We start from the raw sequence: 53,803 nt of genomic DNA, 5'->3' as shown, positions 1-53,803 counted from the left end.
ACTCCTTGCTGTCAGCGGGGAAGTGCGCCCCCGGCGCGTCGTCACGGAACGTGATCGAGACTGCTCAGGTCACCCCCATTCAACCGTTTGGGACGGGTTAATGCCGAATTGATACCCCCTACGTGGCGGGGAAAAAGCTGGTCAAGGACGATCCCGACAAATCGCCTGGACATCATCGTTGACCTTACCGTCCCTTGTACAACGACTACGGCAAGTCAACTTTTCCGTCAGCGAACGGTGAAGACCGGCGAGCGGCACCGGCGGCAGGCGCCGGCGCGGCGCTGCCAGCGGTTTCGCGCCAGAACCGCGCCCCGGGTCACACCACACCCCGAGTTCGGAAATACTGGACGGGCGGCAGGGTCGGGCGGCGGAGGGGGGCACGGTGAACTCCGGGAGGCCTCCGGTGGACTCCGGCGAGCGTGACGAGCCGGGCATCGTGCCCGCCCCGGTGATCGTCCTGACCGTCGTCGCGGCGATCGCCTACGCGACGTTCCTGGTGGGGAGCGTGCTCAACCCCGACCTCGACTTCTTCAACGGCTACGTGAGCGAGCTGTCGGCCGCCGACCAGCCGTTCCACTACATCTACGGCGCCGGGGACCTCGTCACCGGCGTCCTGACGATCCTGGTGGCGCTCAGCACGCTCCGCAAACTCACGCGCAGGCCCCTCGCCACCGCCGGATGGACCTTCCTCGGCCTGTTCGGCTTGTTCGCCATCGGAGACGCGGCCTTCCCGCTGGACTGCGCACCCAGCATGGACACCTGGTGCGCACTGCGGGAGCGTTCGGGGCACGTGTCGCTCTCCCACGAACTCCACGCGGTCACCAGCAGCGCCGTGGTCATCTGCTGGCTGGCGGCGCTCCTGCTGCTGTCACTGGCCGCACGCCGGTACCGGTGGTGGCCGGCCCTGGCCCGCTGGGGCTGGCGGCTCGCACTGGTCCAGACGGTGCTGGCGGCGTGCACGCTGACGGCCATGTACATGGGGCAGTGGCTCGGGGTCGTCCAGCGCGTCCAGATCTGCGTCCTGTGCCTGGGGCTGCTGGTCATCGCCTGGGCCCTGCACGCCGACCGGCGGGACGCGGCGCACACCGCACGCGCCGTCACGGCGGCGGGAGAGGGGGCTCGCCTGTGAGCGAGATCGTGAACGTGGGCCGCGAACAGGTCCACGTGGTCGAGTCCGGGCCCGCGGACGGCGTTCCGCTGCTGCTGACCGCCGGGCTGGGCGGCGCCTGGTTCGACTGGGTCCCGACCACCGAGCTGCTGCGGGACGAGTACCGGGTGACCGTGTTCGACCGTCCGGGGCTCGGCCTCAGCCCGGCCGGGAACGCGCGGCCCACGCTCCGGCGCGACGTCGCGACCCTGGAGGCCCTGGCGGAGCGGGCCGGCCGGCCCGTGATCGTCCTCGCGCACTCGATGGCCGCGTTCCATGCCGAGGCGCTGGCCAGGCTCCGTCCCGGCCTGGTCAGGGGGATGGTGCTGGTCGATCCGAGCTACGAGCGCGACCCGCGCGCGGCCGTCCGCCTGGCGGCCGTGCTGACCCCCCTGGCCGCGGCGACCGGGGTGGTCCTCGGCGCGACACGCCTGGCCAAGGTCGCCGGGCCGTGCGGGCGCCGGCTGATCCTCAGGAAGACCAGCCGCCGCGACGAGGCCGTCCCGGACGACGTCGTGCGGTCCGTGTACGGGCGCGGGACCGTGATCGGAACGGTCATCGCGGAGGAACTGGCCTACCGGGAGATGGCCGCCGACCTGGCGCGGCTGCGCGAGCGCCGTCCGTTCCCGCCCGTCCCGCTGGTGGTCGTGACCGCGCTCGGCGACGTGGCGGACCCCGGCGAGAAGCACGAGTGGGCCGAGGGCCACGCGCGGCTCGCCGCGATGAGCCCGCACGGAAGCCGTGTCGAACTGCCGGACGCGCTGCACATGGTCCCGCTCGACCGGCCGGACGTGCTCGCCGACGCGGTCGCCGAACTGCGCCGGGCGGAGGCCAGGGTGAAAGACGCTGCGGGAGACGCAGTGGGAGACGCGCCGTGAATCGGCTCCTCGCAGCCGTACTGGCCGTGCCGCTCGCCCTGGCGGTGTCGGGCTGCGAGACGACGCAGCGGATCTCCGAAGGGGCGTACCGCAACGCCGTCACGGGCGGCACCGTGGACGAGTTGAAGGCCCAGGGCATCGAGCTGCGGGAACGTCCCGACTGCACGACACCCGAAACCGGAGCGCACTCCGTCGTGCGCGTGAACTGCACCGCCCACACCTGGACGGGCGAGCCGGTCATCGTGGCCGGTGTCGCCTACCGCGCGGACACCGGCCGTCCGCACGAGTCCTATGTCGTGACCGTCGGCGGACGTGAAGTGGTCCGCAAGGACTGCCTCGGCGCCGGCTGCCGCTGAGAACCCGGCAGGGCAACGAATCCGCATACGGAACGAAAAGATCGAACACAAAGCGCATACACCCTCCTACCGTCGGTGACACCGTCAGCGTGGAGATACGTAGCAAGATCCGGCAGATAGGCCGCAAGAAGGCCCTGATCCTGGGGTCCGCCGCGCTGCTCGTGCTCGCGGTGGCGGGCGGCGGCGCCTTTCTGCTGCTGTCCGGCCGCGAAGAGCTGACGTACAAGACCCAGTCCGCGCTGCGCAAGGCGCTGCCGGTGACGGCGGCGGCCGAGCTGCACGAGCGCGGCGTGACGCTGGCGTCGCCGCTGAAGTGCGAGGACCTGCCCGGCTGGACGAAGGAGAGCCTGCGCGTGTCCTGTACCGGCACGACGTCGGACAAGAAACCGGTCGAGGTCCTCGGCAGCGGTGAGCGGGAGACGGCCGAGAGCCACTACACGATCCTCGTGGACGGCCGCCCGGTCGTGGAGAACGCGTCCTGCCTGGGCGCCGACTGCCACGCCGAGGAAGGCTAGCCGTACCGCCCGGAGAGGCCGGTGGCGCCGCCGCCGTACGGGGTGACGATCGCCACTCCCGGCGGGTGCCGCCAAGGCGGGTGAAGGAACGTCCTACGATGCGATGAGCTGCGTTCTTGCGGCGCACCGCTTTTCCTTTCACCCTCCTGGAGCGGCCATGTCCGGCACTGGCGATCCGTCGCGCCCGGCGAGGCGTCACCGTCAGGCCGTCCGTCCGCTGCCGATCGCGGTCGACACGATGGGCGGCGACCATGCCCCGGGGGAGATCATCGCCGGGGCGGTGGACGCGGTCCGCGAGCACGACATCCGGCTCGTGCTGGTGGGGCAGGCCTCGCGGATCCGCCGCGAGCTGGACCGGTACGGCATCGTCGGCAAGATCCCGATCGTGCACGCCGACGAGGCCCTGGACATGGGCGAGGGGGCGCTGGCGAGCTGGCGCAAGCCCCGCTCGTCCATCGCGATCGCCTGCCATCTGATCAAGCAGGGCCGGGCGTCGGCGCTGGTGTCGGCGGGCAGCACCGCCGGGGTCGTCGCGACGTCGCGGCTGCGGCTGAAGGGCCAGCAGGGCGTGATGCGCCCCGCGATCGCGGTGGCGCTGCCGACACGGCCGCGTCCGACGATCCTGCTGGACGCGGGCGCCACCACCGACGTCAAGCCGGAGGGGCTCGTCCAGTTCGCCGCGCTCGGCACCGCGTACGCGCAGATCCTGCTGGGTCTCGACCGCCCGTCCGTCGGGCTCCTCAACATCGGCGCCGAGCCCGGGAAGGGCAACAAGCAGGTCAAGCGGGCGCACGAACTGCTCGCCGGCGGCAGCCACGGCATCGAGTTCGCGGGGAACGTCGAGGGCCACGACCTTCTGACCGGGCGGGTGGACGTCGTCGTCGCGGACGGGTTCACCGGCAACATCGCCCTCAAGACCATGGAGGGCACGATCCGGACGGCGTTCGCGGAGGTCCGCGACGCGATGACGTCCACCCCGGCCGGGCGGATGGGCGCGCTCCTGCAGCGCCGCCGCCTCCAGGACCTGCGCGACCGCCTCGACCCCGACACCTACGGCGGCGGTGTGCTGCTCGGGCTGAACGGGACGGTCGTCACCGCGCACGGCGCGTCCAACGCCCGCGCCATCACGTCGGCGTGCGAACTCGCGCACCGGCTCGCCGCCGGGCGGATCGTCGAGCGGATCCGCGAGCAGGTCGCGCTGACCCGCACGTCCCGGTTCGGCCGCTGGACGCACGGCGACCGCGACGGCGCCGACAAACCGGCCGACAAACCCGCCGACAAGTCCGCCGAGAACGCCTCGCGCGCCCTGGAGGCCCGCGCGTCCGGCAAGGGGCCCGCCGGGGACACCGTCCCCGATCGCAAAGAGCCGCCCACCACGCCGTAGCCCCCGGAAAACCGTGTCCGGGCGGGGGCGGCGCGCCGATAGCCTTGTGGCATGCCCGATCCGCAACTCGTACTCGCCGCCAGGGTCCAGGCCGCGCTCAGCGCCGCCTTCGGGCCGTCTCACGCGGACACCGACCCGGTCATCCGGCCGTCGCAGTTCGCCGACCTTCAGGCCAACGTGGCGCTGCCGCTGGCCAAGAAGCTGGGCCGCAAGCCGCGAGACGTGGCACAGGAGATCGTCGCGAACCTCGACACCGGCGACGTCGTGTCGGACGTGCAGGTCAGCGGGCCGGGCTTCATCAACCTCACGCTGAGCGACGGCTGGATCGCCGCCGAGGCGCAGCACGCCCTGGAGGACGAACGGCTCGCCGTCCCCGCCGCGGACAAGCCGCAGAAGATCGTCGTCGAGTACTCGTCGCCGAACGTGGCGAAGGAGATGCACGTCGGGCACCTGCGGACCACGATCGTCGGGGACGCGATCGCGCGGATCCTGGCGTTCCTCGGCCACGACGTCGTGCGCGACAACCACGTCGGCGACTGGGGCACCCCGTTCGGCATGCTGATCGAGCACCTGATCGACCTCGGCGAGGACGCCGCCGCCCGGGACGACTCATCCGTCAGCGACCTGACCGCGTTCTACCAGGCCGCGCGGGAGAAGTTCGACGGCGACGCCGAGTTCGCCGACCGGTCCCGCAGGCGGGTCGTGGCGCTCCAGGCGGGCGACGCCGAGACGCTGCGGCTCTGGCAGGTCCTCGTGGACGTGTCCAAGCGGTACTTCAACGCCGTCTACGGGCGGCTCGGCGTGACGCTCACCGACGACGACATCAAGGGCGAGAGCTACTACAACGACCTGCTCGCCCCGACCGCCCAGGAGCTTGAGGACAAGGGCATCGCGGTGATCAGCGAGGGGGCGCTGTGCGCGTTCCCGCCCGGGTTCACCGGCCGCGAGGGCGAGCCGCTGCCCGTGATCATCCGCAAGAGCGACGGCGGCTACAACTACTCCACCACCGACCTCGCGACGATCCGGTACCGCGTCGACACCGAGCACGTCGACCGGATGGTCTACGTGGTGGGCGCGCCGCAGTCGCTGCACTTCCAGATGGTGTTCGCCGTGTCGCGGATGGCGGGCTGGCTGAACGGCGACGTCGAGGCCGAGCACGCCCAGATCGGCAACGTCCTCGGTACCGACGGCAAGATCCTGCGGACCCGGGCCGGCGGCACCGTCAAGCTCTCCGAACTCCTCGGCGAGGCCGTCGAGCGCGCGGGCGCCGTGTTCGACGAGATCCAGCACGACGAGCCGTTCGACGACGCGACCCGCGCCGCGATCGTCCAGGACGTGGGCATCGGCGCGGTGAAGTACGCCGACCTGTCGGTCGCCCGCGACAGCGAGTACATCTTCGACTTCGACCGGATGATCTCGTTCCACGGCAAGACCGGCCCGTACCTGCAGTACGCGGCGGCGCGGATCCGGTCGATCTTCCGGAAGGGCGGGCTGGAGCCGCAGGACGCGACCGGCCCGATCGTCCTCGGCCACCCCGCCGAACGCGCGCTGGCGCTGGAGCTGCTCGGGTTCGGCGCCGTCCTGAAGCAGGCCGGCGACACCGCCGAGCCGCACCGGCTCGCGAGCTACGTCTACGCGGTCGCGGACGCCTACACGACGTTCTACGAGAACTGCCCGGTGCTGAAGGCCCCGGACGAGGCGGCGAAGGCGTCCCGCCTGGCCCTGTGCGCAGCGACCCTGCGGACCCTGACCACCGGCCTGGCCCTCCTCGGCGTCCCCACGCCCGACCGGATGTAGGAGTCAGGCCCGGCCTGCGGCGGCGACCCCGCCCCTTTCGCGGGTGACCTGTTCGCGGACGGCCGGGACGACCTCCAGGGCGAACACGGCGAGTTGATCGGGGTCGCCGCCGAACAGGAACGAGTCGATGCCGTGGCCGATGGCCAGTTCCGTCAGCTCGTAGATCCACTGGCGCGGCGGCCCGTGCAGGAAGCCCCGCGAGTCCCGCCCGTCGACCGAGCCCTCCAGGACGTAGACGCGGCGGATCTCGGCGGGGTCGCGGCCCGCCCGTGCGGCGGCGTCGTCGAGGCGGCGCTGGCCGTCCGCGAGACGGCTCGGCGGGACGAGTGACGACGGCGCGATCCAGCCGTCCGCGACACGTCCGGCGAGGTCGAGGCCGCGCGGGCCGGTGACGCCGAGCCAGATGCCGATCTGGTGCGCGGGCGCGGGGCCGCTCTGCACCGCCGTGAACCGGTAGTGCTCGCCCTCGAAACGCAGCCCGTTCTGGTCGCTCCAGTGCAGCCTGATGATCTGCACGGCCTCCTCAAGGGCCTTGCGGGCCGCGGCGGCGCCGAGCCGTCCCGCCCCGTACGCCTCGATGCCGTCCCAGGACGTTCCCGCGCCGAGGCCGAGTTCGACGCGGCCGCCGCTGAGCAGGTCCATCGTCGCGATCGACTTCGCGAGCGCGGCGGGCGGGCGCAGCGGCAGGCACGCCACCGCCGGCAGCACCCGGATCCGGGACGTGACGGCCAGCGCGGCCGCCATCAGCGCGGGCGCGTCCGCCGTGTCACGCCGGTACGGCTGGTCGCGGACGCCGAGGAGGTCGAGGCCGAACCGGTCCGCGTCCTGTGCGGTGCGGATCAGCGGGACGGACGCGTCCGGTGCGAGGGACACACCGAACCGCAGCGGCCCGCGCCGCGTCCGGGCCGGGTTCACTGCAGGTAGCCTTCGACCTCGTCCGGTGGCCGGACCCGCTCGCCGCCGGGGTCCTCGCCGGCCTCCAGCCGGGCGCGGCGGCGGCGCAGCAGGTCCCAGCACTGGTCGAGCGCGACCTCCAGCCCTTCCAGCCGCCGGTGCTCCTCCTCGCGCCCGAGGTCGCCGCGCTGGTAGCGCTCGCGGAGCCGCTGCTCTTCGCCGACGTACTCGTCGATGCGGGCGAGGATGTCCTTGTCGTCCATCGGCCCGTCAGCGGCCACGGTCGCCGGTTTCGGTGAGTCCGCTGAGGAACCCGCCGTCGGTCCGGGTCGAGTGCTGGAGCGAACCGGTCTTCGGTTCGACCATGGGCGACGCGGGCGCGGCGGCCGTCTTCGACTCATCCATCGCGCGGCGGGCGGACGTCTTCCGGGCCGCCGTGGACCCGGTCGTCTTCGGTTTGGGCGTCGACGAGATCCCGGACCCGCGCGACGTGCCGGACCTGGCGGCCGCGGTCGTCCGGGACGCCGCCGGCTTGCGGGCCGCGGCCGGCTTCTTCGCGGTCCCGGACGATGTCGACGCCGTGGACGACTTGCGCGCCGTGGTCGGCTTGGCGGAGCCCGCACGGGCCGACGTCGTCGACTTGGAACCGCTCCTCGCCGCCGACGTCTTCCGCGTCGTCCCGGACTTGGACGGCGTGCTCTTCTTCGCGGTGCTCTTCGTCCCGGTCCTCGCGGTGCTCGTCGTCCCGGTGCTCTTCGACGTGCTCTTCGTCCCCGTGCTCTTCGACGTGCTCTTCGTCCCCGTGCTCTTCGACGCGGTGCTCTTCGCCGCGGAGCTCTTGGTTCCCGTCGACCTGGCCGTCGTGGTGATGACCTTCGCGGCGGCGTCCATCGCCTTCGCGGCGTCGCTCATCGCCTTGGTCGCGCTGGTCATCGCCTTGGTCATCGCCGTCATGGCCTTCGCCGACGAGGACGCCTTGGTCGCCACCGACTTCATCTGCGTGGCGGCCGTCTTGGCCTGGCTCGCCGCCTTGGTGACGCGGGTCGCGGCCGTCGACGACGACGTCCGCGCGGACGACGCCGGCTTCTTCGCCGCCGCGGTCCTGGTTCCGGTCGAACGGCTTGCCGTGGTCTTGGACGACGACTTCGCGGCCGGCGTGCGCTTCGCCGCCGGCTTCCTGGCCGTCGTGGACTTGGACTTGTTCGCTGTCGCGTTCTTCGCGTTCTTCGCGGTCTTGGTAGGCACTGATCTCCCCCCAGTGATGATCAGTTACGGGGAGATCTATTCCACAGTTTGTGACCCTCTACACACGTACCGTCATTTCAGATCAGACGCCCACGGGATGCCAGACGGTCTTGGTCTCCAGGAACGCCGTCATCCGGGCGGTTCCGGGCTCGGCGGCCCAGTCGGCGCCGTCCGGGCGCAGGACGCGCTTGAGGTTCCCGGCGGCCTTGCCTTCGAGGTCCGGGACGTCCTCGGGCGCGGCGCCGGCGAGGTCGATGGCGTTGACGTCCATGTGGCTCGCCAGCCACGGCGCGATCTCCGTGCGGTGCCCGGTGAGGATGTTGACCACCCCGCCGGGCAGGTCGGACGTGGCGAGCACCTCGGCCAGCGTGATCGCCGGCAGCGGCGCCGGTTCCGACGCGACGACCACGGCGGTGTTGCCGGACACGATCGCGGGCGCCGCCACCGAGACCAGGCCGAGCAGCGGCGAGTCGGGCGCGACGACGGCGACGACACCGGTCGGTTCGGGCGTGGAGAAGTTGAAGAACGGCCCGGACACGGGATTGGCGGAACCGGCGACGGCGGCGAGCTTGTCGGCCCACCCCGCGTACCACACCCACCGGTCGACGGCCGCGTCCACCTCGGCGGCGGCCTGCGGTTTCGTCAGGCCCGTCCGGCGGAGCTCGTCCACGAACTGGTCGCGGCGCCCCTCCAGCATCTCGGCGACGCGGTAGAGGATCTGGGCGCGGTTGTAGGCGGTGCGGGACGACCAGCCGGGGAACGCCTTGCGCGCGGCTACGACGGCGTCGCGGGCGTCCTTGCGGGACGCCTGGGAGGCGTTGGCGGCGAAGCGGCCCTTGGCGTCGGTGACCACGTACGACCTGCCGGATTCGGATCGGGGGAACGCGCCGCCGATGAACAGCTTGTAGGTCTTGCGGACCGCGAGACGGCCGGTCCCTGCTTTTTCAGCCATTGAGGTACGCCTCCAGACCGTGGCGTCCGCCCTCGCGGCCGAACCCCGATTCCTTGTAGCCGCCGAACGGCGACGCCGGGTCGAACTTGTTGAAGGTGTTGGCCCACACGACCCCGGCGCGCAGCCGCTGCGCCGTCCACAGGATCTGCGAGCCCTTCTCCGTCCAGATCCCGGCCGACAGCCCGTAGGGGGTGTTGTTGGCCTTGGTGACGGCCTCCTCCGGCGTCCGGAACGTCAGCACCGACAGGACCGGCCCGAAGATCTCCTCCCGCGCGATCCGGTGCGACTGGGCGACGCCCGTGAAGATCGTCGGCGCGAACCAGAAGCCCTGCGCGGGGAGGTCGCACGGCGGCGACCAGCGCGTCGCGCCCTCCTGCTCGCCCGCCGCGGAGATCTCCTTGATCTTCGCCAGCTGGGCGGCGGAGTTGATCGCGCCGACATCGGTGTTCTTGTCCAGCGGATCCCCGACCCGCAGCGTCGCCATCCGGGTCTTCAGGCGCTCCAGGACGTCCTCGGCGACCGACTCCTGGACGAGCAGCCGCGATCCCGCGCAGCACACGTGCCCCTGGTTGAAGAAGATCCCGTTCACGATGCCCTCGACGGCCTGGTCGAGTGCGGCGTCGTCGAACACGATGTTGGCGGCCTTGCCGCCGAGTTCGAGCGTCAGCTTCGTGTCCGTGCCGGCCACGGTGCGGGCGATCTGCCGTCCGACCTCGGTGGACCCGGTGAAGGCGATCTTGTCGATCCCCCGGTGCCGGACGAGGGCGCGGCCGGTCTCCCCCGCTCCGGTGATGATGTTGACGACGCCCGGCGGCAGCTCGGCCTGGCGGCAGATGTCGGCGAACAGCAGCGCGGTCAGCGGCGTGGTCTCGGCGGGCTTGAGCACGACGGTGTTGCCGCACGCCAGCGCCGGGGCGATCTTCCAGGCCAGCATGAGCAGCGGGAAGTTCCAGGGGATGACCTGCCCCGCGACGCCCAGCGGCCTGGGGTCGGCGCCGAACCCGGCGTGGCTCAGCTTGTCGGCCCACCCGGCGTAGTAGAAGAACCACGCCGCCACCAGCGGCACGTCCACGTCCCGCGACTCGCGGATCGGCTTGCCGTTGTCGATGGACTCCAGCACCGCCAGTTCCCGCGAGCGCTCCTGGATGATCCGGGCGATCCGGTACAGGTACTTGGCGCGTTCGCGGCCGGGCATCGGCCCCCACACCGTGTCGAACGCCGTCCGCGCGGCCGACACGGCACGGTCGACGTCCGCCTCGTCCGCGCACGCGATGTCGGCCAGCACGCTCTCGTCGGCCGGATTGATCGACTTGAACGGCTCGCCGTGACCGTCGGTGAACTCGCCGTTCACGAACAGCCCGTAGGAGGCGCGGATGTCGACGACCGCCCGCGACTCGGGCGCCGGCGCGTACTCGAAGACCGTGTTCTTGGATGCCATGGGTCAGTCCAACGTGAAGTAGTCGGGGCCGGAGTAGACGCCGGTGGCCATCTTGCGGCGCTGCATCAGCAGATCGTTCAGCACACTGGAGGCGCCCAGCCGGAACCACTCGGGCGTCAGCCAGTCCGGGCCTGCGGTCTCGTTGACCAGCACCAGGTACTTGATCGCGTCCTTGGTCGTCCGGATGCCGCCGGCCGGCTTGACGCCGACCTGCCGTCCGGTGGCCGCGCGGTAGTCGCGGACGGCCTCCAGCATCACCAGCGTCACCGGCGGCGTCGCCGCCGGCGACACCTTCCCCGTCGAGGTCTTGATGAAGTCGGCGCCGGCCCGCATCGCCAGCCAGGACGCCCGCCGGACGTTGTCGTAGGTGGCCAGCTCGCCCGTCTCCAGGATCACCTTCAGATGTGCGGAGCCGCACACGTCCTTGACCGCCGTGATCTCCTCGAAGACCTTGGCGTAGTCACCGGACAGGAACGCGCCCCGGTCGATCACCATGTCGATCTCGGCCGCGCCCGACGCCACCGCCGCCCGGGTGTCGGCGAGCTTCGCCTCCAGCGGCGCCCGCCCGGACGGGAACGACGTCGCCACGCTCGCGACCCCGACCCCCGTCCCCGCCAGGGACCGGACGGCGACGTCCACCAGATCCGAGTACACGCACACCGCGGCCACCCGCGGCACGGACGCGTCCGCCGGATCGGGGTGGGCGGCCTTGGCGCACAGCGCCCGCACCTTCCCCGGCGTGTCCGCGCCCTCCAGGGTGGTCAGATCCACCATCGAGATCGCGAGGTCGATCGCCTCGGCCTTCGCCGTCGTCTTGATGGATCTGGTGGCCAGCCGCGCGGCCCGCTCCTCGGCCCCCACCTGGTCCACGCCCGGCAGGCCGTGCAGGAAGGCGCGCAGCTCGGCGGCGCTGTTCAGAGTCTCCGTTGACACGCCCTAAGCATCGCCGAACTACGCCCCGGGCACAAAACAGACAGTCAACGAAGCGGTGTCGTCGTCCAGCCGGGTGCCGACGAACGTCGCCGCGTAGTCGGGCGCCCCGCCGGGTTCCACGCGGACCGGCCGCCTCTTTTCGTCGTCTCCGTTGACAGCCGCTATAGCCACACATCTAAAGTACTAGCATCCTAGTTAAATGGAGGTGGCGGTGATCGAGTTCCATCTGGACGCCGGGTCGGGTGTGTCGCCGTACATGCAGCTCGTCCGGCAGGTGCGGCATGCGCTGCGGCTCGACCTGCTGCGGGTGGGCGATCAGCTGCCGACGGTCAAGGACGTGGTGGCACAGCTCGCGATCAACCCGAACACCGTGCTCAAGGCGTACCGGGAGCTTGAGCACGAGGGCCTCGTCGCACCGCGCCCCGGCGTCGGGACGTTCGTGACGCGCACGCTGGCGGGCGAATCGCTCGCCGCGCACGGCCCGCTGCGTCAAGACCTGAAGCGCTGGCTGGCCAAGGCGCGGCTGGCCGGGCTGGACGACGAGAGCATCGAGGCGCTGTTCATGACGACCTTTCGGTCCGCCAGTCAGGAGGACATAGCATGACCGCGGCCTTGCAGGCCCAGGGACTGGGCAAGAGATACGGGCAGCGGTGGGCGCTGTCCGACTGCACGCTCGACATTCCGGCGGGACGGGTCGTCGGGCTCGTCGGGCCGAACGGGGCGGGGAAGACGACCCTGCTGAACCTGGCGGTCGGCCAGCTCACACCGTCCTCAGGCAGCATCCAGGTGCTCGGCGGACGCCCGGCGAGCGGGCCGGAGCAACTCGCCAAGGTCGGGTACGTCGCGCAGGACACGCCCACCTACGCCGGGCTGAGCATCGCCGACCACCTCAAGCTCGGCGCGCGGCTCAACCCCCGGTGGGACGACGCACTCGCCCGCGACCGCATCGAGCGGCTCGGGCTCCACCCCGCGCAGCGGGCCGGGAAGCTGTCCGGCGGGCAGCGGGCCCAGCTGGCCCTCACCCTCGGCATCGCCAAGCGGCCCGCGCTGCTGATCCTGGACGAGCCGGTCGCCGCGCTCGATCCGCTGGCCCGCCGCGAGTTCCTGCAGGGCCTGCTGGAGGCCGCCGTCGAGCACTCGCTGAGCGTCGTCCTGTCGTCCCATCTGGTGTCGGACCTGGAACGGACCTGCGACTACCTCATCGTGCTCGTCGACTCGCGCGTCCGGGTGGCCGGGGGCGTCGACGACCTCCTCGCCGCCCACCACCGGCTGACCGGGCCGCGCCGCGACCCGGCGACGCTGCCGTCCGGCCAGGAGGTCGTGTCCGAGAGCCACACCGACCGGCAGAGCACCCTCATCGTCCGGACGGACGACCCGATCCACGACCCCGCGTGGACGGTCGGCCGGATCGGGCTGGAAGACCTCGTCCTGGCCTACATGGCACCGGCCCCGACCCGTCCCGCACTGGAGGCGATCCGATGATCTGGCTGACCTTCCGGCAGTTCCGCGTCCAGGGCGCGGTGGTGTTCGGCGGACTCGCGATCCTCGGCGCCGTCCTGGCGGTCACCGGGCCCGGTCTCTCCGACGACTACGACACCCGACTCGCGGCCTGCACCGCCCTCGGCGACTGCTCGAACTTCAACAGGCGGTTCTTCGTCGACCATGAGGTGTACTTCGGCGCGCTGGTCGCCATCGTGCTGTTCCTCCCGGCGCTCATCGGCATCTTCTGGGGTGCGCCGCTGATCACCCGTGAGCTTGAGAACGGAACGCACCGGCTGGTCTGGAACCAGAGCGTCTCCCGTACCCGGTGGCTGGCCGTCAAGCTCGGCCTCGTCGGCCTGGCCGCCGTGGCCGCCGCCGGGCTCGCCGTGTTCGCCGCGAGCTGGTGGTCCGGTCCTCTGGACAAGGCGCTGGCCGAGCGCACGCCGCGGATGGCGCCGCTGTTGTTCGACGCCCGGGGCATCACCCCGATCGGCTACGCGGCCTTCGCCTTCACGCTCGGGGTCACCGTCGGCGTCCTCGTGCGCCGGCTGCTGCCGACCATGGCGATCACGCTGGTCGTGTTCGTCGCCGTCCAGATCCTGATGCCGCTGTGGGTGCGCCCCCACCTCATCCCGCCGGTGAGCAAGACCGTCGCGATCGCGTCCGAGGGCCTTGAGCAGATGACGCTGAACGCGCCCCCGGACTCCCCTTCCGCGAAGATGCAGGTAGAGATGCAGGCGGAACCCGGGGCTTGGACGCTCTCGAACGAGACGATCGACGCGTCCGGCCGCACCGTCGACGCCATACCCGGTTCCGCGTTGGGCAGAGCGTGTGACCCGCCGGGCCCGGGGCCGGACGGCGAGCCGCCCCCGGGCCCGCCGCAGGCGTGCTTCGACAAGATCGCGCAGCTCGGCTACAAGCAGAAGGTGAGCTACCAGCCCGCCGACCGCTTCTGGCCGCTCCAGTGGGCCGAGACGGGAGTGTTCGCCGTCCTCACCCTCGGCCTGACGGGGCTCTGCTTCCACTGGACGCGCCGCCGCATCTCCTAGCCGCCGCGTCGGGGGTGCGGACCGCCCCGGCGGGAGGCGCTCACCTACGTCATCTCCGTCAGGGGGTGAGGGTGATCGTGCGCTGGATGCGTGCCGCCGTCTCGCGCATGCGGTGCGCCGACCTTTCGACCTTGGGGAGCTTGCCGGGGCGGCAGGAGATGGCGAGCGCGCCGACGACGCCGCCCGTGGCGTCGGTGACCGGGACGGCGGCGCAGGCGGTGCCGAGGGAGTACTCCTCGCGGTCGTACTGCAGGCCGCTCGGGGAGTCGAGGGAGCGGAACAGCCGTCCCGGGTCGGTGATGGTGTTCGGGGTCAGGTCGACGAGCGGGTGCCGGGACAGGTAGTCGCGCCGGTGCTCCTCGTCGAACTGGCTCAGCACGCACTTGCCGATGGCGGTGGCGTGCGCGGCGTCCTCGAAGCCGACCCACACGTCCACCCGGGGTGCGCGCGGGCCGTCGGCGATGTCGATGAGGCGGATCTCGTCGTCCACGTGCATGCTGAAGTAGGTCGCGACGCCCAGCTCGTCCCGCAGCGACGACAGGGTCGGGCGGATCCGGGCGAGGAGATGCTGTGTCCTGCTGAGCCCGTGCAGGGACTCGACCCGCTCGCCCAGCACCCAGGCACCGTCGGACAGGCGCGTCGCATAGCCCTCGTGGGCGAGGGTGCGCAGCAGGTGGTAGGCGGTGGCGAGGGGGAGCCGGGCTTCGCGGGCGAGCTGCTTGGCGGGCGCGCCGCTCGGATGCGACGCGACCACCTCCATGAGTCGCAGCGCACGCTGCACGGAGGCGATGAGAGTGGGCTTGCGTGTCTCATCCATTACGTACAGCGAACCCCTCTGGCCTGGTCCGGACAATGGCCTTTGGTGACGGTTCGGTCCATTGGATCACTTCCGCGGCCGGCCCGGGGAGGGTTTCCCGGTTCGGCCACGGGAAATGGCGATCACATGCATGGGACTACTCAGAAGTACAACCGGAGAGTAACTTCGAGGCAGCGGCACGTCGCATCCGAGGACCCGAGACCAGCGGATCCGAATCGGGGACGTGGGGGGCGTCCCCGCCCGAGGGAGGACGCATGAGCCAGAGCAGCCACGCGCACGTCGACGAGCGGACCGCCCGGAAGGTCGCCGAGGAGGCGCGCGAGACGGAATGGCGGCTGCCGAGCTTCGGCAAGCAGCTCTTCCTCGGCGACTTCCGACTCGACCTGATCCACCCGCATCCGCGCCCCGCCGGGGAGGCCCGGCGCAAGGGCGAGGAGTTCCTCGCGCGGCTCACCGAATTCTGCGCCACCAAGATCGACGCGGCACTCATCGAGCGGGAGTCGCGCATCTCGGACGACGTCATCGAAGGCCTGCGCGACCTCGGCGCGCTCGGCATGAAGATCCCGGAGAAGTACGGCGGGCTCGGGCTCAGCCAGCTGTACTACGGCCGGGCCCTGATGGTCGTCGGGTCGGTCAGCCCCGCCCTCGGCGCGCTGCTGTCGGCGCACCAGTCCATCGGCGTCCCGCAGCCGGTCAAGCTGTTCGGGACGCCGGAGCAGATCGACGAATGGCTGCCGCGCTGCGCCAAGCAGGTCAGCGCGTTTCTGCTCACCGAGCCCGACGTCGGCTCCGACCCGGCCCGGCTGCGCGCCACCGCCGTCCCCGACGGCGACGACTACGTCCTCAACGGCGTCAAGCTGTGGACGACCAACGGCGTCATCGCCGACCTCGTCGTCGTCATGGCGCGCGTCCCGAAGGCGGAGGGGCGCCGAGGCGGCATCTCCGCGTTCGTCGTGGACATGTCCACGCCCGGCATCACCGTGGAGAACCGCAACGCGTTCATGGGGCTGCGCGGCATCGAGAACGGCGTCACGCGGTTCCACGACGTCCGCGTCCCGAAGGCGAACCTCATCGGCAAGGAGGGCGCCGGCCTGAAGGTCGCGCTGACCACGCTCAACACCGGGCGGCTGTCGCTGCCCGCGATCTGCGCGGCGAGCGGCAAATGGGCCGCCAGGATCGCGCGGGAATGGTCGAAGGAGCGGGTGCAGTGGGGCCGGCCCGTCGGCGAGCACGAGGCCGTGTCCCGCAAGATCGCGTTCATCGCGGCGACGGCGTACGCGATGGAGGCCATGCTCGACCTGTCCAGCCAGCTCGCCGACGACGAGCGCAACGACATCCGCATCGAGGCGGCGCTGGCCAAGCTGTGGTCGTCGGAGATGGCGTGCCGGGCCGCCGACGAACTGATCCAGGTCCGCGGCGGCCGCGGCTACGAGACGGCCGAGTCGCTCGCGGCGCGCGGCGAACGCGGGGTGCCCGCCGAGCAGGTCCTCCGCGACCTGCGCATCAACCGGATCTTCGAGGGCTCCACCGAGATCATGCATCTGCTGATCGCCCGCGAGGCGGTGGACGCGCACCTGTCGGTCGCCGGCGACATCATCGACCCGGACGCGTCCACCGGGCAGAAGGCGCGGGCGGCGGCGAAGGCGGGCGGGTTCTACGCGCGGTGGCTGCCGACGCTCGTCACCGGGGCCGGGCAGCGCCCGAAGTCCTACGCCGAGTTCGGGGCGCTGGCCAAGCACCTGCGGTACGTCGAGAGGGCGTCCCGCAAGCTGGCCCGTTCGATCTTCTACGCGGCCGGGCGCTGGCAGGGCGGCCTGGAGCAGCGGCAGGGCTTCCTCGGCCGGATGGTCGACATCGGCGCCGAGCTGTACGCGATGAGCGCGGTGTGCGTCCGCGCGCACGCCGACGCGTCGGCCGACGGCCCGCTCGGCAGCGCCGGCCGGGACGGCGAGGGCCCGGCGACGGCGCCCGGCGCGTCGGCGGTGCTGCTCGCGGACGCGTTCTGCCGGCAGTCGCGCGTCCGCGTCGACGAACTGTTCGACGGCCTGTGGCGCAACACCGACGCGACGGACGTGAAACTCGCGCGGGCCGTCCTCGCGGGCGACTTCGCCTGGGTGGAGGAAGGCGTCCTCGACCCGTCCATTCCGGGGCCGTGGATCGCGCCGTCCGAACCGGGTGCGAGCGAGCGGGAGGACGTCCACCGCACCATCGGCTGACCAGTGAGAACGCGCCGGGGCGGTGGGCCGGACGCCTGCCGCGCCCATGCCGTGCGCCGCGCTGCGCGCATGCCGTGCGGCGCGCGGTGTTCGGGCACTGCCGGGCGCCCGGCGCCCGCGGCTGGGTAGACTGGCCCGATCTTCGCGCCTGAGATCGGACCGTCCCGAGCGGATCAGGTCATCCGGTCCGGCGAACGAGAATCCGAGCGCCAACGCACAGCGCCAACGCACCCAGCGAGCGGGAAGTATGCAGTCACCTGGTCAGAAGAAGTCCATCGCAGGCACCCTCCTCAACCTTGTCGGCAGCCGGCAGAAGCGGCCCGCCGGCCCGGCCGCCGCGCCCGCCGCGGGTGACGACGCGGGCGGGGACGTCGTCCAGCCCGCCGCCGGGGAAGGGGCACTGGAGAACCATCTGGGCGGGGACGAGGCCCGCAACTACCGCAAGTACGAGTACGAGACCGTCGCCCCGCACGTCGGGCGGTCCATGCTGGAGGTCGGCTCGGGTCTCGGGCACTTCTCCGAGCAGTTCGCCGGACGCCTCGACTACCTCGTCGTCAGCGACAACGACCCGTACTGCGTCGGTGAGCTGCGCAAGCGCTACGACGGCGACGGCGACGTCGAGGTCATCGACCTGGCGCTGCCCGCCGAGATCGAGATCCGCCGCAAGGTCGACACGGTCGTGATGATGAACGTCCTGGAGCACATCAAGGACGACGTCCAGGCGCTGCGCGACCTCGCCTCCGTCACCGAGCCCGGCGGACGGATCGTCATCTGGGTGCCCGGCTACATGCAGCTGTACGGGGACTTCGACCGCAAGGTCGGGCACGTCACCCGGTACACCCCGGCGACGCTGGAGGCGTCCGTCCGCGAGGCCGGGCTCGTCCCCGAGGTGCTCAAGCCGATCAACTTCCTCGGCGGGATCGCCTGGTGGTTCGCGGTCCGCCGCGGCGGCGCCGGCTACCCCGACCCGAAGCTCGTCAAGATCTACGACCGGACGGTCGTGCCGCTCACCCGCACCATCGAACGCGTGGTCAAGCCGCCGTTCGGGCAGACGGTGTTCTGCGTCGCCCGCGTCCCCCGCTGACACGGCCGGGTCCCGGGCGGGACGCGGCCGAAGCCGTTGACGAGGCCGTGAGAACGAGGACGCCGACGGGGACGGGTCACGGAACGTGGCCCGTCCCCGTCGCTTTTTTCCTGTCCCCGGCATCGGTATGTCCTCCGGTACGCCGCGGCCCTTCGGCAGGACACTGGGCATTGGCCGGAGCGGTCACGGGCCGCCTCTCCTGGCGGAGAAGCACCGCCTGCTTCCGCGGACCGGGTGCGTGAAGGCCGGCCACGAAGTTCCCGTGTGGTCCGACGGTTCGGGGGCGGGGGTCCTGCGGAGGGGAGATCCCCGCCACCGAATCACATCACGGACGCGGCGCCCCGTCCGTTCCGGGCGGTGTCACGTCCGGCGGTGTCACGTCCGGCGGGTGCGGCGAAGAGCGCCAGGCGGTGCGCGGTCGCGGCGGCCTCGCCCCGGCTCGCCACGTCCAGCTTCCCGAGGATGTTGGAGACGTGCACGCTGGCCGTCTTCGCCGAGATGAACAGCGCCTCGGCGATGTCGCGGTTGCTGCGGCCCTCCGCGACCAGGCGCAGCACCTCGTACTCGCGCGGCGTCAGCCCGAGCGGCGCGGACGTCTCGCCGCCGCGCGGGGTGCGGGTGCGGCGCAGCAGGTCCGCGACGCGCTCGCCGAGCGGGGCGGCGCCGAGGCCGCCCGCCAGCTCCGCCGCCGTCCGCAGCCGGGACGCCGCCGCATCGTGGTCGCCGCACGCCAGCGCGGCCTCCGCAGCGTGGAACAGCGCACGCGCCCGGTAGTACGGGTTGCCTAGCGCCTCCCACGCCGCCGCGGACTCCTCCCAGGCGGCCAGGTCGAGAACGCCTCGGGCGCGGGCCAGTTCGGCGCTGAACGTGAGGCAGTGCGCCCGCTGGAGCGGGCCCTTCACGTCGAGGCCGGCGGCGCGTTCCTCGATCCGCCGCAGGTCGCCCGCGGCGGCGGGGCCGAGCTCCGCGCAGACCGACGCGCCGGTGACCAGCGCCGGCCAGGCGTAGCGGGCGTCGTCGGGCAGGCCCGCGTGGTCGAGGACGGGACGCACCGCGTCCAGGGCCTCCTCGGCGTGTCCTTCGGCGAGTGCCACGTTCGCCTCAAGCCAGAGCGTGGCGAAGTAGTCCTGCGTCTTCAGCCACTTCATCTTGAGGTTCATGATGTCGCGGGACGTGACCAGCCGCTCCTTGGCGGTGTCCAGGTCCCCGCGCGACAGCGCCATCCAGCCGGACAGGACGAGCAGCGACGTGCGGGTCGTGACCGCGGGGTCCTGCTCCATGGCGCGGTTCAGCACGGTGACGGCCTCGTCCCACCGGCCGAGCGAGACGAGCGGCTCGGCCCGGTTGATGGACAGGAACGTGCCCTGGGTGCGGGCCACGCCGTGCTCGCGGGCGAGTTCGATGCCGCGTCCGGCGACGGCGGCGGCTTCCTCGTGCCGGCCGGCGCCCTCCAGGAAATGCGTCTTGATCACGTAGTAGCGGAGCAGGACCCGGTGGTCGCCGCAGCTCTCGGCCGTCCGCCCGACCTCGGTGATTCCGGTCTCGTTCTCGTAGTCGACGTCGGCGCAGAACTGTGTGATCAGCGCCTCCGTCTCGGTGACGGGGTCGCCGAGCGCCCGCGCGACGGCCAGGGACTCGGCCGCGACCTTGCGGGCCTCACCGATGTCGGTGGTGAGGCGGACGTAGTTCCCCAGCGTGGCCAGTGCCCGCGCGCGCAGGGCGGTCGGCGGGTCGGGCGGCAGCAGCGCCACCGCGGCCCGCAGGTCCTCGACGAAGCCCGGGCGCGCCATCTGATTGCGCATGCGGCCGCGCAGCTCCAGCAGTACCGCCGCGCGGGCCGGGTCGAGCGGACCCGCCCCGGCTTCGGCTCCGGCCTCGGCTTCGCGGAGGGCCGCGGTGACGAGCTTGATGCCGCGGTCGAACTCGCCGGCCTCGTCGGCGGCGGACGCGGCCTTCTCCAGGACCGTGACGTGGTCGGCGCCGATGCGTTCCGCCGCGTCCGGAACCCGGTCCCACATTTCGAGGACGCGCGACAGCATCGTCAGGCACTCGGCGTAGGCGAGGGCCTTGCGTGCGTGGGCGGCGGCCCGCCAGGACGCGACCAGCGCCCACGTACTGTCGTGGGCCGCCTGCCAGTGGTGGCTCAGCTCGACCCAGAGCCGCCCGGGCGGGACGAGCGACGGGTCGTCCTCCAGGGCTTCGGCATAGCGCCGGTGCAGCCGCGTGTGCTCGCCCGGCAGCAGGTCGTCGTGGACGGCCTCGCGGATCAGGGCATGCCGGAACGCGTAGCCGTCGCCGTCCACGACCAGCACGTTGGCGGCGACGGCGGGGCGCAGCACCCGGGTCAGGGCGGAGTCTCCGAGCCCGGTGACGGTGGCCAGCAGCGCGTGGTCGATGCGGGTGCCGCCGCCGCTGGCGTCCCGCAGGACGTCCTGCGTCTCCTCGGGGAGCCGCTGCACCCCGGCCAGCAGCAGATCGCGCAGCGACTCGGGAAGCTCGCACGCCATCGTGCCGTCGTCGTCGAGCAGGGCCTCGATGAACAGCGGGTTGCCCTCGCTGCGGGCGGCGACCCGCTCGACGAGGCCCGGCGGGACCTGGCGGTGCTCGTCCCCGAGAATCTCGGCCACGAGCGCGGCCACGTCGGCGCGGGACAGCGGTGCGATCTCCAGCCGCCGGACGCGCTCGACCCGCTCCAGCCCGGCGAGCAGCGGACGCAGCGGATGGGTGCGGTGCAGTTCGTCCGACCGGTACGTGACGACGATCAGCACCGGCGCGACGCCGAGGTTGCGGATCAGGAAGGCCAGCAGGTCGCGGGTGGAGCGGTCGGCCCAGTGGGCGTCCTCGATGACCAGCACGACCGGGCCGCGTTCGGCGAGCCGCTCCAGCAGCGTCAGCATGACCTCGAACAGCCGTGCGCGCTCCTCACCGGAGGCGGCGTCGGACTCCGGCTCCCCGAACTCGGGCAGCAGCCGGGCGAGGCCGCCGGTGTCACCGCGCGGGACGAGCCCGGCGACGCCGTCGATGCCGATGTCGCGGACGAGCCCGCGGAGAACGGTCGTGAACGGCGCGAAGGGCAGGCCGTCGGAGCCGAGCTCAAGGCAGCCGCCGGTGAGGACGGTGGCGTGCCCACCGCCGCTCGCGCCTTCCACGGACCGGGTGAACTCGCGGATCAGGCGGGTCTTGCCGAGCCCGGCGTCACCGCCGAGCAGTACGGCCCCGGGTGCCCCGGCGAGCGCGTCCTCCAGTTCGCCCAACTCGGCCGACCGGCCGACCAGGAGGGCACTCATCACACGTGGGCTCACGTCACAAGCATGCCACCCGGATCGGACATTCCCACCTGAATTTCAGTCCGTGAGACGCCGCCGCGAGCGTCCTGCGCGTGATGATTCCGTGACCTGAACCACAGCGAATACACACTGCGGGGGTCGCGAGTGTGTATTGTGTGGCCCATGGCGAGACTCAACATCACGCTCCCCGATGAGCTTGCCGCCACGCTGCAGGGGCTCGCCGAGGAGAAGAAGATCGCCTCGGTGTCCGGGTTCCTGGCTGACGGGGCGCGGCTCAAGCTGGCCTTCCTGCGGGACGCGTCCACCATCGACGACCTGTTCGGCCCGCCGAGCCCGGACGAGCAGGCCATGGTGGACAGGCTCGTCGAACGTGGCGTCCCGGACCGCCGGGACGTCGCGTGATCACCGGTCACGTCTTCGACGCGACCGCTCTCCTGGACCTCGCCACCGGCAAGACGATCTATGTCCGCGCCCGGCTGCGCGCCTCCATCGCCCAGCACGCCACGATCGTCATCCCCGCGACGTCGCTGGCGCGTGCCTGGCAGCTCGTCCCCGACCACGGCCGCGCCGTCCTCGAACGGCTGCCGGGCATGCAGGTCGTGCACGTGGACGACCTCGACGACGTGATCGCCCAGCAGACCGGGCTGCTCGTCACCACGATCCCCACCCTCGGGATGGACGCGGCGCAGGCCGCCTGGTCCGCGCGCTGGCGGCGCTGGCCGCTGATCACCGCGGAACCCGAGGTGTACGAGAGCGTGCCGGGTGTCAGGGTCGAGCAGATACCGTGACCGACACCGAGCGTCCGGACATCGGGATGCGCGTGCTCGGATTCATCCTGCTCGGCTGCGGCGTCCTGGCCGTCGGCCGGGCCGCGACCGGCATCGGTGACTGGCGTTCGGCGGTGCTGTGGGCCGGCATGGGCGTTCCGCTGCTGCTCGGCGGGCTGCTCTCCAACGGGTGGTTCGCCGACCTGTGCGGAGCCCTCGCATGGACGCTGCCCGCCACCATCCTGTTCGCCGGAGTCGTCCTGCTCGTCGACCCCGACTACGCCACCCGCCTGGACGGCCCCAAGAACCGGATGGACGCCGGCTGGCAGTCCTACGGCCTCGGTGTGCTGTTCCTGTTCCTCGGAGCCGCCGGAGTCGCCGGGTGGGCGTTCGCCGTCAAGAGGGCCCTGACCCGCCGCCGCACCTAGCCCCGCTGCGGGCGCGGACTCGCACCGGGCGGCGGGTCAGTGGGTCAGTTCCAGTTCCAGTTGTTCGCTCGCCGGTTCCGGGGGCGGCGGCGGGGAGGACGGGACGGCGGGGCGGCCCCGGCCCGGCCACCACCAGTTGGCGTGGCCGAGCAGGCTCATCAGCGCCGGGACGAGGACGAGCCGGACGATCGTGGCGTCGACCGCGACGGCGACCGCGAGGCCGAGGGCCATCATCTTGACCATCGGGTCGGGCTGCGGGACGAAGCTGGCGAACACAAAGATCATGATGAGCGCGGCCGAGGTGATGAGCCGGGCGGTGGCCCCGATCCCGATCACGACGGACTCGTGCGGGTCGCCCGTCCGCTCGTACTCCTCCTTGATCCGCGACAGCAGGAACACCTCGTAGTCCATGGACAGCCCGAAGATCAGCGCGAACATGAACAGGGGGATGAACGACATGATCGGGATGGCCTGGTCGAGGCCGAGCAGGTTGATGCCCCAGCCCCACTGGAAGACGGCCGTGACGACGCCGAAGGAGGCGCCGATCGACAGCAGGTTCATCAGCGCCGCCTTCACCGGGACGACGATCGACCGGAAGGCGATGACGAGGAGCAGCAGCGCGACGCCCACGACCGCGACGACGACCGTCAGCATGCGGTCCCCGACCGTCTCGGCCAGGTCGATGATCGCGGGGTTCTCGCCGCCGAGGTAGATCTCCGCGTCCGGATGCGCGTCCCGCACCTCGGGGATCTCCACGCTCCGCAACCGGTGGACGAGATCGGTGGTCGTCTCGGCATGGGGCGCGTCCCGCGGTGTGACCCGCAGGATCGCGGTCGTCCCGGTCACGACGGGTTCGCCGACGAAGACGACGCCGGGCGCCTCGGACAGGGCCCGCCTCAACTCCTGCGCGACGAGGACCGCGCGCTCGTCGGGCTTCTTGCTCGTGTCGGGTGCGCCCTTGGGCCGGGACTGCTCGGTGGGCGACGGGTTCGGTGCGGGGACCGCGGGCCCGGTGAGACCGGCCAGGCCTTGCATCCCGTCGACCGTGGGCACCGCCCGTTTCGGTTTGTCGCGCTTCTCCTCCCCGGGCATCTTCGCGACGACCACGAACGGGCCGTAGTGCCCGGCGCCGAACTCCTCCGCGACGATGTCATAGGCCTGCCGGGTCTCCATCTCCGGCGAGGCCATGCTGTCGGCCATCACACCGAACCGCAGGCTGAGCGTGGGGACGGACAGCGCCAGCAGGACGAGGGCCGCGACGATCGCGTAGGGCCAGGCATGCCGGTCGACATGCCGTCCCCACCTCATCCAGCGCTGCGAACTGCGGTCCGGGCGGACGCGGGGCAGCTTGTACCGGTCGATGCGCTCCCCCAGCGACCCCAGGATGGCGGGCAGCAGGGTCAGCGCGGCGACGACCATGATGGCGACCGCGAGGGCGGTGGTGAGCCCGATCCGCCCGACGAACGCGATCCCGGACAGGAACAGCCCGCAGATCGCGAACACGACGGTGCCGCCGGCGAAGACGACGGCGTGCCCCGAGTGGGCCATGGCGCGTCTGACCGCGGTCTCGACGTCGTCGCCCTCGGCGAGCTGCTGCCGGTAGCGGGTGACGATGAACAGCGCGTAGTCGATTCCGGCGCCGATGCCGAGCATCGCCGCGACCATCGGCGCGGTCGGCGCGATCTGGAACAGCGACGCCAGGAAATGGATCAGCGAGTACGAGACGGCCAGGGCGCAGAGCGACACCAGGATCGGGATGCCCGCCGCGAAGTACGACCCGAACGCCAGCAGCAGCACGCCCATCGCCAGGAAGATCCCGACGCCCTCCTGCGGGCCGCCCTTCGGCTGGTTGAGGATCATCGCGACGATGCCGCCGAACTTCACGTCCAGCCCGGCCATCCGCGCGGGTGCGACGGCCTGGTTCAGCTCGTCGAGGTCGGCCCCGCTGACGTCGCTCATCGTCCCGGTGAAGTTGAGCCGGACGACGACCGCGTCGTCGGACTTCAACCCGCCCATGCCCTGGACGTAGGGGTTCTCGGTGAACGCGACCCGGTCGAGCTTCGAGATGTTGTCGATCGACTCGCCGATGGTGAGCGCGGCGCGCCAGTCGCCCGGGGTGGCCTGGCGGGTCTCGTGGAAGACGACGGTCGCGGTCGGGCCGGTCATCGCCGGGAAGTCCTGGGCGAGCGTGTCGATGGCCCGCTGGGTCTCGGTGCCGGGCAGCGTGCTCTGCTGGCTGAACATGCCGCCGTGCATGAGGCCGAGGACGCCGGCGCCGAGCATCACGACGAACCACAGTTCGAAGACGGCGCGGCGCCGCCGCACGCAGAGCCGCCCGAGCGCCTCCAGGGAACGCGCGATCCTTCCCGGGTCGCCCGACCGTCCCGCCGTCCCGTCGGAGGGGCCCGTACCGCCCTCAGAAAACCGCGCCATGTTCGCAGAAAACACCCATCGCTGCAGTTTTGCAATAGATGCAACTTTGCAGTCATGGTAATGTCCGTCACATGGACGGCAGTGCCGATGCGAACGGCGGTCAGGACGCCGCGCGGACGAGCCTGCGGGAGCGCAAGAAACGCCGCACCCGCCAGGCCATCGCGAACGCCGCGCTCCACCTGTTCGCCGAGCGCGGCTACGAGGAGACGACGATCGCCGAGATCGCCGCCGCGGCCGACGTGTCCCCCCGCACGTTCTTCAGCTACTTCCCGTCCAAGGAGGACGTGGTCTTCGCCGAGATCGACGAGCGTCTCGCCGAAGTGTCCGAACAACTGCGCCGCACCCCCGGCGAGACGCCCATGGAGACGATCCGGCGCAGCGTCATGGACGTCCTGGAGGCGCTCGTCTCCGAACACGGCGAGTACGGGGCCGTCCAGATCGCCCTGATCATGGAACGTCCCGGCCTGCAGGCGCGGGGGCTCCAGCGCATGATGGACACGCAGGAGCAGATCGAGGCGCTGCTGCGCGACCTGTGCCCGGGCATCGCGGAGATCGACGCCGTCGCCGCGTCCGGCGTGGCGATCGGCGGCATGCAGGCGGTCGTCGCGCACTGCCGCCGCGAAGGCTACGACCCGCTCTCGATGCGCAAGGCCCTGGACCGCGCCGTGGACATCGTCGAACACGGCCTGGTCTCGGTCGAGGCGCTGACCCGCCCGTCCCCCTGACCGCCGGGCACCGGCCGGCGGAGGCGCCCGCCGCCCGGTGCCCGGTCCGGCACCCGGCCCGCGGCCGGACCCGGCTAGTCCTCGACCCTGATGCGGAGGCGGCGGAAGCCGCGGCCCTTGTTCTCGACCTTCGCGACCGTGATCCGGCCGATCTGCTTGGTGGAGCCGACGTGGGTACCGCCGTCGGCCTGGGTGTCGAGGCCGACGATGTCGACGATGCGGACGTCCTGGACCTCCGGCGGGACGAGGTTCGTCGCCGTCCGGATGATGTCGGGGATCTCGAACGCCTCGGCGCGCGGCAGCGTCCTGATGTCGATGCGGCGGTCGGCCTGGACCTCGGCGTTGCAGGCGTCCTCGACGGCCTGCTTGAACCCGGCCGGGACCTCGCGCAGGTCGAAGTCCATGCGTGCGGCCAGCGGCTCCATGTTGCCGCCAGTGACGAGGCAGCCGTAATCGCGGAACACCACGCCGCACAGGAGGTGCAGGCCGGAGTGGGTGCGCATCAGCGCGGTGCGGCGATCGTCCTCGACGGCTCCCCGCACGACGGTGCCGACCGGCGGGACCGGGTCGTCCTCCACCGGGATCAGCACCAGGTCATCGCCCTTGCGCACCCCGGCGATCCGCGTCTGCACGCCCTGCCAGAGCAGCACCCCGTGGTCCGGCGGCTGCCCGCCGCCGCCCGGATAGAACGCCGACCGGTCGAGGACGATCCCGTCCGGGCCGGCGTCGAGGACGACGGCCTCCCATTCGCGGAGCGCCTGGTCGTCCAGTTCCAGCCGGGTCGTGCGTCCGTGAACGTCGCTGCTCATGCGCTCACTCTAGAGATCACCAGGGACCGTAGGGGCCCGATCGGGAGTCGCCGCGGCCGTTCTTCTTCTTGTACGGGGCGACCGCCGGGCGGACGTCGGCCAGGTAGACGGCGGCGGCGATGAACGCCGCGACCGGCAGGATGCCGATCAGCAGGGCGATCGGGCTGGCCCCCAGCGCGGCGGGCGCCACCGCGTAGGCGAAGCCCACGACGACCGCGACGATCAAGACGATCATCCACATCTTCTTGCGCCACTTGCCGGCCGCGGAGTACGCGCCCTCGGGGACGGTCAGCGAGTCGACCAGCGCCCACGCCTCCATCACGAACGCGATGATCAGCAGCAGCCAGAAGAAGTAGTCCAGCACATTGAAGCCCGACATCGGCGATCAGCGCTCCTGCTCGTCTCGGACGGCGACTCCACGTCGCGCACACGGGGTGTCTGACTACCCCAACCCTATGCGCGCCGTCCAGTGCGGACCGGTAGCCCGCCCTCACCGGCGAAGACGAAGCCGCCTCTGGGAAGACGAAAGAACCCGGCCGGGTGTTCCCCGGCCGGGTTCGCAACCGGCGCTCAGGCGCCGCTCTTCTTCGTGGTGGACCGCGCCTGCGCGGGCTTGCGCGGCTGCGCGGTGCGGGCCCGCGCGGCGGGCTTCGCCTCGGCCTCGGTGATCTCGGCGACGTCGACGGCCTCGCGGTGCACGACCTTCTTGCCGCGCTCGGCGAGCCCGTCGATGAACTCGAACGCCCGGGTGCCGAAATGCGTCGCGTAGGCGACGGCGGCACCGGGCAGGTCCTTGGCGTCGACGCGCTCCTGGTACCTGGTGACCTCGCCGCGGTAGCGGTCCACGGTGTCGCGGACCTGCCCGCGGTACCGGTCGACCTGCTCGCGGACCTCACCCTGGTACTTCGTCACCTGCTCGGGGACCTCGCGGATCTTCTCCACCGCGAAGTCACCGGCGCCGGCCACGGCGTACAGGGCCTTGTTCTCTCGGAGATTGCTGGCCAGCGTCATCCGACCTCTTCCCTTCCGTCTTGCTCTGGCATGGCTCGTACTTGCATGTCGTGCAGCGGCATGGCTCGTTCGGGCGCCGCGTTCTCAGGCACCGCGTCGTCATGCCCGGTGTGCTCTGCCGGGAACACGCCGGCCGCCTCGTTCTCCTTGAGGAACGAGGCGTAGATGTCGAGCAGGACCTGCTTCTGCCGCTCTGTGAGGAGCAGGTCGTCCCGGACGGCGGCCTGCACGTCCGTGTCGGCCTCGCGGTCTTCGAGGATTCCGGCCTGCACGTACAGCACCTCGGCGGAGATCCGCAGCCCCTTCGCGATCTGCTGCAGTATCTCCGCGCTCGGCTTGCGCAGCCCACGCTCGATCTGGCTCAGGTACGGGTTGGATATCCCGGACACGTCCGCGAGCTGACGCAGCGAGATCTTCGCCCGCGTCCGCTGCTCACGGATGTACTCCCCGATGGAGCCGACCTTCGAACTTGCCATGTCTCCACCTTGCGTCATGGTGCTTGCAATTGCAAGCACGGTAGCTAGCACTCGCCCGTGAGTCCGCTCACACGCGTCCGCCGGGCGCCGGGCGGAGACGCGCGGGCATGCGGAGACGTTGCCGGTCCGGGACCGCGGGTCAGCTGACCTTGGAGGACGGGACCGTCCAGGTGTTGCAGACGGCCAGGCGGCTTCCCTCGAAGCCGGTGATGACCCACCCCGCGTAGTGCCGTCCCGAGCCGTGGTCGCGCTTCTCGGGCGGCAGCCGCTCGTCGCCGCGGCCCCGGACGTCCCGGATCATCGCGTTGACCTGCTCCTGCGTCATCGGGAGCGTGACCCGCTCGGTGCCGAGGAACGCGCCGGCGAAGCACTGCGCCTGCAACTCGATGCGCCGGCTCGCCTCGTTGCGCTCGCCGATGTCGCCGGTGTCCATCAGCCGGTCCCCGTAGAGCAGGATCCCGGCGCGGTCCTGGACGTGGTGGCCGTACTCGTGCGCGATCACCCGCGCGAACACCGAGTAGTGGGACAGCGGCTCGCCGCCCGAGGTCTGCACGACGTGCCGGACCCCCACGTACATCGTGTTGTTGGCCGGGCAGTAGAACGCGGACGCCCCCGGCGCCGGGTAGGTGCCGCACGGGCTGCGTCCCGGCTCCGACCAGTACACGCGGTCGGGGGTGTCGAACGGGATCCCGGCCTTGCCGAACTGCTTGGACCACGAGACGTCCAGGCAGTCGCTCAGCACGTTCATGAAGCGGCGCATGGACGTGTCGCTCGGCTGGATGCCCGGCACCCGGCAGCTCACCGGCGTCAGCGCGCCCGTCCTGTAGAGCTTGCTGTCCTCGGCCTTCTCGCGCGCGGTCGTCGGCGTGCCGCCGCCGCCGGACGCGGCGGGCGGACGGGTGCCGGCGACACCGTCGGGCCCGCTGAGCACCGCCAGCCCGAGGATCGCGAGGACGGCCAGGGACGTGAGGGCACCGAAGATGCCCGCGATCGTCCCGCCGGCACTGCGCCGCGGCGGCGGACGCATCGGCACGTACCTGTACTGATGCGGCGGACCAGGCTGTCGGCCGGGCGGGCCGTAGGGCGGCGGCCCGTACGCGGGCGGGCCATATCCGGGCACGCCTGAGGGACCGTATCCGGGACGGCCGTACGGCGGCGCCGGCGGCCGCTGCGGAGGCGGCGGAGGGTACTGACCAGCCATAGCAGGGAATCATCGCACGCATTGGCGATACCATTTGCCGCCATGTCTGCTCTTGTGGGGTTGTTCCGGATGCGGTCGGTCGTCGTCGTGTTGTCGGCCCTGTCGCTTCTGCCGGTGTTGACCTGCACATCCGCGGCCGCGTCGGAGGTCGCGCAGGCGCCGGCGGCCGTGCGGGAGCGGGCCGCGCAGGAGCGGGTGCTGAAGGACCAGGCCGTCCTCACCGCGGGGCAGGGCGGCGTGATCCGGGTGAAGGAGACGATCGTCTACCGGTTCGCCGGCCACCGGGGCTTCGAGCGGACGTTCCCGACGCGGAGCCACGAAAGCCTGACCGAGGACCGCGTCCACACGCTGTCGAACCTGCGGGCGAGCAGCCCCGACGGCGGCCCCGCGACGGTCACCTCGTCCGTCGAGGACACCCGGACGACCGTCACGGTGACCGGCGGCAAGGAGCTGACCGGCGACCACACGGTCGTCCTGGAGTACGAGGTTCGCGGCGCGATCACGCGGATGGGGCAGGCGGAGGAGCTGCGCTGGCCGGTCATCGGCGGCTGGCAGGTCCCGGTGGACGACGCGCGCGCGACCGTGGACGCCGGCGCGCCGATCCGCAGCGTCAACTGCTTCACCGGGCCGATCGGCAGCACCATCGGCTGCACGCAGTACTACATGAACCACACGCACACGCAGGGCGTCTACGCGCAGAAGGGCATGCTGCCGGGCGAGTACCTCACGGTCGTCGCGGGCCTCCCGGCGGGCACGACCGGCGGGCAGGCCATCTACGAGCGGCGCCACACGGTCGCGACGGCGTTCTCCGTCAACGCCGTCACCGGCGCCGCGCTGGTGGGGCTGCTGGTGCTGCTCGGCGGCGGCCTCGGGGCCCTGTACCTGCTGCGGGGACGCGACGCCCGGGTCGTGGGCAGGAAGGCCGCCGAGGGCGACCACGCGCCCGTCTCCGGGACGGAGTTCGAGCCGCCGGACGGAGTGCGCCCCGGGCAGATCGGCACGCTGATCGACGAGCAGGCCGACGTGATCGACGTGACCGCGACGATCGTCGACCTCGCGGTCCGCGGCTACCTGCTGATCGAGGAGGAGGACCGGGCCCTGACCGGCCGCCTCGACTGGACGCTGCGCCGGCTGGACCGTCCCGTCGTCGACCTGCTGCCCTACGAGCGGATCCTGCTGGACGCGCTGCTGACCGCCCCGGACGGCACCGGACGCGACGCGGTCAGGCTGTCGGAACTCGGCGGGACGTTCGCCACGAAACTCGCCCAGGTGCGGTCCGCGATGTACGACGACGTGGTAAAGCAGGGCTGGTTCGCGCGCCGCCCCGACACCGTCCGGTCCCGGTGGACGGTCGGGGGGATCCTCGTCACCGTCCTCGGCGTCGCCGGTACCGTCGCGCTGGCGCTCACCACCGAATGGGCCCTCGCCGGGCTCGCGCTGATCATCGCGGGTGCGGCGCTGGCGTACGGCGGCCAGTACATGCCCGCCAAGACGGCGCGGGGCGCGACCGTCCTCGCGCACACCATCGGCTTCCGCGCGTTCCTGGAGCGCGGCGCCGTCCCGGACGGCGACGAGGCGGCGGCCCGGCAGCGGATCGCGCTGTTCTCGCGGTTCCTGCCGTACGCGGTCGTGTTCGACACCGTCCCGAAGTGGGCCGAGACGGTGAAGGACGCGGGTGAGCGGGCCGAGGGCGCGGACAACCTCTACTGGTACGAGGGCCCGGCCGAATGGGACCTGTCGAAGTTCGCCGAGTCGATGCGCACGTTCACCCTCGCCACCTCGGGTTCGATCTCCCAGTCGCGCGGCATCTGACGGGCCGCGCCCGGCGGGGCCCGTCTGACGGCCCGGCATGGGCGGACCCGCGGTGACCGCCGGGAGGGGTCTCGGCGATCACCGCGGGCTCGGACGACGCCCGCCGGGTGGGGTGCGGGGCATCGGTGCCGGCTCCGGCGGGCGTCGCGTTCCGGTGCTTCGCGGGGGTCATCGATGTCCGCGCAGGCGCCTCTTGCCCGGTGCGCGCCTCCTCCCCTTCTCGTGTTTCCTGCCGCGACCGCTGCGCGCGGCGGCCTGCGACTCGCCCTCGCGGGCTTCCCGGGCCTCGCGTTCACGTTCGTCCTCGATGTGCCGCATGACCTGCCGGTGGGTCACCGACGGGGCCGGGTCGCGGCGCGTGCGCTGGGACGGGCTGCCCAGGATGACGCCGCCCTGGACGGGCCCGCGATGCGGCAGGCCGGTGCCTCCGCCCCGGGGACGCCGCGGTTTGCGGGAGGTCATCAGCGTCATCGTGATCCAGGCGGCGAGCGCGAAGAAGAGGGCGATCGGGCCGACGATGAAGAAGGCGGTGTCGCCCAGGTTGCCGGGGGCGCTGGCGAGCATGGTGACACCTCCTCGACGTCGCCTTTACCCGACGTCAGGGGCTTAACCGTCCGGTTGCGCCGTAAGATGTCTGACGTCTTACTCAAGGGGGTTTCGGTGGGTTTGAGTCCCGTGGCCGGAGGGTCGACCGTCGACGCCGTGCTCGACCAGCTCCAGGCGCAGGTCAGCGACGGCTCCTGGCCGGTCGGCGAACGCATCCCGGCCGAGCACGACCTGGCCGCGCAGCTCGGCGTGAGCCGTCCCGCCGTCCGCGAGGCGATTCGGGCGCTGACGCACGTCGGGGTGCTGGAGGTGCGGCGCGGGGACGGGACGTACGTCCGCAGCTCCACCGACCCGCGTCCGCTGCTGCGGCGGGTGGCCCGCGCGTCCATCCGGGACTTCTTCGAGGTGCAGCTCGCCTACGACGTCCAGGCGGCGCGCCTCGCCGCACGGCGCCGCACCGAGGCCGACCTCGCGCGGCTGGAGGACCTCCTGCGCGCCCGCGACGAGGCCACCGAGGCGGACGCGTTCGGCGCCGCCGACGCGGCCTTCCACCTGGGCGTCGCGGAGGCGTCCCGCAACCCCGTGCTGATCGAGGCGATGCGCTTCTTCATCGACCGGCTGCGCGAGTCGATCCGCGACATCAGGCTCGACCGCGAGGTCCCCGAGGCCGGTCCCGCGGCCCACCGCGCCGTCCTGGACGCGATCGCGGCGGGCGACCCGGGCGGCGCGGCGTGGGCGGCCGCCGCGGTCGTCGAGCCGACCCTCGCCGTCCTGGAGACCCTCGCCGCGCGTGACGGGGTGGATCGGTGACGGGGCGGCGGGCCGGGCTCGCCGGTTCGCTGCTGATGATCGTCCTGGTGGCGGTCAACCTGCGGCCGGCGATCGCGGCGATCGGGCCGGTGCTGACCGAGATCAGCGGCGAGTTCCGGCTGTCGGGGGCGGCGGCGGGCGCGCTGACGACGCTGCCGCTGGTGTTCTTCGGCTCCTACGGGCTGATCGCGGCGTTCCTGCGCCGTGCCCCGCGCGGCGAGACGCTCCTGGTCAGCGCGATGGCGCTGCTCGTCGCGGGGATGCTGCTGCGTCTGCTGGACGCGCCGTTCCCGCTGTTCGCCGGATCGCTGGTCGCCGGTATCGCGATCAGCATCGGCAACATCGCGATGCCCGGGATCATCAAGCGGGACCATCCGTCCAGGATCACCACGGTGACGGCCGTCTACACCGTCGCCGTGACGGCCGGCGCGTCGATCTCGTCCGGGCTCGTCGTGCCGGTGGAGCACATCTTCGACTCCACGTGGCGGCTGCCGCTGGGCCTGCTGGTGGTCCCGGCGGCGCTCGCCGGGCTGCTGTGGGTGCCGAGGGCGCGCCGGGCGGCGCACGCGGCGCGGTCGGCGCCGCCCGCCGCCGCCCCGCGCGGAGTGGCGGCGCAGGTGTGGCGGTCCGGCCTGGCCTGGCACGTCACGGTGTTCATGGGCCTGCAGTCGCTGCTGGCGTACGTCGTTCTCGGCTGGCTCCCCACGATCTGCCAGGACCGCGGGATGGACGAGGCGCCCGCCGGATACGTGCTGGCCCTGTCGGCGGCGATACAGGCGGTGGGGTCGCTGACCGTCCCGGTGCTCGCCAGGCGGACACGTGACCAGCGTCCCCTGGTCCTCACGACGGCGACGCTGGGCGCCGTGGGGTTCATCGGCGTCACCTGGGCACCGATCGAGTCGGTGTGGGTCTGGGCGGTCGTGCTCGGGCTCGGGCAGGGCATCGGGTTCGCCACGGCGCTGTCGTTCATCGGACTGCGCGCCCACAACGCGCACGTCGCGGCGCAACTGTCCGGGATGGCGCAGGGCATCGGCTACCTCATCGCGGCGCTCGGCCCGCTCGCCGTCGGAGCGCTGAACGACGCCACCGGCGGGTGGAGCGTTCCAGTGGCCGGTGTGCTGGTCGTCTGCGCCGTCATGACGGTGCCCGGCCTGGCGGCGGGACGCAACCGCTCGGTGGGAGCGCCCGCCGAACCCCCTGGAGCGGTTAACTCGGCAAATAGCGGACACATCCCCAAGTGACCCGTGCGAGGCCGATACACCGCGCTGGAGGTGGACCGAAATGCTCGCCACGATCCTGGCTGAACCGACCCTGGCCGAAACGGCTCCGACCGGCCACTGGATGTGGGCATGGATCATCCCGGTGGTGGCCGTGGCGGCGCTGGTCGCCCGGCTCTTCATGACGGTCTCGGCGTCGTCCCGGAAGATCCACCCGGATCGCAGAAACGACCAGGACAACCACCGCGGCATGGAGCAGGGCGGCCTGTACACCTACCGGCCCGGCATGTTCTCCCACAGCTACCCGCCGGCGAAGGAGTCGCAGGCCGAGGAGTTCCGGCGCGACAACCCGCAGCCCGGACGGGAACCGAGGAACCCGTGGCCGGACGGCGTCCTGTACGAGCAGACCGTCTTCAAGGAAGAGTTCGAGGAGCTCAAGCCGAGCGGATCGACGGCCGTCAACCCCCCGCGGCGGTGAAGGCGCCGGGGGTCGGGCGGATGGCGCCCACGACGGCGTCACCGCCGCGAACCTCGACCACCGACAACTCGTCCAGCGCCGCCCCGTCGACGCCGCCGTCCGTTCCACCGCCGCCGTCACCGCCTTCCTGAACGCCCAGGGCGCGCAGCAGCGCGACCGTGACGGGCGTCCGGGCCCGCATCGCCCCGTCGTCGATCTTGACGGCGCCGGCCCGTCCGTCGGCGAGCGCGAACGCGTCCACGCCCTCCGCGCCGCACTTGACCAGCAGGCCGGGGACGGCGTCCATGAGCCGCCGCTCCTCGCGCCGCGTACCGGACGTCCACTGCGGGTGCGTGCGCATCGCGTCGGCCACGCGCCGTTCGGGCGTGCCCGGCGCGGCCACGACGAGCCCGCGGAACGCCCGTGCGACCCCTTCCGTGGAAACGGCGAACAGCGGTGCGCCGCAGCCGTCGACCCCGACCGCCGTGACCGGCTCCCCCGCGAGTTCCCCGACCGTCTCCCGGACGGCGAGCTGCAGCGGATGATCGGCGTCCAGGTACGACTCCACCGGCCAGCCGACGGTGACGCAGGTGGCGAGCATCGCGGCGTGCTTGCCCGAGCAGTTCATGCGCAGCCGCGACGCCCCGCCGCCGGACCGCGCGACGTCCTGCTGCGTCGCCGGGTCGAGCGGCCAGCTCTCGGGGCAGCGCAGGTCGGCGGAGCCCAGCCCGGCCCCGGCGAGGATCTTCTCCACCCCTTCGAGGTGGAAGTCCTCGCCCGAGTGGCTGCCGGCGGCGAGCGCGAGGAGCTCCCCGTCCAGGTCGAGCCCGGATCGCAGCATCGCGACCGCCTGCATCGGCTTGTTCGCCGAGCGCGGGAAGACCGGCACACCGGGGTCGCCGGCCCGGACGGCGACCGCCCCGCCGGCGGTGAGCCCGACCGCCGCGCCGCGATGCCGGGACTCCACGAACCCCGACCGTTGCACCTCGACCAGCACAGGATTGATCATGCCTGCGTCTTCCCCGGTCAACGGGGCTTGATGCCTAGCAGCGCGCGGGCGTCCGCGGACGTCATCGGGGGGCGCTGCGCCAGCTCGGCGGCCCGCGCGGCCCGTTCCACGAGCTGGACGTTCGCCGTCACCGGCCGCCCCTTCGCGAACGTGACCGTGTCCTCCATGCCGACCCGCAGGTGCCCGCCCGCCGACAGCGCGGCGAACAGCACCGGCAGGGACGTCCGGCCGATGCCGGTCGCCGACCACGTCGCCCCGTCCGGGAGGGCCTCGACGGCCGCGACGAGCGTCCGCGCGTCCCCCGGCATGCCGCCGGGCACTCCCATGACGAGGTCGCAGTGGACGTGCCCGCCGTAAGGGAGCCCGTGCTCGTCCAGCAGCCGGCGCAGCGCCGCGACCTGGCCGAGGTCGAACAACTCGAACTCCGGGACGACCTCCATCGCCTGGGTGCGCCGGTAGAGCTCCGCCATGAACGGCCACGGATTCATGAACACGTCGTCGCCGAAGTTGACCGTCCCGCAGGTCAGCGAGCACATGTCGGGCTCGGCGTCCAGGACGCGCAGCCTGTCCTCGTAAGGGTCGGTGACGGCGCCGCCCGTGGACAGCTGGACGATCAGTCCCGTGCTCTCCCGCAGCGCCCGCACGGTGTCCCGCAGCCGGGACGGGTCGAGCGTGGGCCGCGCGTCGTCGTCGCGGATGTGCACGTGGATCACGGCCGCGCCGGCGGCCTCGCACTCCTTGGCCGTCTGAACCAGTTCCTCAAGGGTGACGGGCAGGGCCGGAACGTCCGCCTTGGCGGACTCCGCGCCGGTGGGCGCCACCGTGATGAGCGTCGTTGCTCCCATAGGCGGCAGAATGCATGGTCATGCGTGCCGTAGTCCAGAGGGTGAGCCAGGCCAGCGTGTCCGTGGACGGACGCGTCGTGGGCGCGATCGACGGGCCGGGCCTGATGGTCCTCGTCGGCGTGACCCATGACGACGACCCCGGAAAGGCCCGCAGGCTGGCCTCGAAGCTGTGGGGGCTGCGGATCCTGCAGGACGAGAAGTCATGCTCCGACGTGAACGCGCCGCTCCTCGTGGTGAGCCAATTCACCCTCTACGGCGACGCGCGGAAGGGCCGCCGCCCGACCTGGACGGCCGCCGCCCCCGGCCCCGTCGCGGAACCGCTGGTCGACGCGGTCGTCCGCGAACTGAGGACCCTCGGCGCCAAGGTCGAGACCGGCGAGTTCGGCGCCGACATGAAGGTCTCCCTCGTCAACGACGGCCCCATCACCCTGATCGTGGACGTCTGACGCCCGTCAGGCGGACAGCGCGCGCAGCACGAGACAGGCCACCGCCAGCAGCAGCATCAGCGCCGGGGTGCCCGCGTGCCGCAGATCGTGATGGCGGGCGTGCGCGACCAGCGCCAGGACGAAGTAGGCGCCGAGACATGCGGCCGCCGCGATGCCGATCGGGGGCCATACGAGCCCGGCCGACAGCCCGGCGGCGCCCGCCACCAGAACGCCCGCCATGGCGGGCAGCCGACGCGCGGGGACGCCCACTCGCGCGTAGGAGGCGACGACGTCCGGCTTCCCGGTCAGCTTCATCGCCGCGGAGAACACCAGCAGGGCGGCGAGAAGCGCGGCCACCGGCAGGAGTGCGAGGAACACTAGCTTCCCGCCTCTCGTCCGGCCGACGGCCGCGCCAGCGCCCAGATGTCGGCGACGGGGCCGAGGTGGCGCAGCTTGTCGGGATTGGTGATCGACCGGACGACCTCGATCCGGTCGCCGGGCACCTCCAGGGACCAGATGTTCACCACCCGGTCCCCGGCGTCGCGGATGACGGCGCCCGGCTGCCGGTTGATCTCGCGGGGTTCGAGGCGCAGCCCGAGCCGCGCGATCCGCCGTCCCAGTCCGGCGATCATGCGGGACACGTCGCCGGCCCCGACGATCGGCCGGGCCCACTGGGGCGCCTTGCCGCCGCCGTCGCCGTGCAGCCGCACGTCGGCGGCCAGCAGGCCGGCCAGCCCGGCGACGTCGCCGCGGGTGACCGCGTCGAAGAACCTCGACGCCAGGGCGGCGCGCTGGTCATGCGACGGCTCGAAGCGGGGCGTGGCCGCGGCCATGTGCCCCCGTGCCCGCCGGGCGATCTGCCGGCAGTTCGCCGCCGTCGTGCCCACCACACCGGCGATCTCGTCGAACGGGTAGCCGAACACCTCGTGGAGGATGAAGACGGCGCGCTGCACCGGGCCGAGTCTTTCCAGGACCAGCAGCGCGGCCATCGACAGCGTGTCGGCATAGTCGACGGCGTCCGCGGGGTCCGCCACGTACCAGCCCGGGACGTCGGTGAGGAGCGGCTCGGGCAGCCACTCGCCGACATAGACCTCGCGGCGCGCCCGCGCCGACCGCAGTTCGTCGATCGCCAGCCTGGTGACCACCGCGGACAGGTACGCCTTGGCGGACTTCGGGCGGACGCCGCGTTCCAGAGCCGCGTGGTAGCGCAACCAGGCCTCCTGCACGACGTCCTCGGCGTCGCCGACACTGCCGAGGAGCCGGTAGGCGATCGAGCGGAGCAGCGGTCTGAGCTCCTCGAACCCTTCCGGTTCCGCGGCGCCCGCCGTGCCGGGCACGATGCCGTCCCTCGCCACGTCCGCCGCGTTCCCGGCCGCCGCGTTCCTGTCGGCCGCGTTCCTGTCGGCCGCGTTCCTGTCGGCCGCGTTCCTTTCGGCCACGTCCGAGCGCATCAGCGGGCCGCCCTCTCCGCGGACTCGGTGAGGGCCTCACGGAAGCCCACCCGCCAGCTCGACCAGCGCGGCCGCCACCCCAGCTCCCGCTGGGCGCGCGCGTTCGACGAGCCCCGCGCCGTCGTCATCATGTTCACGGCGACCTCGCCGGCGGCCGCCCGCCCGAGCCACCGCGGCAGCCGCAGCGGCGGCTTGGCCCCGAGGCAGCCGGCCATGTGCGGGAGCCACTCCGAGACCCTCGCCGGCTCGTCGTCGACGATGTTGAAGAGCCCTCCGGCGCCCTGCTCGATGGCGGCCAGCGTGGCCGTGGCCGCGTCGTCGACATGCACCCAGGACGTCATGCCGGCGCCGTCCCCGACGATGGGGAACCGGCGCTTCCGCACCATGTCGACCATGGCGTCGGAGGCACCCGGCCCGTAGAGGGCGCCGTAGCGGAGGACGGTTCCGGCCATCGGGGCCCGGCACACCGCGTCCTCGAGGTACTGGATCGCTTCGAGGCTCTTGCGCTGCGCCGCCGCCGGGTCCGCGTCCAGGGGATCGTCCTCCGTCTTGATCCATTCGCCGGTACGGGCGTTGGGCCAGCCGGTGTAGCTCTGCGCCACCACCTGGCCCACTCCGACGGCCTGCGCCGCGGTGAGCAGGTGGTCGGTGCCCTCCGTCCGGAGCCGGTTGGTGAGGTCGAACCAGCGGTCGAAGTGCTTGAGGTCCTGCTTCCCGGCGAGCGCCGTCATCTGGTGGACGATCACGTCCGGTGCCGCGGCCGCCACCGCCTCCCCGACGGCGGCGGCGTCAAGGCCGTCGAGGACGACCGGACGCGCGCCCAGCGCCTTCAGCGCGGGCGCCTTGGTCTCGCTGGTCGTGGTGGCGGTGACCCGGTGTTCGTGCGCCGCCAGCAGCGCGGTCAGCCGGTGACCGATCACACCCGAAGCGCCTGCGATGAGCACGTGCATGGTCACACCTCTGCGGAGTCGGTGAGCGTTCTGTCACCTCCGAGACGAGACAGGCGGCCGGTTACGTGACACTTCCGGCCTCGGTGCGCGGAGCCGCGGGGAGGGCGCGGGGAGGCCGTCAGCGGAAGCCGTAGATCATGGCGACGAGTGTGGCGGTCGTGCCGAGGGCGGCGAGGAGGATGAGGGAGCGGTCGACGGGGGTGAGGCGGCCGCGCACGTCCGGGGAGTGGACGACGACTCCGGTCTCGGTGCCGGCCTCCTCGTCCTTCTTCTGGAACGGGTTGCGCAGCCCGGCGAGCCGCCACAGCGCGTCGTTCTTCAGCCGCTGGTGGCCGGGGCCGCAGGCGAACAACCGGCCCCGGACGCGTTTCGTGCAGGGATGCCCCTGCCGTTTCAGGACCCGGCACAGCGTCGGGACGAGCAGGAACTCGTACAGGCACCACGTCAGCAGGCCGAGCAGCGCGACCCGCCATGACCGGATCCACCAGGCCGTCCCGGCGAACGCGGCGAACAGCGCCCACCACAGCAGCGCGGACTCCCTGCGGGGGAGCCGCCGGGCGCCCTTCCTGGCCGCCGGCGGCTCCTCTTTCCCCAGGTTCGGCACCATCGGCAGGAATCCACCTTCCCCGGGCGGCGGCCGGTTAGAAATCGTCCTATCAGACGATATTGCCCCCGGGGTCGGCGATCTACCCGTGTTTCGCGGGCCGCCGGCGGAGCTCGATCTGCGCGTTCGCCCCGGTGTCCGGCGACACGATGACCTCCTGCGCCGCCGCGACGCCGCCCGCGAGCAGCTCCGCGTCCACCGGGACGTTCCGCTTGACCAGCGCGAGCGCGACCGGCCCCAGCTCGTGATGCCGCGCCGCCGACCCGACGAACCCGATCGTCCTGCCGCCCGGGATCTCCACCGGGTCACCCGGCGCGGGCAGCCGGTCGACGCTGCCGTCCAGGTGCAGGAACACCAGGCGGCGCGGCGGCCGCCCGAGATTGTGGACGCGGGCGACCGTCTCCTGCCCCCGGTAGCAGCCCTTGTTCAGGTGGACGGCGGTCTCCACGTACCCCGCCTCGTGCGGGATCGTCCGGTGGTCGGTGTCGACGCCCGACCTGGGGCGGTGCTCGGCGATCCGGAGCGCCTCATACGCCCACATGCCCGCCGGGCGGAGCCCCTCCGGGAACTCGCCGCGAGGGACGATGCGGGTGACGGTGCCGGCGACGTCCGGCCAGGCGAGCCCGTCCGGTTCACCGGGGCCGGTGACCACGTCGTAGGCGTCGGACACGTCCTCGACCTCGACGCGGAGCATGAACCGCATCCGGTCGAGGAACTCCGCCAGCGGCGCCGCGGCCCCGGGCTCCACGTGGGCCCAGACGGCCTCGCCGTCGTCGACCACGAAAAGATGATGTTCGATGTGCCCGTTGGGGCCGAGCAGCAGCGCCTCGGTCGGCTCGAACGGCTTCAGCCCGTCCAGGTGCTGGCTCAGCAGGCTGTGCAGCCAGCTCAGCCGGTCCGGTCCGGAGACCTTGACCACGCCCCGGTTGCTCCGGTCGACGAAGGCCGTCCCGTCCACCAGGGCGCGTTGTTCCTGCGAGGGCTCCCCGTAGTGCGCGGCGACCTCCTGGTCGGGCGCGTCGGCGGCGACGGCTCCGGGCGTCTGCAACAGCGGGCTCTTCATGGTGACCAGGCTACGTCGCGCGGCAGTCCTTGCACCGCCCGTAGACCGTGAGGTGGTGCACGTCGGTCTCGAAGCCGAAGTCGCGCTCCAGGACGTCCGCCAGACCCGACGCCGCGCGGGGGTCGACGTCCTCCACGTTGTGGCAGCCGCGGCACACCAGGTGGATGTGCTCGGCCTCGGCGGCCAGATGGTAGTTCGGCGGCCCGTGCCCGAGATGCGCGTGCTTGACCAGCCCGAGCTCTTCGAGCAGCTCGAGCGTCCGGTACACGGTGGAGATGTTCACGCCGCCGGCGGTCCGCTGCACCTCGGTGCAGATCTCCTCGGGGGTCCCGTGCTCCAGGCTGGTGACCGCCTCAAGGACCAGCTGGCGCTGGGGGGTGACGCGGTACCCCTTCGCCCGCAACTCCTCCTGCCACGACTCGACCATGTGTCGAGTCTAGAACCCGTCCCCGCGTTCCGATCCCGGGCAGGGCAACCGGTCCGGGAAATCCCGCTTGCCTCGCCGCGCGGCGCTCGCATAGCGTGCGAGTACGCGCGAAAGGAGGTGGTCCAGGAAATGATCGATTCTAGGGCTCGCGAGGTGGCTGTCCGCTAGTCGCCGTTCCGCCTCGGCGCCACCGCCCCCGGCGGTGGCAACCGGTCGCGACGGTGACCGGCGAATTCCAGGCAGTTACCCGGTCCCCGGACCGATGGACCCGTCCTGTCCATCGCCCGCCATAAGCGGGAAGGTCCGGGGATCGTTCATGTCCGGGGGGACGCGGCGGGCCGCCCTCGCCGCGGGGAGTGTCAGGCGACCCGCTTGAGCTGGGCCGACAGGTGGGACTGGAGCTTGTGGCCCACCGCCGCCATGTCGTAGGCCCAGCCGAGGTCCTCGCCGATCATGCCGTAGAGGCGGTGCCCGGCCGTCACCTCCTTGGCCGACTCCGTGCGGGCGATGACGTCCGTCTCGAGCTCCACCCGGCTGAACGCGACGTTGCCGACGTAGATCTCGACGATGCCCGTCGGGTGCGCCAGCGTGACCTCCACCCGGTTGTCGGGACGCGGCCTCCAGTAGCCGGTCTCGGTGGCCAGCCGGCGCCCGAGCGTGCCGTCCTCCTCGATCAGCCAGGTCCGGCTCGAGTAGATGAGGAACGGCTTCCCGATATGGGTGAAGGACAGTTCCTGCCCGAAGTTGAACGACTCGATCGTGGGATAGCCGCCGACACCGGCGCCCTCCCAGGTGCCGAGGAGGAACGCCAGCGGCTCAAGGTCGGGGTGCAGCTCAGGATCCATGGACACCGAGCGTAGCGGCGCACGCGCCTTCGCGTCGTCCCGTGTGCGGTCTCTCCCGCGCCGCCCTGCTCTCCGTGCTCGGCTACCTGGACTGAGACGCGCGCCGCCGGCGTCTACTTGAGCCGTCCGAGGCGGATCGCCAGGAGGACGGCGGCGACCGCCATGAGCCCGAGGGCGAGGACGAGAATCCCCGCGTTCACCATCCCACCCATACCGCGAGATGGTACGCGGGACGCCGGGACTAGAGTGCGACTATGGCGAGACCACTGGTCATCAAGGTGACGGCGGGCGCGGACGCTCCCGAGCGCTGCAACCAGGCGTTCACGGTGGCCGCCGCCGCGGCGGCGAGCGGCGTGCCCGTCTCGCTGTGGCTGACCGGCGAGTCCGCGTGGTTCTCCCTGCCGGGGCGGGCCGCCGGATTCTCGCTACCCCACGCCACTCCCCTGGACGACCTCCTGACCGTGGTCCTCACCGCCGGGCGCGTCACGCTCTGCACCCAGTGCGCGGCCCGCCGCGACATCGGACCCGACGACGTCCTGCCCGGCATCCGCATCGCCGGGGCGCCCACCTTCGTCGAGGAGATCACCATGGACGACGTCCAGGCGCTCGTCTACTGAAGGGCGCTCGTCCGCCGACGTCACCGGCATCGCCGATGCCGCCGATGTCACCGGCGTCCTGCGGACGGACGCGGCACCGAGGGCGAGGCCCGCCGTGGCGGCGCCGCCGAGGCCGAGCATGAGGTCCCCGATGGTGTCGCGGTAGATGGACACGCTCTCCGGGGTGTCGAGGATGAAGACGCCGTACTCGAAGAACTCCCAGAGGATCGCGGCGACGGCGCCCATGCCGGCGCAGCACAGCGCCAGCGTCCACGGCCCTGCACCGCCCCAGCGCCGGAGGGCCAGGCCGCCGGCGGTGCAGAGCAGCGCCCAGTTCCCGAAGTGGCAGGCGTCGTCGAACCACGTCACGGTGTCGTACAGGTCGGCGGCGTTGCCGGCGACGTCGATGAGGAACGGCGCCGTCACGAGAAGGTCGAGGTCCCACGGGAACGCCCTCCCCCGCCCGCGCAACGCCCAGATCAGGGTGACGACCATGACGGCGGCCGGATAGGCGGCCACACGGGCGCCCATCGCCTTGTCCGCGAACCGGTCCCACTCGGGGAACACGACGGCGAGCGCGAGGAGGACCGCCAGGGCGGCCTTGGCGGCAAGGGCGAGGGGACGCCAGCGCGAAGTATCCATGCCCGCAGCCTCGCCGCCCGGGACGCACCGCACATCGGCGCAGGTACTCAAATGCACCTGAGTGACTCGGCGCGGGCGGACGCGGGAACCGACGGTAGAAGCGCCTCAGAACGGATATAGGAGAGCCGACGTCCCGTACGACTGGAGCCACCGGATGGTCGAAATATCCGCATGGGCGTGGGGCGCGACGATCGCTTTGATCATCGCGCTCTTCGCCCTTGACCTCGTTGCCGCCGTCCGGCGCCCGCACGCGGTCGGCATCAAGGAGGCGACCTTCTGGTCGATCTTCTACATCGCCGTCGCGCTGCTGTTCGGCCTGGCCGTCTGGGCCTTCGCCGGGTCCACCGCGGGCACGGAGTACTACTCCGGCTACATCGTCGAGAAGAGCCTGTCGGTCGACAACCTCTTCGTGTTCGTGATCATCATGGCGCGGTTCGAGGTCCCCGACGAGTATCAGCAGAAGACGCTGCTGTTCGGCATCGCGGCCGCGCTGGTCCTGCGCGCCATCCTCATCGCGATCGGCGGCGCGGCGATCAGCCTGTTCTCCTTCACCTTCCTGATCTTCGGCCTGGTGCTGATCTGGACGGCGATCCAGCTCATCCGGCACCGCAACGAGGAACCCGACGTCGAGGACACGTTCCTCGTCCGCCGCGCCCGCAAGCTGTTCCCGCTGAGCGACGATTACCACGGCGGCCGGATGCTCGCCCACGAGAACGGCAAGCGCGTCGCGACACCCCTGCTGCTGGTGTTCGTCGCCATCGGCAGCACCGACCTCCTGTTCGCCCTGGACTCCATCCCCGCCGTGTACGGCATCACCCAGAGCGCGTTCCTCGTCTTCGCCGCCAACGCGTTCGCCCTCCTCGGCCTGCGCGCCCTCTACTTCCTCATCGAGGGGCTGCTGGAACGCCTGGTCTACCTGACGATCGGCCTCTCGGCGATCCTCATCTTCATCGGCGTCAAGCTGATCCTGCAGTTCCTGCACGAGGACGTCTCCGACACGATCCCCGAGATCCCGACGACGCTCTCGCTGGTCGTCATCCTGCTGATCCTGGTCGTCACGACCGTCGCCAGCCTGGTCCGCGTCCGCGCCCACCCGGAGGAGAAGGCCAAGCCCGGTTCCCTCCGCAAACGCAAGAAGCAGGAGGAGGAGCAGCCCGCCTCCCGCTGACCCCGGCCGGGTCGGCGACCGCCGACCCCGCCGGCCGGGCCGCCCACCACCATGCGGGCGCGGCGGAGCCGCCGGGGCGCGGCCTCTCTCCGGTCAGCCCATGCTCTTGGCGCCGTCCAGGGACTCCCGGATGATGTCGGCGTGCCCGGCGTGCTGGGCCGTCTCGGCGATGATGTGCAGGAGCGCCCGGCGGGCCGACCAGTCCGTGTCCTCGAACCACGGCGCCTTCGGCAGCGGCTGGGTCGCGTCCAGATCGGGCAGGGCGGCGACCAGTTCGTCGGTGCGGCGGGCGACCTCGGCGTAGGCGTCCAGCACGCCGGTCACCGTCTCGCCGGGCAGCATCCGGAACTCGTCGGCGCGCCGGGCGAAGTCCTCCTCGGTCATGTCGTCGAAGTTCCCCATCGCGGACGGGCCGTCCACGATGAAGTTCGCCCAACTCCGCTCGACCGAGGCGACGTGCTTGATGAGGCCGCCCAGGCACAGCTCACTGGCCGTCGGCCGCAGCCCGGCCTGCTCGTCGGTGAGGTCGCGGACGGTGAAGCGCAGAAAATGGCGGTGCTTGGCCAGCATCGCCAGCAGGTCGGCGCGTTCGCCGGTGACGGGCACCCCGGTGATCGGGTCGTCGGCGATCATTGGTCTCCACCTTCGGTCGGTTCGTTCTCGGTCGGACGACCATCACGCTAGGGGCCTTAGCGGCCACATCCTGACCTGAGTCGGCGGGGACCCGACCATGCCCTCCGAAGCCGTGATCCGTGTGACGGCCGCCACAATAAATGCGGGTGTGGAAAACTCCGGCTCCACCGCAGCCCCGGGACGATCCATTTGCAGTCCCGTGGCAGACTATGTCGATGTTCGTGAGGTCACCCGAGATCGCGGAGAACCAGAAGACCCGGGATCCCTTTTTTGATAACGCCCGGTTCCTCGCGGTGGTCCTGGTCGTCATCGGGCACACGGTGACCCTGCTTCCGCCGACCAATGCGACACACCCGGCGGTACTGCTGCTGCAGACCTTCCGGATGCCTTTGCTGATCATCGTGACCGGCCACCTGGCGCGCAACTTCGTCCTCACCGACGAGAAGGTGCGCGGCCTGATCACGCGGATCGCCCTGCCGTACGTGGTCTTTGAAACGCTCTACTCCCTGTACGCGTGGCATACCGGTGTAGCCGAATTCAAAATGCAGTTCTTTCTGCCGACCTATCTGATGTGGTTTCTCATGTCGGTGATGATCTGGCGCCTGACCGTTCCGTTCTGGCGGAACGTCCGGTGGCCCCTGGCGATCGCCGTGGCGCTCAGCATCCTCTCCTACACCCACGCAATGCCCCACGAACTCACGCTCCGCCGCGTTTTCTCCCTGCTCCCATTCTTTGTTCTGGGAGTATGTTCGGAGCGGAAGCACTTCCAGTTCCTGAAGAAACCCGCATCGGCCGCCGTCGGCGTCCTGGTACTGGCCGGTGGGATCACCTTCTACTACACCGGCGGGCGGTACGTCCCCGAGTACTGGACCTACTGGGACAGGGGCTACGCATGGCTGGACGTCGGACTGTTCCCGGGAGTGCTCATCCACATCGGCGTGCTGCTGCTCGCCACGGCGCTCGCCGTCGCGGTGCTGACTCTCGTCCCCCGCCGGCGGACCTGGTTCACGGCATTCGGCGCCAAGACCATGTACGCCTACCTGCTGCACGGCTTCGGCACGATGACGATCGTCCACTTCGGTCTGCACGAGACCGCTTTCATGCAGACCATTCCCGGGATGCTCATCAGCGCCGCCGGCGCCGCCGTGGTGGCCACCCTCCTGTGCACGCCGCCCGTCACCAAGGTCACCCGCGGGCTCATCGAGCCGAAGGCGACCTGGCTTTTCCCCTCCGCCGCCCCGCCTCCCGGCACCTCAACGACGAAGCCGGTGCAACCGGCCAGACCGGATCGGAACACCCCTCCCGCCGGTACGCCACCGACCGATGTCGTCCCGGCCGGAACCGAACGACAATCCGTGTCTTCGCCGTCGTAGGCGACCGGTCTTCGGCAGCGGTGTGCGGGGTTACACCGAGGCGTTGACCATGGCGGGCTCGAGCGGGGGCGGAGCCTGGGGGGCGAGCAGCCGCTCCATCAGTACGTGCAGGTGCGCGCGGAAGGCTTCGACGGCCGCCGGGTCGTCGGCCATTCTCATCCCCCGGGTGCGGTTGAACAGCCCCGAGCCCAGGAAGCCGTGCACGCACCAGACCATGGTGCCGAGCAGGCAGTAGGTGTCGACGTCCGGGGGCACCAGGTCCCTGATCCTGCGGGCGACGAGCTGGAAGAGGGGCCGCACGTAGCGGTCCTCGAGCTCGGAGATGTCGGCGGCGTCGGCGACCGAGCGCTGTGTCCACAGCGCACGGTTCCGCGGGTTCGCCACATGGAAGTCCAGGTAGGCGTCCGCGATCTCGTGGACGGCCGCCTGCCCGGGGCCGGCGCGCGACACGGCCGCGTCCAGCATCCCCCGCTCCGCTTCGAAGGCCTGGCGCATGACCTCCATGTAGAGCGCGCGTTTGTCCCCGGCGACCTCGACGATCGTCGAAATACTAACGCCCAGAGAGTCGGCGATGAGCTGCAGGGAAGTTCCGTCGTAGCCGAGCTCCCCGAACAGCCTGGTGGCGCAGTCGATGACGCGCTGATGTGCGATGACGTTCGGCATTCCGCCACGCTATGCGGAGAATGGTCGGACAGAACATGCTTTTGGCGGCGAAAGCGTTCAAATTGGGGCAAATTTTTGATCGATCCAAGGTAACCCTTCCGCGCGGCGCCGTTTAAAGCCCTGCGGCCGGGGCCGATCCGGACGAGTCCGGCCAGGCGTCCCCGCCCTGCGCCCCTCACCGGCCAGACTCTCTCGGGTACCGTTTCACGGGCCGGATCGCCGGTTGAGGAGGGTTCTCGGTATGACCACGCCCGTCTGCGTCGTCCTTGGCGCCGGTCCCGGTCTGGGACTCGGTGTCGCCCGCCGCTTCGCCGTCGAGGGCTATTTCGCGGTGCTGGCCGCGCGAACGGCCGAACAGGCCGAATCGCTGGCCGCGCCCCTCCTCGACGAGGGCCACGGCGCGGAAGGCGTGGGCGTGGACCTGACCGATTCCGAGGACGTCACCGGCGTGATCCGCGGGATCGGCGAACGCCACGGCCGGATCGACGTCCTGCATTTCAACCCGAGCGTGTGGCGCGAGAAGGATCCGCTGCACCTCAGCGTGCCCGAACTGCTTGAGGACGTCGCTCTCGGGGCCGGTGCCCTGCTCCCCGCCGTCCAGGCGGCTCGGCCGTTCATGCCGACCGGCGCCCGCCTGCTGGTCACCGGGTCCGCCGCGGCGGACACGCCGTGGCATGGCGCCGCGTCGCTGGGCGTCCAGAAGGCGGCCGTGCGGAACCTCGTCACCAGCCTCGACGCGACCCTCGCACCAGACGGCATCCGCGCCGTGGCGGTCCAGATCAACGGCCTGCTGGACAAGGAGGGGCCGTTCTCACCGGCTCCGATCGCGGACGCGATGTGGCAGGCCGTCAGCAGGCCCGCCGCCGCCTGGACACCGCACGTCCCCTACGACGGCTGAGCCCCGTCCGGCTCGACGCGCGACCGACGCCTTTCTCGCGCTGCGTCACCTCGCGGCCAGGAGGCCCGTGAGCCGCGACGCGATTCCCTCCGCCCCGGGGGCGGCCTTGATCACCTCGGCGAGGCGGCGGGCGTTGTCGCGGTAGGCGGTGTCGCCGAGCACGGTGCGGACCGCCCCCGCGATGTCGGACGGTGTCGCGGGGGCGCCGTCGAGGACGATCCCGGCGCCGAGTTCGGCGACCCGGTGGGCCAGCGCGGGCTGGTCGGCCGCCAGGTTGGGCAGGCAGACCATCGGGACGGCGTCCCCGGTCCGCCGGATGCGGCCGCTCTGGCCCCATGCCTGCCCCGTGGAGAAGCTCGCGACCACGAGCGGACGGTGGTCGCCGGGAGCTCACGGCGACGTCCACCGCGGCTCCCGGGGCGGCTCGAACACCGGCCCCACCAACGCGAACCCGTCCGGAAGGCCGCCGTTGTGCGGGTCGAGGTCCGGGACGCTGGTGACGAGCGTGGTGAAGGGCCGCCAGGCGTCCCACAACGCGGGCAACGCAGTGAGGCCGGCACGGGCCCGCAGCTCCCCACGAGGCGGACCCGCATCGTGTAGGGCCTTGGCGAAAAGTTCGCACCGGTGCCAGTCGACGCGAGACAGGATCAAGGGAAGGCAGCCATGACGCGCCGGCACAAGATCTTGAACCGGTCCCGGTGGAGATACCGGCCCGAAAAATCGCTCCAGCCGACCTGGTGACCGCGGTACGGTGCTTCGGCCCGGCCCGCGTCCGGGTCGTCCGACGGCAGGGGACCGCCGAGCTGCAACTGTCGCCCTGCCCTCCCCCACCCCGACGATCCATCGATGGGATCACATGCAGACGATTCCCAGTCGGCCGGACAAACCGCGGCCATCGGCCCCGTGGTACCTGGCCGGGTTGCTGCCGCTGATCATCGGCATCGCCGCGTCTGTCACAGCCGGCGCGATGGGGAGTGTCGCCCCCGAGCCCGTGGCGGCGTTTCGCACGGGCGAGCGCGCCGACGTCGAACTGGCCGAGGAGGGCTTGACGGTCCTCTTCGGCAAGGGATGGAAAGTGGGCGTCAGCGTTCGCTGCTCGGTGCACGGCGCGGATGGCGAACCGGTCCGGCTGACCTACGGCAACACCTCGCAGGGAGTCACCTTTCAGGGGACGAAGTGGTACCCCGCTTATGAGACCTCGGACCCGCAGCCACCTGGCCGGTACACCGTGCTGTGCGAGGCCGACGGCAACGACATCGAGGTGGCCGTGGCACCCAGCCGGGAGCAAGGCCAGGGACAGCTCTTCGACACACTCCAGTACGTCACGCTCCTTGCCGGACTCGCGGTCTCGATGGCCGTGATGCTGCTGATCTTCGTCCTGCGGCAGCGGAGTAAGAGGGCGCGCGGATAGGCCCTGAGCTGGGCTGTCAGTGGACCCGCCGGTAGGGCGACGCGCCTCAATCCATCGTCCAGTGGCGCAGTTTCCGCCTGGACACCGCACGTCCCCTACGACGGCTGAGCCCCGTCCGGCTCGACGCGTTCCCGGCTTCGCCAGGGGCTGATGATGCCGACCGGGCCTGTTCGGGAACCATGCCGTCCACCTCGGTGATCGAGATCCGGTCGCGCAGGAGGAGGACCTCCGGCGGCTGGGTGTCGGTGTCGATGGTGACGGCCACGTCGGGACGTTCGCGGAGGGCTTTCAGACGGCCGGCCGGGCGCATCATGCCCATGGGCGGGCAGTGGATGTACGTCGCCATGACCAGTTCGCGAGGATCACGATGTGCGATCCGGCGTGGGGGGCCGAGCAGAGGGCGCACCGGACGGCAGGGTGCCACGGCCGGCCCTGGATGCGCAGGTTGCGTGTCCGGGGTTGCCGAACGAACTGCCTGCCCGGTTGACGGTGGCGGAGCCGTAGTACAGACGAAGGCATGGAATCTGGGGAGAGCCCGCAACATTATCGAAACAGACATCCAGGCTCCATGATCAACGAAGGGTGCAATTCCCTGGCATTCGCGCTTACATGGACGAACGATGTGACCGGACGTCGGCCCCGCACGTCACCGGAAACATCCGGCCAAGCATGCAAATGGGCGTAATGCCCGTAGTTGGGTTTCTGCGGAAGGGCTGAAGCGTGGGCGCCGAGCACCCCACCGGGACCGAGACCAAGGTGGAGAAAGACGACCCGCCCAAGCCGTCCGACCGGCCGCCGACACTTCGACCTGACAACCCCGGTTCCCCTGGCCAGCCGTCCCGACTGGAAAGCCGCGCCGCCGCGCAAAGACCGCCCGAGGCCGAAACGGACGACAGGCGCGAGACACCGCCTGTCACTCGCAGCCCCCAGGCCGAGCAGAGCAACGACCCGAACCGCGTCGGAACACCCCGCGCGGACTCAATACGGGCCGCCATCGCCAGACAGACCCAGCTGCGCGGTGAGAACAGAGCGGAAGGGGCTGAAGCACCGGCCACCGCACCCGGTTCGCACGGGGAGAGGGACAACGACACCGGAACGTCCGAGACGCCTCGCGCCGACTCCCGGACGATCGCTCGCGATGACGTTCCGAGCACCGAGGACGAGGAAACCGGGGCACCCGAGGGCGAGCAGCGGGACGCGGCCGGGACGCAACCCGGCGGCACCGGCCCGGCAGAAGACGAAGACCGCGAGCAGAACACGGACGAGCCCACAGCAGCAGCCGGAGAGAAGCCGCCCGGTGGCCAGGACGGCACCGTGCCGCGCGAGGATCGGCCGCCTGACATGGACGGGGCCGAGGACGTCGAGCGACCCGCCGAAACTGCGACGTCCGAAGTCGCGGATGCGCAACCACCAGCCGAGGCCGGCGAACACATCGGCGACGAACGGACGGGCCCCGAAGCCGGACGAGAAGCCGAACCGGAAACTGAGACGCGCGACGTCGAGCCGCCGATCCGGCCTGAACGCGAGACCACCGAGGCACCCGACCCGATCGCGGACGGCCAGGAGCACGGAGCACCGGAGCCGGTGGAGCCCCAAGGCATCCCCGGCGATGAACGACCCGACCGAACCACCGACGAACCCGGCGACGGGCACGACCGCGGCCGCGAAGCCCAAGAGGCCGCCGAAGACCCAGCCGAGCCACCGTCCCCGGAGGAGACCAGAGACCCCTTCGCCCACCTACCGACCCGCGCCGACCTCGACCCGGTCGCCGCCCGAGCTTGGACAGCCGATCGTGGCGAACTCGCCCCGGTAAACGAAGATCAAGACCTCGCCGAACCAGACCCGGAGAGCCGAGACCATTCGAAACGGATCATGCGTGCCCTCCGGAATAACTCTGACGACATGCAGAAGAACGTGAACGATGTCAGCTCTGATCTCGGCGATGCACTACAGAAGCCAAGCCCACCCCGTGGCGAAACGTCCACTGACGTCCCCTTCCACGGGGGCTCGGATGCTCCAAGTCATGGAGTGCAGGGCGCGGATATCGCACTCGCCGCCCTGGCAGGCGTTATGGTGATGGGGCAGGCGTTTCGGTTTGGCAAGAGTAGGGCGGAAAAGTTCATGAGGAGAAATGATGATAACTGACCGGCAGGTTGCGATGCTCCGCGCCCAACTCACCGGACGCATGACCGACTTTCAGCAACTGGTGAACCGGATGGACTCCAAGCAGGAGACCGACAGCTTCGACGCGCTCGTCACAGCAGCCTTTTTTGAAGCTGTCCATCGGCGGTTTATGGACGCCGGAAAGCCAGCCGGTGATGCTGAAGTAATTGAATTTGTCGTGGCCGCGCGAAAGAGGTCGGAGAACGCGCCAGATATCGTCCCACCGGATGTGGGCGAAATGATCATAAACCTTGCCCTGGGCAAGCTTCCACTTGACGCAAATAGGAATGTGGACAACAACACTTCCTTCAAAGCCAAGATCTTCCTCCTTCAAGTCCTTGTCGGCGACGAGGAGTTCACCGAACCGGAACTGGAGGAATTCCTGGCCCGGATTCGAGAGATGGCCGAGGAGAACTTCGAGTGATCGACTGGTCGGCCGTCGAGATCGGCGACGAGCATGAGATCGCATTGCGCGCATATCTGGTGGACGGCCCCGAAACCTGGCTGTCGTTGCAGAACGAACTGGTAGTGCCGCAGACGGCGGCCGGCTACACCCAGGTGATTCAGACGGCGTTCGGCATCGCCGTGACACGTAGGTTCTCGCCTACCTACAACATTCACCAGATCATCAGGTACGTCGCGGACGTTCGACTGCAACTCCAGGGCCCAGGACAGGCTTTCAATCCGCGTGTCGCCGAGAACCTGATCCGCAGATACCTCGCCGATCCAAGCCTCCCCGAAGAGACCGAACCCGTCGAGGTAAAAGACGCTGAACAGGAAAGCCTTGCCCTGATAACCCTTCTTTACCTCCTCGTCAATGACGAAGAACGAGATGAAGGGTGGCTGAACGAGTTCGTTCGGGAAGCTGGAAATGCCGCGCGGCAATGGCTGTCGGCACATCAGGCCACTGCAGCAAATTGACGAACTTTGCCCGGACCCGGGTCCGCGTCCGGTCAATCTGTTTACCGTGCATGCAGAGATAGTCTCTACTTAGAGATGCTTGAGGGCCTCAGAGAGGTATCGAAAGTTGGCGCGACTCAGGATGATCTTTGGGCCATCAGGATCCTTGCTGTCACGGACGGCGATGAGACCAGGGACGGCAGTCACCTCGATGCAGGCATCTCCTTCTTCATGACTCTTGGACGCTTTACGCCAGGCCGCTTCACTCAAGTCCATTTGCATTCAATTGCCTTTCTAATCAATGCTCTAGAGTCTTCCGTGTTGAGCGCTTTCGCGTTCAACGTGTGCATCACCGTGCTGATTCGTGCCAGTTCAGACGGATCGCGACTTATTTCACCTCCGGTCGCCTTGATGACATAGGCGACTTCACTCCGGTCCGGCAGTGTGGCGATGTGGAATGACGCCCGCGCGTCTCGATAATGGGCGGTCTTGGCGATTTGAATGAATATGCCTTCTTGCGCAGAGAGTTCAATCAAAAACTCGAGTTGCTCGCGCATGACCTCCTTCGAGCCGACCTCTCGATAGAGAACGCTCTCTTCCATGACCACGCTGATCATGGGGCAAGGCTTCCTGGACAAAAGCTCTTGACGCCTCTTCCTGGTGGCTACCGCATCATCATCGACCAACAGGACACGAGCATACGCCTCGGTCTGAAACAGACCATAGACCAGATGAGTCTCGTAGACCCGAAGCTGGTCAGCCTTCGCCTCGGCCCTGGGGAAGGCTACGAAGTGGGTTGGGTACCTGACCTGCTTGATCTTCTCCAGAAGGTCGTCCCACGCCTCGATGATCTTTTTGTCGGCGTGGAGGACGCCGTCAAGACGGACCGCGAAGTCCCGGCGGCACTTCGTCCGACCGCACTCAACGTGGCTGATGTATGAGCGCGCGACGTTGACCAGTTCTGCTAGTTCACCCTGCTTGAGACCACTCTCCTCACGGAACCGCTTGACCTGGGTTCCGAAGCTCAGAAGTTCCGGGTCGATCTTCGGCCTGGCGCTATCGCTCGGGGACAAGTCTGCTCTCCCTCGTTTGTGCTAGTAGCGCGCTAGGGGCCGCTACCACAAAGTGTGCGTTCTCATGCTCTCCTGCAATTCTATGTCGCGACGTGCGTGGATAGTGGTCGTTCAACAACAGAGAGTGATTTCGGATGGATCTTCCGGTTCAGCACGAATGATCCCGTCTGAGATCGCCCACCGTCCAACGCGGAGGGGTCCTCCCATGCCAGCCATTGCTCTTGCGCAGGAGAAGCCGGCGCTTGTTCTGGAGCCGACCGAGCGGGCGCCCGCGCGGGCGCGCCGGTACCTGACCGAGCGGTTCGCCGAGCTCGGGCACGCCGACGACTACATCGGCCGTCTCGTGGTCACCGAACTGGTCACCAACAGCTACCGGCACGTGGGGTTCGGGCAGATCGTCGTCCGGATCCTGCCCGACCCGCACGAGCCCCTCACCCTCATCGAGGTCTACGACGAGGGGCCGGGGTTGCCCGTCGTCGGGTCCGAGGACCACGACGC

General features: G+C 70.9%; 59 protein-coding genes and 1 pseudogene (1 of these 60 only partly in view). 29 read left to right on the top strand and 31 right to left on the bottom strand.

Annotation, left to right across the window (positions count from 1 at the left end; genetic code table 11):
• Positions 1-403: 403 nt before the first annotated feature.
• The 6 genes and pseudogenes from ACGFIS_RS02220 (at position 404) to argS (ending at position 6,077) form a co-directional block, all read left to right on the top strand.
• Entirely contained in the window at positions 404-1,129 is a 726-nt protein-coding gene (locus ACGFIS_RS02220; protein ID WP_392910538.1) for a DUF998 domain-containing protein, read from the top strand.
• Complete coding sequence (locus tag ACGFIS_RS02215) at positions 1,126-2,025, top strand: alpha/beta fold hydrolase (RefSeq protein ID WP_392910540.1); 900 nt, start codon at positions 1,126-1,128, stop codon at positions 2,023-2,025. Before ACGFIS_RS02220 ends, ACGFIS_RS02215 begins: the two co-directional genes overlap by 4 nt.
• Positions 2,022-2,381, top strand: coding sequence for a hypothetical protein (locus ACGFIS_RS02210; protein WP_392910542.1), 360 nt, complete (start codon positions 2,022-2,024; stop codon positions 2,379-2,381). The genes ACGFIS_RS02215 and ACGFIS_RS02210 overlap by 4 nt, the downstream gene beginning before the upstream one ends.
• Before the next feature lie 89 nt (positions 2,382-2,470).
• The gene (locus ACGFIS_RS02205) at positions 2,471-2,896 is read left to right on the top strand and encodes a hypothetical protein (protein WP_392910544.1); all 426 of its coding nucleotides are present in this window, start codon (positions 2,471-2,473) and stop codon (positions 2,894-2,896) included.
• 157 nt (positions 2,897-3,053) lie between these two features.
• Positions 3,054-4,130: pseudogene (gene plsX, locus ACGFIS_RS02200) on the top strand (phosphate acyltransferase PlsX); the annotation flags it as partial.
• Between the two features lie 201 nt (positions 4,131-4,331).
• Complete coding sequence (argS, locus tag ACGFIS_RS02195) at positions 4,332-6,077, top strand: arginine--tRNA ligase (RefSeq protein ID WP_392910546.1); 1,746 nt, start codon at positions 4,332-4,334, stop codon at positions 6,075-6,077.
• Positions 6,078-6,080: 3 nt separating this feature from the next.
• On the opposite strand, the gene ACGFIS_RS02190 is transcribed toward argS, so the two are convergent.
• From ACGFIS_RS02190 to deoC, 6 genes are all read right to left on the bottom strand, one after another.
• Positions 6,081-6,992: an LLM class flavin-dependent oxidoreductase gene (locus ACGFIS_RS02190; RefSeq protein WP_392910548.1), complete on the bottom strand. Its 912-nt coding sequence runs from the start codon at positions 6,990-6,992 to the stop codon at positions 6,081-6,083.
• A complete protein-coding gene (locus ACGFIS_RS02185) occupies positions 6,989-7,234 on the bottom strand; it encodes a DUF2630 family protein (RefSeq protein WP_392969090.1) in 246 nt (81 codons plus the stop codon). Before ACGFIS_RS02185 ends, ACGFIS_RS02190 begins: the two co-directional genes overlap by 4 nt.
• A 7-nt stretch (positions 7,235-7,241) precedes the next feature.
• Positions 7,242-8,216, bottom strand: a complete 975-nt coding sequence (locus ACGFIS_RS02180; RefSeq protein WP_392910552.1) for a hypothetical protein — start codon at positions 8,214-8,216, stop codon at positions 7,242-7,244.
• A gap of 82 nt (positions 8,217-8,298) precedes the next feature.
• Positions 8,299-9,168, bottom strand: a complete 870-nt coding sequence (locus ACGFIS_RS02175) for an aldehyde dehydrogenase family protein (protein ID WP_392910555.1) — start codon at positions 9,166-9,168, stop codon at positions 8,299-8,301.
• Positions 9,161-10,606, bottom strand: a complete 1,446-nt coding sequence (locus ACGFIS_RS02170) for an aldehyde dehydrogenase family protein (protein WP_392969087.1) — start codon at positions 10,604-10,606, stop codon at positions 9,161-9,163. The genes ACGFIS_RS02175 and ACGFIS_RS02170 overlap by 8 nt, the downstream gene beginning before the upstream one ends.
• Before the next feature lie 3 nt (positions 10,607-10,609).
• Positions 10,610-11,539 (bottom strand): deoxyribose-phosphate aldolase, encoded by a 930-nt coding sequence (gene deoC, locus ACGFIS_RS02165; protein WP_392910559.1) that lies wholly within the window; start codon positions 11,537-11,539, stop codon positions 10,610-10,612.
• A gap of 199 nt (positions 11,540-11,738) precedes the next feature.
• Between deoC and ACGFIS_RS02160 the strand changes: the two genes are divergently transcribed.
• Genes ACGFIS_RS02160 through ACGFIS_RS02150 form a run of 3 tightly spaced genes read left to right on the top strand, consistent with a single transcriptional unit; the run spans position 11,739 to position 14,070 of the window.
• The gene (locus ACGFIS_RS02160) at positions 11,739-12,143 is read left to right on the top strand and encodes a GntR family transcriptional regulator (RefSeq protein WP_392910561.1); all 405 of its coding nucleotides are present in this window, start codon (positions 11,739-11,741) and stop codon (positions 12,141-12,143) included.
• Positions 12,140-13,021 (top strand): ABC transporter ATP-binding protein, encoded by an 882-nt coding sequence (locus ACGFIS_RS02155; RefSeq protein WP_392910563.1) that lies wholly within the window; start codon positions 12,140-12,142, stop codon positions 13,019-13,021. The genes ACGFIS_RS02160 and ACGFIS_RS02155 overlap by 4 nt, the downstream gene beginning before the upstream one ends.
• A complete protein-coding gene (locus ACGFIS_RS02150; protein WP_392910565.1) occupies positions 13,018-14,070 on the top strand; it encodes an ABC transporter permease in 1,053 nt (350 codons plus the stop codon). Before ACGFIS_RS02155 ends, ACGFIS_RS02150 begins: the two co-directional genes overlap by 4 nt.
• Positions 14,071-14,128: 58 nt before the next feature.
• Here ACGFIS_RS02150 and ACGFIS_RS02145 read toward each other — a convergent pair whose 3' ends face one another.
• Positions 14,129-14,887: an IclR family transcriptional regulator gene (locus tag ACGFIS_RS02145; protein WP_392910567.1), complete on the bottom strand. Its 759-nt coding sequence runs from the start codon at positions 14,885-14,887 to the stop codon at positions 14,129-14,131.
• Between the two features lie 254 nt (positions 14,888-15,141).
• Here ACGFIS_RS02145 and ACGFIS_RS02140 point away from each other — a divergent pair, with 254 nt between their 5' ends.
• Positions 15,142-17,103, top strand: coding sequence for an acyl-CoA dehydrogenase family protein (locus ACGFIS_RS02140; protein WP_392910569.1), 1,962 nt, complete (start codon positions 15,142-15,144; stop codon positions 17,101-17,103).
• Between the two features lie 247 nt (positions 17,104-17,350).
• Entirely contained in the window at positions 17,351-18,187 is an 837-nt protein-coding gene (locus tag ACGFIS_RS02135; protein WP_392910571.1) for a class I SAM-dependent methyltransferase, read from the top strand.
• Between the two features lie 320 nt (positions 18,188-18,507).
• Here the strand turns inward: ACGFIS_RS02135 and ACGFIS_RS02130 are convergent, their stop codons facing one another.
• Positions 18,508-21,489, bottom strand: coding sequence for an ATP-binding protein (locus ACGFIS_RS02130; RefSeq protein WP_392910573.1), 2,982 nt, complete (start codon positions 21,487-21,489; stop codon positions 18,508-18,510).
• Between the two features lie 147 nt (positions 21,490-21,636).
• Between ACGFIS_RS02130 and ACGFIS_RS02125 the strand changes: the two genes are divergently transcribed.
• The 3 genes from ACGFIS_RS02125 to ACGFIS_RS02115 are packed head-to-tail and all read left to right on the top strand — an operon-like array spanning position 21,637 to position 22,669.
• Positions 21,637-21,876 carry a hypothetical protein gene (locus ACGFIS_RS02125; protein ID WP_358455244.1) on the top strand — a complete coding sequence of 80 codons (240 nt, stop codon included), beginning with the start codon at positions 21,637-21,639 and terminating at the stop codon, positions 21,874-21,876.
• Complete coding sequence (locus tag ACGFIS_RS02120; protein WP_392910576.1) at positions 21,873-22,262, top strand: hypothetical protein; 390 nt, start codon at positions 21,873-21,875, stop codon at positions 22,260-22,262. The genes ACGFIS_RS02125 and ACGFIS_RS02120 overlap by 4 nt, the downstream gene beginning before the upstream one ends.
• Entirely contained in the window at positions 22,259-22,669 is a 411-nt protein-coding gene (locus tag ACGFIS_RS02115) for a hypothetical protein (protein WP_392910578.1), read from the top strand. The genes ACGFIS_RS02120 and ACGFIS_RS02115 overlap by 4 nt, the downstream gene beginning before the upstream one ends.
• Before the next feature lie 36 nt (positions 22,670-22,705).
• Here the strand turns inward: ACGFIS_RS02115 and ACGFIS_RS02110 are convergent, their stop codons facing one another.
• Entirely contained in the window at positions 22,706-25,102 is a 2,397-nt protein-coding gene (locus tag ACGFIS_RS02110) for an MMPL family transporter (protein WP_392969082.1), read from the bottom strand.
• A 71-nt stretch (positions 25,103-25,173) separates the two neighbouring features.
• Here ACGFIS_RS02110 and ACGFIS_RS02105 point away from each other — a divergent pair, with 71 nt between their 5' ends.
• Positions 25,174-25,827 carry a TetR family transcriptional regulator gene (locus ACGFIS_RS02105; RefSeq protein ID WP_392910582.1) on the top strand — a complete coding sequence of 218 codons (654 nt, stop codon included), beginning with the start codon at positions 25,174-25,176 and terminating at the stop codon, positions 25,825-25,827.
• Positions 25,828-25,901: 74 nt separating this feature from the next.
• On the opposite strand, the gene ACGFIS_RS02100 is transcribed toward ACGFIS_RS02105, so the two are convergent.
• From ACGFIS_RS02100 to ACGFIS_RS02080, 5 genes are all read right to left on the bottom strand, one after another.
• Positions 25,902-26,636: an alanyl-tRNA editing protein gene (locus tag ACGFIS_RS02100; RefSeq protein ID WP_392910584.1), complete on the bottom strand. Its 735-nt coding sequence runs from the start codon at positions 26,634-26,636 to the stop codon at positions 25,902-25,904.
• 16 nt (positions 26,637-26,652) lie between these two features.
• A complete protein-coding gene (locus tag ACGFIS_RS02095) occupies positions 26,653-27,015 on the bottom strand; it encodes a DUF2516 family protein (protein ID WP_392910586.1) in 363 nt (120 codons plus the stop codon).
• A 191-nt stretch (positions 27,016-27,206) separates the two neighbouring features.
• Complete coding sequence (locus ACGFIS_RS02090) at positions 27,207-27,647, bottom strand: hypothetical protein (RefSeq protein WP_392910588.1); 441 nt, start codon at positions 27,645-27,647, stop codon at positions 27,207-27,209.
• A complete protein-coding gene (locus ACGFIS_RS02085) occupies positions 27,644-28,123 on the bottom strand; it encodes a helix-turn-helix domain-containing protein (protein WP_392910590.1) in 480 nt (159 codons plus the stop codon). The genes ACGFIS_RS02090 and ACGFIS_RS02085 overlap by 4 nt, the downstream gene beginning before the upstream one ends.
• Before the next feature lie 139 nt (positions 28,124-28,262).
• Entirely contained in the window at positions 28,263-29,150 is an 888-nt protein-coding gene (locus tag ACGFIS_RS02080) for a neutral zinc metallopeptidase (RefSeq protein ID WP_392969079.1), read from the bottom strand.
• Positions 29,151-29,366: 216 nt separating this feature from the next.
• Here ACGFIS_RS02080 and ACGFIS_RS02075 point away from each other — a divergent pair, with 216 nt between their 5' ends.
• Positions 29,367-31,136, top strand: a complete 1,770-nt coding sequence (locus tag ACGFIS_RS02075; RefSeq protein ID WP_392969076.1) for a DUF2207 domain-containing protein — start codon at positions 29,367-29,369, stop codon at positions 31,134-31,136.
• A 168-nt stretch (positions 31,137-31,304) separates the two neighbouring features.
• Here the strand turns inward: ACGFIS_RS02075 and ACGFIS_RS02070 are convergent, their stop codons facing one another.
• Positions 31,305-31,700, bottom strand: coding sequence for a hypothetical protein (locus ACGFIS_RS02070; protein WP_392969073.1), 396 nt, complete (start codon positions 31,698-31,700; stop codon positions 31,305-31,307).
• 96 nt (positions 31,701-31,796) lie between these two features.
• Between ACGFIS_RS02070 and ACGFIS_RS02065 the strand changes: the two genes are divergently transcribed.
• The 3 genes from ACGFIS_RS02065 to ACGFIS_RS02055 are packed head-to-tail and all read left to right on the top strand — an operon-like array spanning position 31,797 to position 34,187.
• Positions 31,797-32,492, top strand: a complete 696-nt coding sequence (locus tag ACGFIS_RS02065) for a FadR/GntR family transcriptional regulator (RefSeq protein WP_392910599.1) — start codon at positions 31,797-31,799, stop codon at positions 32,490-32,492.
• The gene (locus ACGFIS_RS02060) at positions 32,489-33,733 is read left to right on the top strand and encodes a CynX/NimT family MFS transporter (protein ID WP_392910601.1); all 1,245 of its coding nucleotides are present in this window, start codon (positions 32,489-32,491) and stop codon (positions 33,731-33,733) included. Before ACGFIS_RS02065 ends, ACGFIS_RS02060 begins: the two co-directional genes overlap by 4 nt.
• A gap of 40 nt (positions 33,734-33,773) precedes the next feature.
• Positions 33,774-34,187 (top strand): hypothetical protein, encoded by a 414-nt coding sequence (locus ACGFIS_RS02055; RefSeq protein WP_392910603.1) that lies wholly within the window; start codon positions 33,774-33,776, stop codon positions 34,185-34,187.
• On the opposite strand, the gene ACGFIS_RS02050 is transcribed toward ACGFIS_RS02055, so the two are convergent.
• Both ACGFIS_RS02050 and ACGFIS_RS02045 read right to left on the bottom strand, forming a co-directional pair.
• Entirely contained in the window at positions 34,168-35,175 is a 1,008-nt protein-coding gene (locus tag ACGFIS_RS02050; protein ID WP_392910605.1) for an asparaginase, read from the bottom strand. The genes ACGFIS_RS02055 and ACGFIS_RS02050 overlap by 20 nt on opposite strands.
• A 17-nt stretch (positions 35,176-35,192) precedes the next feature.
• Positions 35,193-36,020, bottom strand: a complete 828-nt coding sequence (locus ACGFIS_RS02045) for a 3-keto-5-aminohexanoate cleavage protein (RefSeq protein ID WP_392969070.1) — start codon at positions 36,018-36,020, stop codon at positions 35,193-35,195.
• 20 nt (positions 36,021-36,040) lie between these two features.
• Between ACGFIS_RS02045 and dtd the strand changes: the two genes are divergently transcribed.
• Positions 36,041-36,466 (top strand): D-aminoacyl-tRNA deacylase, encoded by a 426-nt coding sequence (gene dtd / locus ACGFIS_RS02040; protein WP_392969067.1) that lies wholly within the window; start codon positions 36,041-36,043, stop codon positions 36,464-36,466.
• A gap of 6 nt (positions 36,467-36,472) precedes the next feature.
• Here the strand turns inward: dtd and ACGFIS_RS02035 are convergent, their stop codons facing one another.
• The 7 genes from ACGFIS_RS02035 to ACGFIS_RS02005 all read right to left on the bottom strand — a co-directional run bounded on the left by ACGFIS_RS02035 (position 36,473) and on the right by ACGFIS_RS02005 (position 41,785).
• On the bottom strand, positions 36,473-36,823 hold the full coding sequence (locus ACGFIS_RS02035) for a DoxX family protein (protein WP_392910611.1): 351 nt from the start codon (positions 36,821-36,823) through the stop codon (positions 36,473-36,475).
• Positions 36,823-37,896: an RNA polymerase sigma-70 factor gene (locus ACGFIS_RS02030; RefSeq protein ID WP_392969063.1), complete on the bottom strand. Its 1,074-nt coding sequence runs from the start codon at positions 37,894-37,896 to the stop codon at positions 36,823-36,825. Before ACGFIS_RS02030 ends, ACGFIS_RS02035 begins: the two co-directional genes overlap by 1 nt.
• Positions 37,896-38,846: an NAD-dependent epimerase/dehydratase family protein gene (locus ACGFIS_RS02025; RefSeq protein WP_392910615.1), complete on the bottom strand. Its 951-nt coding sequence runs from the start codon at positions 38,844-38,846 to the stop codon at positions 37,896-37,898. The genes ACGFIS_RS02030 and ACGFIS_RS02025 overlap by 1 nt, the downstream gene beginning before the upstream one ends.
• A gap of 118 nt (positions 38,847-38,964) precedes the next feature.
• Complete coding sequence (locus ACGFIS_RS02020) at positions 38,965-39,453, bottom strand: hypothetical protein (protein WP_392910617.1); 489 nt, start codon at positions 39,451-39,453, stop codon at positions 38,965-38,967.
• 79 nt (positions 39,454-39,532) lie between these two features.
• On the bottom strand, positions 39,533-40,513 hold the full coding sequence (locus tag ACGFIS_RS02015) for a YgfZ/GcvT domain-containing protein (protein ID WP_392910619.1): 981 nt from the start codon (positions 40,511-40,513) through the stop codon (positions 39,533-39,535).
• Positions 40,514-40,523: 10 nt separating this feature from the next.
• Entirely contained in the window at positions 40,524-40,940 is a 417-nt protein-coding gene (locus ACGFIS_RS02010) for a Fur family transcriptional regulator (protein ID WP_392910622.1), read from the bottom strand.
• Between the two features lie 359 nt (positions 40,941-41,299).
• On the bottom strand, positions 41,300-41,785 hold the full coding sequence (locus tag ACGFIS_RS02005; protein ID WP_392969060.1) for an FABP family protein: 486 nt from the start codon (positions 41,783-41,785) through the stop codon (positions 41,300-41,302).
• A gap of 254 nt (positions 41,786-42,039) precedes the next feature.
• Between ACGFIS_RS02005 and ACGFIS_RS02000 the strand changes: the two genes are divergently transcribed.
• Both ACGFIS_RS02000 and ACGFIS_RS01995 read left to right on the top strand, forming a co-directional pair.
• Positions 42,040-42,402: a DsrE family protein gene (locus tag ACGFIS_RS02000; protein ID WP_392910627.1), complete on the top strand. Its 363-nt coding sequence runs from the start codon at positions 42,040-42,042 to the stop codon at positions 42,400-42,402.
• Between the two features lie 775 nt (positions 42,403-43,177).
• Complete coding sequence (locus ACGFIS_RS01995; protein ID WP_392910629.1) at positions 43,178-44,191, top strand: TerC family protein; 1,014 nt, start codon at positions 43,178-43,180, stop codon at positions 44,189-44,191.
• Between the two features lie 93 nt (positions 44,192-44,284).
• Here ACGFIS_RS01995 and ACGFIS_RS01990 read toward each other — a convergent pair whose 3' ends face one another.
• Positions 44,285-44,824: a DinB family protein gene (locus ACGFIS_RS01990; protein WP_392910631.1), complete on the bottom strand. Its 540-nt coding sequence runs from the start codon at positions 44,822-44,824 to the stop codon at positions 44,285-44,287.
• A gap of 215 nt (positions 44,825-45,039) precedes the next feature.
• On the opposite strand from ACGFIS_RS01990, the gene ACGFIS_RS01985 reads away from it, so the two are divergent.
• Positions 45,040-46,197, top strand: coding sequence for an acyltransferase family protein (locus tag ACGFIS_RS01985; protein WP_392910633.1), 1,158 nt, complete (start codon positions 45,040-45,042; stop codon positions 46,195-46,197).
• Between the two features lie 30 nt (positions 46,198-46,227).
• On the opposite strand, the gene ACGFIS_RS01980 is transcribed toward ACGFIS_RS01985, so the two are convergent.
• Positions 46,228-46,860: a TetR/AcrR family transcriptional regulator gene (locus ACGFIS_RS01980; protein ID WP_392910635.1), complete on the bottom strand. Its 633-nt coding sequence runs from the start codon at positions 46,858-46,860 to the stop codon at positions 46,228-46,230.
• A gap of 241 nt (positions 46,861-47,101) precedes the next feature.
• Between ACGFIS_RS01980 and ACGFIS_RS01975 the strand changes: the two genes are divergently transcribed.
• On the top strand, positions 47,102-47,758 hold the full coding sequence (locus ACGFIS_RS01975) for an SDR family oxidoreductase (protein ID WP_392910637.1): 657 nt from the start codon (positions 47,102-47,104) through the stop codon (positions 47,756-47,758).
• Positions 47,759-47,803: 45 nt separating this feature from the next.
• On the opposite strand, the gene ACGFIS_RS01970 is transcribed toward ACGFIS_RS01975, so the two are convergent.
• Positions 47,804-48,124 carry a glycosyltransferase gene (locus tag ACGFIS_RS01970; RefSeq protein ID WP_392910640.1) on the bottom strand — a complete coding sequence of 107 codons (321 nt, stop codon included), beginning with the start codon at positions 48,122-48,124 and terminating at the stop codon, positions 47,804-47,806.
• Positions 48,125-48,148: 24 nt separating this feature from the next.
• Entirely contained in the window at positions 48,149-48,301 is a 153-nt protein-coding gene (locus ACGFIS_RS01965) for a hypothetical protein (RefSeq protein WP_392969057.1), read from the bottom strand.
• Positions 48,302-48,677: 376 nt separating this feature from the next.
• Here ACGFIS_RS01965 and ACGFIS_RS01960 point away from each other — a divergent pair, with 376 nt between their 5' ends.
• Positions 48,678-49,169: a hypothetical protein gene (locus tag ACGFIS_RS01960; RefSeq protein WP_392969054.1), complete on the top strand. Its 492-nt coding sequence runs from the start codon at positions 48,678-48,680 to the stop codon at positions 49,167-49,169.
• A gap of 46 nt (positions 49,170-49,215) precedes the next feature.
• On the opposite strand, the gene ACGFIS_RS01955 is transcribed toward ACGFIS_RS01960, so the two are convergent.
• Positions 49,216-49,515, bottom strand: a complete 300-nt coding sequence (locus ACGFIS_RS01955) for a hypothetical protein (RefSeq protein ID WP_392969051.1) — start codon at positions 49,513-49,515, stop codon at positions 49,216-49,218.
• A gap of 374 nt (positions 49,516-49,889) precedes the next feature.
• Here ACGFIS_RS01955 and ACGFIS_RS01950 point away from each other — a divergent pair, with 374 nt between their 5' ends.
• Genes ACGFIS_RS01950 through ACGFIS_RS01940 form a run of 3 tightly spaced genes read left to right on the top strand, consistent with a single transcriptional unit; the run spans position 49,890 to position 52,253 of the window.
• Complete coding sequence (locus ACGFIS_RS01950) at positions 49,890-51,314, top strand: hypothetical protein (protein ID WP_392969048.1); 1,425 nt, start codon at positions 49,890-49,892, stop codon at positions 51,312-51,314.
• Complete coding sequence (locus ACGFIS_RS01945) at positions 51,301-51,756, top strand: hypothetical protein (RefSeq protein ID WP_392969045.1); 456 nt, start codon at positions 51,301-51,303, stop codon at positions 51,754-51,756. The genes ACGFIS_RS01950 and ACGFIS_RS01945 overlap by 14 nt, the downstream gene beginning before the upstream one ends.
• Positions 51,753-52,253 carry a hypothetical protein gene (locus ACGFIS_RS01940; protein ID WP_392969042.1) on the top strand — a complete coding sequence of 167 codons (501 nt, stop codon included), beginning with the start codon at positions 51,753-51,755 and terminating at the stop codon, positions 52,251-52,253. The genes ACGFIS_RS01945 and ACGFIS_RS01940 overlap by 4 nt, the downstream gene beginning before the upstream one ends.
• A gap of 69 nt (positions 52,254-52,322) precedes the next feature.
• On the opposite strand, the gene ACGFIS_RS01935 is transcribed toward ACGFIS_RS01940, so the two are convergent.
• Complete coding sequence (locus ACGFIS_RS01935; protein WP_392969039.1) at positions 52,323-52,508, bottom strand: DUF397 domain-containing protein; 186 nt, start codon at positions 52,506-52,508, stop codon at positions 52,323-52,325.
• The gene (locus ACGFIS_RS01930) at positions 52,499-53,305 is read right to left on the bottom strand and encodes a helix-turn-helix transcriptional regulator (RefSeq protein WP_392969036.1); all 807 of its coding nucleotides are present in this window, start codon (positions 53,303-53,305) and stop codon (positions 52,499-52,501) included. The genes ACGFIS_RS01935 and ACGFIS_RS01930 overlap by 10 nt, the downstream gene beginning before the upstream one ends.
• Before the next feature lie 205 nt (positions 53,306-53,510).
• Here ACGFIS_RS01930 and ACGFIS_RS01925 point away from each other — a divergent pair, with 205 nt between their 5' ends.
• Positions 53,511-53,803 carry the 5' portion of an ATP-binding protein gene (locus tag ACGFIS_RS01925; RefSeq protein ID WP_392969033.1) on the top strand. The gene runs 106 nt beyond the window's last position, so 293 of the gene's 399 nt are visible here — the first part of the coding sequence; the start codon lies at positions 53,511-53,513; the stop codon falls past the right edge of the window.

It is taken from the genome of Spirillospora sp. NPDC048824 (assembly GCF_043198455.1).
Classification (GTDB): domain Bacteria; phylum Actinomycetota; class Actinomycetes; order Streptosporangiales; family Streptosporangiaceae; genus Spirillospora.
The sequence above is the reverse complement of the archived record's forward strand: the minus strand, read 5'-3'. Positions and strand labels throughout refer to the sequence as shown.

What these genes read in the sequence shown, in the direction of transcription:
- ACGFIS_RS01935 (WP_392969039.1), bottom strand. Translation starts at nt 52,508, where the DNA reads ATGGACTTGAGTGAAGCGGCCTGGCGTAAAGCGTCCAAGAGTCATGAA.
- ACGFIS_RS02135 (WP_392910571.1), top strand. Translation starts at nt 17,351, where the DNA reads ATGCAGTCACCTGGTCAGAAGAAGTCCATCGCAGGCACCCTCCTCAAC.
- ACGFIS_RS01985 (WP_392910633.1), top strand. Translation starts at nt 45,040, where the DNA reads ATGTTCGTGAGGTCACCCGAGATCGCGGAGAACCAGAAGACCCGGGAT.
- ACGFIS_RS02100 (WP_392910584.1), bottom strand. Translation starts at nt 26,636, where the DNA reads ATGAGCAGCGACGTTCACGGACGCACGACCCGGCTGGAACTGGACGAC.
- ACGFIS_RS01990 (WP_392910631.1), bottom strand. Translation starts at nt 44,824, where the DNA reads ATGATCGCCGACGACCCGATCACCGGGGTGCCCGTCACCGGCGAACGC.
- ACGFIS_RS02075 (WP_392969076.1), top strand. Translation starts at nt 29,367, where the DNA reads ATGTCTGCTCTTGTGGGGTTGTTCCGGATGCGGTCGGTCGTCGTCGTG.
- ACGFIS_RS02025 (WP_392910615.1), bottom strand. Translation starts at nt 38,846, where the DNA reads ATGCACGTGCTCATCGCAGGCGCTTCGGGTGTGATCGGTCACCGGCTG.
- ACGFIS_RS02140 (WP_392910569.1), top strand. Translation starts at nt 15,142, where the DNA reads ATGAGCCAGAGCAGCCACGCGCACGTCGACGAGCGGACCGCCCGGAAG.
- ACGFIS_RS02145 (WP_392910567.1), bottom strand. Translation starts at nt 14,887, where the DNA reads ATGGATGAGACACGCAAGCCCACTCTCATCGCCTCCGTGCAGCGTGCG.
- ACGFIS_RS02085 (WP_392910590.1), bottom strand. Translation starts at nt 28,123, where the DNA reads ATGGCAAGTTCGAAGGTCGGCTCCATCGGGGAGTACATCCGTGAGCAG.
- ACGFIS_RS02105 (WP_392910582.1), top strand. Translation starts at nt 25,174, where the DNA reads ATGGACGGCAGTGCCGATGCGAACGGCGGTCAGGACGCCGCGCGGACG.
- ACGFIS_RS02160 (WP_392910561.1), top strand. Translation starts at nt 11,739, where the DNA reads ATGGAGGTGGCGGTGATCGAGTTCCATCTGGACGCCGGGTCGGGTGTG.
- ACGFIS_RS02030 (WP_392969063.1), bottom strand. Translation starts at nt 37,896, where the DNA reads ATGCGCTCGGACGTGGCCGAAAGGAACGCGGCCGACAGGAACGCGGCC.
- ACGFIS_RS02015 (WP_392910619.1), bottom strand. Translation starts at nt 40,513, where the DNA reads ATGAAGAGCCCGCTGTTGCAGACGCCCGGAGCCGTCGCCGCCGACGCG.
- ACGFIS_RS02055 (WP_392910603.1), top strand. Translation starts at nt 33,774, where the DNA reads ATGCTCGCCACGATCCTGGCTGAACCGACCCTGGCCGAAACGGCTCCG.
- ACGFIS_RS01945 (WP_392969045.1), top strand. Translation starts at nt 51,301, where the DNA reads ATGATGATAACTGACCGGCAGGTTGCGATGCTCCGCGCCCAACTCACC.
- ACGFIS_RS02095 (WP_392910586.1), bottom strand. Translation starts at nt 27,015, where the DNA reads ATGTCGGGCTTCAATGTGCTGGACTACTTCTTCTGGCTGCTGCTGATC.
- ACGFIS_RS01955 (WP_392969051.1), bottom strand. Translation starts at nt 49,515, where the DNA reads ATGGCGACGTACATCCACTGCCCGCCCATGGGCATGATGCGCCCGGCC.
- ACGFIS_RS01980 (WP_392910635.1), bottom strand. Translation starts at nt 46,860, where the DNA reads ATGCCGAACGTCATCGCACATCAGCGCGTCATCGACTGCGCCACCAGG.
- ACGFIS_RS01995 (WP_392910629.1), top strand. Translation starts at nt 43,178, where the DNA reads ATGGTCGAAATATCCGCATGGGCGTGGGGCGCGACGATCGCTTTGATC.
- ACGFIS_RS02010 (WP_392910622.1), bottom strand. Translation starts at nt 40,940, where the DNA reads ATGGTCGAGTCGTGGCAGGAGGAGTTGCGGGCGAAGGGGTACCGCGTC.
- ACGFIS_RS02110 (WP_392969082.1), bottom strand. Translation starts at nt 25,102, where the DNA reads ATGGCGCGGTTTTCTGAGGGCGGTACGGGCCCCTCCGACGGGACGGCG.
- dtd (WP_392969067.1), top strand. Translation starts at nt 36,041, where the DNA reads ATGCGTGCCGTAGTCCAGAGGGTGAGCCAGGCCAGCGTGTCCGTGGAC.
- ACGFIS_RS02000 (WP_392910627.1), top strand. Translation starts at nt 42,040, where the DNA reads ATGGCGAGACCACTGGTCATCAAGGTGACGGCGGGCGCGGACGCTCCC.
- ACGFIS_RS02020 (WP_392910617.1), bottom strand. Translation starts at nt 39,453, where the DNA reads ATGGTGCCGAACCTGGGGAAAGAGGAGCCGCCGGCGGCCAGGAAGGGC.
- ACGFIS_RS02080 (WP_392969079.1), bottom strand. Translation starts at nt 29,150, where the DNA reads ATGCGTCCGCCGCCGCGGCGCAGTGCCGGCGGGACGATCGCGGGCATC.
- ACGFIS_RS02150 (WP_392910565.1), top strand. Translation starts at nt 13,018, where the DNA reads ATGATCTGGCTGACCTTCCGGCAGTTCCGCGTCCAGGGCGCGGTGGTG.
- ACGFIS_RS02125 (WP_358455244.1), top strand. Translation starts at nt 21,637, where the DNA reads ATGGCGAGACTCAACATCACGCTCCCCGATGAGCTTGCCGCCACGCTG.
- argS (WP_392910546.1), top strand. Translation starts at nt 4,332, where the DNA reads ATGCCCGATCCGCAACTCGTACTCGCCGCCAGGGTCCAGGCCGCGCTC.
- ACGFIS_RS01975 (WP_392910637.1), top strand. Translation starts at nt 47,102, where the DNA reads ATGACCACGCCCGTCTGCGTCGTCCTTGGCGCCGGTCCCGGTCTGGGA.
- ACGFIS_RS02005 (WP_392969060.1), bottom strand. Translation starts at nt 41,785, where the DNA reads ATGGATCCTGAGCTGCACCCCGACCTTGAGCCGCTGGCGTTCCTCCTC.
- ACGFIS_RS02045 (WP_392969070.1), bottom strand. Translation starts at nt 36,020, where the DNA reads ATGGGAGCAACGACGCTCATCACGGTGGCGCCCACCGGCGCGGAGTCC.
- ACGFIS_RS02050 (WP_392910605.1), bottom strand. Translation starts at nt 35,175, where the DNA reads ATGATCAATCCTGTGCTGGTCGAGGTGCAACGGTCGGGGTTCGTGGAG.
- ACGFIS_RS02185 (WP_392969090.1), bottom strand. Translation starts at nt 7,234, where the DNA reads ATGGACGACAAGGACATCCTCGCCCGCATCGACGAGTACGTCGGCGAA.
- ACGFIS_RS02090 (WP_392910588.1), bottom strand. Translation starts at nt 27,647, where the DNA reads ATGACGCTGGCCAGCAATCTCCGAGAGAACAAGGCCCTGTACGCCGTG.
- ACGFIS_RS02155 (WP_392910563.1), top strand. Translation starts at nt 12,140, where the DNA reads ATGACCGCGGCCTTGCAGGCCCAGGGACTGGGCAAGAGATACGGGCAG.
- ACGFIS_RS02175 (WP_392910555.1), bottom strand. Translation starts at nt 9,168, where the DNA reads ATGGCTGAAAAAGCAGGGACCGGCCGTCTCGCGGTCCGCAAGACCTAC.
- ACGFIS_RS02170 (WP_392969087.1), bottom strand. Translation starts at nt 10,606, where the DNA reads ATGGCATCCAAGAACACGGTCTTCGAGTACGCGCCGGCGCCCGAGTCG.
- ACGFIS_RS02070 (WP_392969073.1), bottom strand. Translation starts at nt 31,700, where the DNA reads ATGCTCGCCAGCGCCCCCGGCAACCTGGGCGACACCGCCTTCTTCATC.